General features: G+C 51.9%; 42 protein-coding genes, 2 pseudogenes and 1 riboswitch. Of the genes and pseudogenes, 33 read left to right on the top strand and 11 right to left on the bottom strand.

From position 1 onward, the window contains the following. The first annotated feature begins 352 nt into the window (after positions 1–352). The 6 genes from HPY81_07860 (at position 353) to HPY81_07885 (ending at position 7225) form a co-directional block, all read left to right on the top strand. Positions 353–1498 carry an acyl-CoA dehydrogenase gene (locus HPY81_07860; GenBank protein NPV27341.1) on the top strand — a complete coding sequence of 382 codons (1146 nt, stop codon included), beginning with the start codon at positions 353–355 and terminating at the stop codon, positions 1496–1498. 70 nt (positions 1499–1568) lie between these two features. Beyond that, positions 1569–3077 carry a succinate CoA transferase gene (locus HPY81_07865; protein NPV27342.1) on the top strand — a complete coding sequence of 503 codons (1509 nt, stop codon included), beginning with the start codon at positions 1569–1571 and terminating at the stop codon, positions 3075–3077. 18 nt (positions 3078–3095) lie between these two features. Beyond that, the gene (locus tag HPY81_07870; GenBank protein NPV27343.1) at positions 3096–4748 is read left to right on the top strand and encodes a methylmalonyl-CoA mutase family protein; all 1653 of its coding nucleotides are present in this window, start codon (positions 3096–3098) and stop codon (positions 4746–4748) included. Between the two features lie 20 nt (positions 4749–4768). Further along, positions 4769–5176 carry a cobalamin B12-binding domain-containing protein gene (locus tag HPY81_07875; GenBank protein NPV27344.1) on the top strand — a complete coding sequence of 136 codons (408 nt, stop codon included), beginning with the start codon at positions 4769–4771 and terminating at the stop codon, positions 5174–5176. Between the two features lie 37 nt (positions 5177–5213). Next, on the top strand, positions 5214–5627 hold the full coding sequence (gene mce, locus HPY81_07880) for a methylmalonyl-CoA epimerase (GenBank protein NPV27345.1): 414 nt from the start codon (positions 5214–5216) through the stop codon (positions 5625–5627). Between the two features lie 50 nt (positions 5628–5677). Next, the gene (locus HPY81_07885) at positions 5678–7225 is read left to right on the top strand and encodes a methylmalonyl-CoA carboxyltransferase (protein ID NPV27346.1); all 1548 of its coding nucleotides are present in this window, start codon (positions 5678–5680) and stop codon (positions 7223–7225) included. An 18-nt stretch (positions 7226–7243) separates the two neighbouring features. Here HPY81_07885 and HPY81_07890 read toward each other — a convergent pair whose 3' ends face one another. Next, positions 7244–8083, bottom strand: coding sequence for a sugar phosphate isomerase/epimerase (locus HPY81_07890; protein NPV27347.1), 840 nt, complete (start codon positions 8081–8083; stop codon positions 7244–7246). Positions 8084–8114: 31 nt separating this feature from the next. Beyond that, entirely contained in the window at positions 8115–8297 is a 183-nt protein-coding gene (locus HPY81_07895; protein NPV27348.1) for a hypothetical protein, read from the bottom strand. A 211-nt stretch (positions 8298–8508) separates the two neighbouring features. On the opposite strand from HPY81_07895, the gene HPY81_07900 reads away from it, so the two are divergent. Next, positions 8509–9579 carry a CotS family spore coat protein gene (locus HPY81_07900; protein NPV27349.1) on the top strand — a complete coding sequence of 357 codons (1071 nt, stop codon included), beginning with the start codon at positions 8509–8511 and terminating at the stop codon, positions 9577–9579. Between the two features lie 34 nt (positions 9580–9613). On the opposite strand, the gene HPY81_07905 is transcribed toward HPY81_07900, so the two are convergent. Genes HPY81_07905 through HPY81_07915 form a run of 3 tightly spaced genes read right to left on the bottom strand, consistent with a single transcriptional unit; the run spans position 9614 to position 12598 of the window. Continuing rightward, complete coding sequence (locus HPY81_07905) at positions 9614–10471, bottom strand: tape measure protein (GenBank protein NPV27350.1); 858 nt, start codon at positions 10469–10471, stop codon at positions 9614–9616. Between the two features lie 29 nt (positions 10472–10500). Then, positions 10501–11529 carry a CotS family spore coat protein gene (locus HPY81_07910; protein ID NPV27351.1) on the bottom strand — a complete coding sequence of 343 codons (1029 nt, stop codon included), beginning with the start codon at positions 11527–11529 and terminating at the stop codon, positions 10501–10503. A gap of 19 nt (positions 11530–11548) precedes the next feature. Next, positions 11549–12598, bottom strand: a complete 1050-nt coding sequence (locus tag HPY81_07915; GenBank protein ID NPV27352.1) for a CotS family spore coat protein — start codon at positions 12596–12598, stop codon at positions 11549–11551. Between the two features lie 176 nt (positions 12599–12774). Between HPY81_07915 and HPY81_07920 the strand changes: the two genes are divergently transcribed. Beyond that, positions 12775–13797 carry a CotS family spore coat protein gene (locus HPY81_07920; GenBank protein NPV27353.1) on the top strand — a complete coding sequence of 341 codons (1023 nt, stop codon included), beginning with the start codon at positions 12775–12777 and terminating at the stop codon, positions 13795–13797. Positions 13798–13812: 15 nt separating this feature from the next. Here HPY81_07920 and HPY81_07925 read toward each other — a convergent pair whose 3' ends face one another. Then, positions 13813–14190, bottom strand: a complete 378-nt coding sequence (locus tag HPY81_07925) for an S-adenosylmethionine decarboxylase proenzyme (protein ID NPV27354.1) — start codon at positions 14188–14190, stop codon at positions 13813–13815. A 234-nt stretch (positions 14191–14424) separates the two neighbouring features. On the opposite strand from HPY81_07925, the gene HPY81_07930 reads away from it, so the two are divergent. After that, positions 14425–15549, top strand: a complete 1125-nt coding sequence (locus HPY81_07930; GenBank protein NPV27355.1) for a glycosyltransferase family 4 protein — start codon at positions 14425–14427, stop codon at positions 15547–15549. Between the two features lie 31 nt (positions 15550–15580). After that, on the top strand, positions 15581–16801 hold the full coding sequence (locus HPY81_07935; GenBank protein ID NPV27356.1) for a hypothetical protein: 1221 nt from the start codon (positions 15581–15583) through the stop codon (positions 16799–16801). Between the two features lie 64 nt (positions 16802–16865). On the opposite strand, the gene HPY81_07940 is transcribed toward HPY81_07935, so the two are convergent. Then, positions 16866–17942, bottom strand: coding sequence for a mannose-1-phosphate guanylyltransferase (locus HPY81_07940; protein NPV27357.1), 1077 nt, complete (start codon positions 17940–17942; stop codon positions 16866–16868). 129 nt (positions 17943–18071) lie between these two features. Between HPY81_07940 and mltG the strand changes: the two genes are divergently transcribed. Genes mltG through HPY81_07960 form a run of 4 tightly spaced genes read left to right on the top strand, consistent with a single transcriptional unit; the run spans position 18072 to position 22513 of the window. Beyond that, positions 18072–19139, top strand: coding sequence for an endolytic transglycosylase MltG (gene mltG, locus HPY81_07945; protein NPV27358.1), 1068 nt, complete (start codon positions 18072–18074; stop codon positions 19137–19139). A gap of 48 nt (positions 19140–19187) precedes the next feature. Continuing rightward, on the top strand, positions 19188–20441 hold the full coding sequence (locus HPY81_07950) for a U32 family peptidase (GenBank protein ID NPV27359.1): 1254 nt from the start codon (positions 19188–19190) through the stop codon (positions 20439–20441). Further along, on the top strand, positions 20422–20673 hold the full coding sequence (locus HPY81_07955) for a DUF4911 domain-containing protein (protein NPV27360.1): 252 nt from the start codon (positions 20422–20424) through the stop codon (positions 20671–20673). Before HPY81_07950 ends, HPY81_07955 begins: the two co-directional genes overlap by 20 nt. Before the next feature lie 55 nt (positions 20674–20728). Continuing rightward, positions 20729–22513 (top strand): penicillin-binding protein 2, encoded by a 1785-nt coding sequence (locus HPY81_07960; GenBank protein NPV27361.1) that lies wholly within the window; start codon positions 20729–20731, stop codon positions 22511–22513. 18 nt (positions 22514–22531) lie between these two features. Here HPY81_07960 and HPY81_07965 read toward each other — a convergent pair whose 3' ends face one another. Further along, a complete protein-coding gene (locus HPY81_07965; GenBank protein ID NPV27362.1) occupies positions 22532–23416 on the bottom strand; it encodes a spore gernimation protein in 885 nt (294 codons plus the stop codon). A gap of 454 nt (positions 23417–23870) precedes the next feature. Here HPY81_07965 and HPY81_07970 point away from each other — a divergent pair, with 454 nt between their 5' ends. The 7 genes from HPY81_07970 to HPY81_08000 all read left to right on the top strand — a co-directional run bounded on the left by HPY81_07970 (position 23871) and on the right by HPY81_08000 (position 28661). Continuing rightward, complete coding sequence (locus tag HPY81_07970) at positions 23871–24122, top strand: hypothetical protein (GenBank protein ID NPV27363.1); 252 nt, start codon at positions 23871–23873, stop codon at positions 24120–24122. Between the two features lie 176 nt (positions 24123–24298). After that, the gene (locus tag HPY81_07975; GenBank protein ID NPV27364.1) at positions 24299–25048 is read left to right on the top strand and encodes an STAS domain-containing protein; all 750 of its coding nucleotides are present in this window, start codon (positions 24299–24301) and stop codon (positions 25046–25048) included. Next, positions 25026–25400 carry an STAS domain-containing protein gene (locus HPY81_07980; GenBank protein ID NPV27365.1) on the top strand — a complete coding sequence of 125 codons (375 nt, stop codon included), beginning with the start codon at positions 25026–25028 and terminating at the stop codon, positions 25398–25400. The genes HPY81_07975 and HPY81_07980 overlap by 23 nt, the downstream gene beginning before the upstream one ends. A gap of 66 nt (positions 25401–25466) precedes the next feature. Then, the gene (locus HPY81_07985; protein ID NPV27366.1) at positions 25467–25868 is read left to right on the top strand and encodes an anti-sigma regulatory factor; all 402 of its coding nucleotides are present in this window, start codon (positions 25467–25469) and stop codon (positions 25866–25868) included. Next, positions 25865–26497: a hypothetical protein gene (locus tag HPY81_07990; protein NPV27367.1), complete on the top strand. Its 633-nt coding sequence runs from the start codon at positions 25865–25867 to the stop codon at positions 26495–26497. Before HPY81_07985 ends, HPY81_07990 begins: the two co-directional genes overlap by 4 nt. After that, complete coding sequence (locus HPY81_07995; protein ID NPV27368.1) at positions 26466–27260, top strand: GGDEF domain-containing protein; 795 nt, start codon at positions 26466–26468, stop codon at positions 27258–27260. Before HPY81_07990 ends, HPY81_07995 begins: the two co-directional genes overlap by 32 nt. 849 nt (positions 27261–28109) lie before the next feature. Further along, entirely contained in the window at positions 28110–28661 is a 552-nt protein-coding gene (locus tag HPY81_08000; protein NPV27369.1) for an HD domain-containing protein, read from the top strand. A gap of 21 nt (positions 28662–28682) precedes the next feature. Here HPY81_08000 and HPY81_08005 read toward each other — a convergent pair whose 3' ends face one another. From HPY81_08005 to HPY81_08015, 3 genes and pseudogenes are all read right to left on the bottom strand, one after another. Further along, positions 28683–29048 (bottom strand): helix-turn-helix transcriptional regulator, encoded by a 366-nt coding sequence (locus HPY81_08005; GenBank protein NPV27370.1) that lies wholly within the window; start codon positions 29046–29048, stop codon positions 28683–28685. Positions 29049–29482: 434 nt separating this feature from the next. Beyond that, positions 29483–29884 (bottom strand): annotated as a pseudogene (locus HPY81_08010) (IS1380 family transposase). Beyond that, positions 29875–30024 (bottom strand): hypothetical protein, encoded by a 150-nt coding sequence (locus HPY81_08015; protein ID NPV27371.1) that lies wholly within the window; start codon positions 30022–30024, stop codon positions 29875–29877. Before HPY81_08015 ends, HPY81_08010 begins: the two are co-directional and overlap by 10 nt. A gap of 642 nt (positions 30025–30666) precedes the next feature. On the opposite strand from HPY81_08015, the gene HPY81_08020 reads away from it, so the two are divergent. The 12 genes and pseudogenes from HPY81_08020 (at position 30667) to HPY81_08075 (ending at position 44051) form a co-directional block, all read left to right on the top strand. Further along, on the top strand, positions 30667–31290 hold the full coding sequence (locus HPY81_08020) for an HD domain-containing protein (protein NPV27372.1): 624 nt from the start codon (positions 30667–30669) through the stop codon (positions 31288–31290). 74 nt (positions 31291–31364) lie between these two features. Then, positions 31365–33302, top strand: a complete 1938-nt coding sequence (locus HPY81_08025) for a methyl-accepting chemotaxis protein (protein NPV27373.1) — start codon at positions 31365–31367, stop codon at positions 33300–33302. A 30-nt stretch (positions 33303–33332) separates the two neighbouring features. Next, complete coding sequence (locus HPY81_08030; protein ID NPV27374.1) at positions 33333–34826, top strand: chemotaxis protein; 1494 nt, start codon at positions 33333–33335, stop codon at positions 34824–34826. Between the two features lie 6 nt (positions 34827–34832). After that, entirely contained in the window at positions 34833–35891 is a 1059-nt protein-coding gene (locus HPY81_08035; GenBank protein ID NPV27375.1) for a chemotaxis response regulator protein-glutamate methylesterase, read from the top strand. Beyond that, on the top strand, positions 35888–36484 hold the full coding sequence (locus HPY81_08040; protein ID NPV27376.1) for a HEAT repeat domain-containing protein: 597 nt from the start codon (positions 35888–35890) through the stop codon (positions 36482–36484). The genes HPY81_08035 and HPY81_08040 overlap by 4 nt, the downstream gene beginning before the upstream one ends. Positions 36485–36508: 24 nt before the next feature. After that, a complete protein-coding gene (locus HPY81_08045) occupies positions 36509–37315 on the top strand; it encodes a protein-glutamate O-methyltransferase CheR (GenBank protein NPV27377.1) in 807 nt (268 codons plus the stop codon). Further along, entirely contained in the window at positions 37293–37733 is a 441-nt protein-coding gene (locus tag HPY81_08050; protein NPV27378.1) for a response regulator, read from the top strand. Before HPY81_08045 ends, HPY81_08050 begins: the two co-directional genes overlap by 23 nt. Before the next feature lie 79 nt (positions 37734–37812). Then, on the top strand, positions 37813–39237 hold the full coding sequence (locus HPY81_08055; protein NPV27379.1) for a chemotaxis protein CheA: 1425 nt from the start codon (positions 37813–37815) through the stop codon (positions 39235–39237). Continuing rightward, entirely contained in the window at positions 39227–40108 is an 882-nt protein-coding gene (locus HPY81_08060) for a hypothetical protein (protein NPV27380.1), read from the top strand. Before HPY81_08055 ends, HPY81_08060 begins: the two co-directional genes overlap by 11 nt. A 149-nt stretch (positions 40109–40257) precedes the next feature. Beyond that, the gene (gene sigK, locus HPY81_08065; protein ID NPV27381.1) at positions 40258–40965 is read left to right on the top strand and encodes an RNA polymerase sporulation sigma factor SigK; all 708 of its coding nucleotides are present in this window, start codon (positions 40258–40260) and stop codon (positions 40963–40965) included. Positions 40966–41124: 159 nt separating this feature from the next. Continuing rightward, positions 41125–41212: riboswitch (cyclic di-GMP riboswitch) on the top strand. A gap of 237 nt (positions 41213–41449) precedes the next feature. Continuing rightward, positions 41450–43486 (top strand): methyl-accepting chemotaxis protein, encoded by a 2037-nt coding sequence (locus tag HPY81_08070; protein ID NPV27382.1) that lies wholly within the window; start codon positions 41450–41452, stop codon positions 43484–43486. A 435-nt stretch (positions 43487–43921) separates the two neighbouring features. Further along, positions 43922–44051, top strand: a pseudogene (locus HPY81_08075) (IS607 family transposase).

Below are 44051 nucleotides of genomic sequence, written 5' to 3' on the forward strand. Positions count from 1 at the left end.
GCCTGGAATAAAATGTTAAATTACATTGTGGTTTGGTTTTTGACCTTAATCTAGCGAAAAAAGAGTACATCTAAACGACTAACAATGTTTTACCTTTAACAAAAAAGCTAATTTTGCAAAAGGCTCACTTAGTATTCTAAAGCTGAGGGAGTAATAAACCCTCTCTTTTTTGCCTTAATTGTTCACTAGGTGTTTACTAACTGAACACTAACGCCAGAGAAGGTAACACGGATATTTCTTTTCTGACAAGCCTTAGACGCTCCTAAACCTTTTTGGCACGATTATTGCATTGCAAAAATGTGGCTGAATTTTTCAGATTTAAATTAATTCTAAACGGGGGGGTGTTGGAAAAATGAATTTTATCCTGTCAGAAGAGCATCAAATGTTACGCCAAATGGTCCGGGACTTCGCGGAAAAGGAACTGGCACCAGGCGCTAAGGAAAGAGACGAGAAAGAAGAATTTCCCCTGGAACTGTGGCATAAAGTAGGCGAACTCGGTTTGGCCGGAATTCCCTGGGAAGAGAAATACGGCGGCGCTGGTTCTGATTTCCTGGCTTACGCGATCGCCGTGGAAGAACTTTCCCGCGTTGACGCTTCGATGGGTGTAACCCTTTCGGCCCATACTTCTCTTTGCAGCTGGCCGATCTGGAAGTTCGGGACCGAAGAACAAAAAATGAAGTATTTGAAACCGCTGGCCGAAGGCAAACACTTGGGCGCTTTTGCGATTACCGAGCCTTCCGCCGGGAGTGACGCGGGCGGCACCAAGTGCACGGCGGTTAGGGAGGGAGACTTCTATGTCCTGAACGGCACCAAGATCTTCATTACTAACGCTTACTATGCTGATACCTATATCGTCATTGCCAGGACCAGCAAAGAAGGCAAGAAACATGAAGGTATCAGCGCGTTTATCGTTGAGAAGGGCACACCTGGCTTCTCCTTCGGTAAGAAGGAGGAAAAACTCGGGATCCGTGCTTCGGCGACCTATGAGCTAGTCTTTGAAGATTGCCGCGTGCCGGCCGAAAACCTGCTGGGCAAAGAAGGCGAAGGCTTTAAGATTGCCATGAGAATACTTGATGGCGGCCGGAACGGGATCGCCGCGCAAGCGGTGGGTATCGCCCAGGGCGCTTTTGAATTTGCCCTGGCCTACGCCAAGCAAAGAGAGCAATTTGGCCGACCGATTATTGCTAATCAGGCTATTGCCTTTATGCTGGCTGACGCGGCGACCGAGATCGAAGCGGCTCGTCTTCTGACCTATCAGGCTGCCTGGCTGGAAGGGGCTGGTCTGCCGTATGGTAAAGCCAGCGCCATGGCGAAAGTATTCGCTGGTGACATCGCCATGAAGGTGACCACCGATATGGTCCAGGTTCTTGGTGGTTATGGTTACACCAAGGAATACCCGGTGGAGCGGTTTATGCGGGATGCCAAGATCACCCAGATCTACGAAGGCACCAACCAGGTGCAAAGAATCGTTATCGCTGGCTACTTAATGAAAGAATAGAAAATATCAACCTGAATCCGTGAAAAACAATTAGACATATCTAGATAAGACCAAATAAGGAGGGATGCATATGCTTGATTCAAATCATCTCAGGAATCCAAAACTATTTCACAAAATTGTGTCAGCTGATGAGGCGGCTTCAATCATTCAGGATGGCATGACAGTAGGGGTTAGCGGCTTCACCCCCTCAGGTTATCCCAAGATGGTCACGCTGGCTCTGGCCGAGCAGGTGAGACAGGGCCGAAAGTGCCGGATTAACCTGTGGTCGGGTGCTTCGGTGGGGCCTGAGATCGAGGAAGCCTTGGCTGCAGTTGGTGCTGTTGCTAGACGTGCGCCGTTTTATGCTGCTTCAAATAAAAGTATGCGGCAAGGTATTAACAATGGCTCGATCCTCTACACAGATATGCATCTTAGCCACATGGCCCAGCAGATCAATTACGGATTCCTGGGGAAAGTTGATGTCGCCATTGTCGAAGCCATAGCCATTACTGAGGACGGTCATCTCATTCTGTCATGCGGGGTAGGTAATACCCCAATGTTGGTCAGGCATGCCCAAACGGTGATTGTTGAATTAAATACCGCTCAGCCGCGTGAATTAGAAGGTATGCATGATATTTACATCCAAGCCAAGCCTCCTTATCGAACATATATCCCGATTTTCCGGCCAAGTGACCGGATCGGTACTACTTATGTAGAATGTGGGTTAGATAAAATTAAATATATTGTTGAATCGGATATTCTTGATAAAGTGAGAAATTTGGAACCCCCGGATGAAAAGAGTGAAAAGATTGCGGAAAATCTTATCCGATTTTTGAAAGATGAAATAAAGGCCGGGCGCGTACCAGAGCAGCTATTGCCATTTCAATCGGGTGTAGGTTCAATTGCCAATGCTGTTTTTTATGGATTAGTCCACTCAGATTTTCAACACTTAACGATGTATTCAGAAATCCTGCAGGATGCCGTTTTTGACCTGATCGACGCCGGCAAAATGGATATGGCTTCCGGTTGCGCTTTTACCCCTTCGCCCAGTGTGTTGGAGCGATTCCGGGCCGAACCCGAGAAGTACCGCCGGCGCATCATCCTCCGTCCCTTGGATATTACCAACCACCCAGAAGTCATTCGGCGCTTAGGATGTATTACCATTAACACTGCTATGGAAATAGATGTTTATGGGCACGTTAACTCCACCCACCAATTGGGCACCCACATGATGAATGGGATTGGTGGTTCTGCCGACTTTACCCGCAATGGTTATTTGACCATCTTTACCACAGAATCGACGGCTAAGGACGACCAGATCTCACGCGTGGTACCGATGTGTTCCCACGTTGACAGCACTGAACACGATGTCCACGTTTTTATTACCGAATGGGGTGTGGCTGATATACGCGGCTTGGCGCCAAGAGAGCGTTCCCGCTTGATTATTAAGAATTGTGCCCACCCAATGTATCGAGACCAGCTTCTCGCTTATGTCGAACGGGCGGAAAAGGAAGTGGGTGGACACACACCGCACCTGGTCGAAGAGGCACTGTCTTGGCATGCCAATTTCCGAAAAAATGGCACTATGCTCAATAAGTAGAAAAGGAGGTTACAATCAATGGGCGATGAAACCAACCGCATCAAAGAGGAAATGGAAAAATGGGAAAACGGACTGTTGAAAAAAACCTTAGCCAAAGCGAAGGAAAGAGAAAATTTGCCAGTGAAACGGCTTTATACCCCGCTGGATCTGGAAGGTCATTCCTATTTAGATAAAGTAGGTTTCCCCGGACAGTATCCTTTTACCCGGGGGATCCAACCGACCATGTATCGTGGCCGTTTCTGGACCATGCGGATGTATTCTGGTTTTGCGACGGCTGAGGAGACAAACCAGCGCTACAAATATTTGCTGGCACAGGTAATCACGGGTCTCAGCGTGGCTTTTGACCTACCCACGCAGATTGGCTATGATTCCGATCATCCTTTAGCTGAAGGAGAAGTAGGTAAAGTCGGGGTGGCAATAGATTCCCTGAAAGACATGGAAGATCTGTTTGAGGGAATTCCGCTCGGTAAAGTCAGCACGTCCATGACAATAAATGCTCCCGCGGCAGTACTCCTGGCGATGTATCAGGCTGTAGCAGAAAAACAGGGATTCAAGGCTGAAGAGCTTGATGGAACAATCCAAAATGATGTATTGAAGGAATACATCGCTCGCGGCACCTACATCTATCCTCCTGGACCGTCAATGCGTTTAATAACGAACATTTTTGAATATTGTTCAAAACATATTCCAAAATGGAATACCATTAGCCTGGGTGCCTACCATATTCGCGAAGCGGGTTCCAACGCTGCCCAGGAAATTGCCTTTGCCTTTGCCAATGCGATTGATTATATCGAGGCGGCGATAAAAGCTGGTTTGAACATTGACGATTTTGCTCCAAGGATTTCCTGGATTTTCGCAACGGATATCAATGTCCTTGAAGAAGTCGCCAAATTCCGCGCTGCCCGCCGACTGTGGGCCAAAATCCTGAAAGAACGTTTTGGGGCCAAGGACCCCCGTTCATGTATGCTGCGTATCCATGTTCATACATCCGGGAGCGTTCTTACCGCCCAGCAACCCCTGAACAATGTGGTGAGGGTTACTCTACAGGCTCTGGCTGCTGTTTTGGGCGGCACAAACTCCATGGCTACCTGCGCGTATGACGAAGCCCTGGCGCTCCCCACAGAAGAGTCAGCTACTCTGGCGTTAAGAACCCAGCAAATCCTTGCTTACGAGAGTGGGGCGGCAGATACGGTTGATCCTCTGGCAGGTTCCTACTATGTGGAAGCCTTAACCGATCAGCTCCAGGAACAGGCAGAAGCGTACCTAACTAAGATTGACGCGATGGGGGGAGCCGTCAAGGCCATTGAAAAAGGATATGTTCAGTCAGAAATCCAAAGGAGTGCCTATGAATCTCAACTGGCTGTGGAGCGTGGTCAGAAGATAATTGTCGGAGTGAACAAGTTCCAGACTCACTATGAGCCACCGAAAAACCTGTTAAAAGTCGATCCAGCGGTCAGAGAACGGCAGATCGTTAAACTCAACGAATTAAAAACCAACCGGGATAACGCACGAGTCCAAACGGCTCTCAAGACGCTCAAGGAGTGTGCGCAAGGGACAGACAACCTGTATCCACCAATCCTGGAGGCAGTCAAGGCTTATGCCACATTAGGCGAAATTTGTGATACCCTGCGCGACGTCTTTGGTGAATACACGCCACCGCAGATATTATAGGCAGAAGGGGGAATGGTTCTATGGATAGCGAGAAAAAGATTCGAGTTCTGGTTGCTAAGCCTGGTTTGGATGGACACGACCGAGGAGCCAAAGTAATAGCCCAGGCTTTCCGTGATGCGGGAATGGAGGTCATCTATACTGGTTTACGTCAAACGCCAGAAATGATCGTCAGCGCTGCGCTGCAGGAAGACGTTGACGTCGTGGCGCTGAGCTGCCTTTCGGGCGCTCACCTCACCCTTTTTAGTCGGGTAATTGCCCTCTTGAAACAGAAGGGTATGGAAGATGTTTTGGTTATCGGCGGCGGGGTAATTCCTGATGACGATATTCCTATACTCAAAGAGGCTGGTGTAGCAGAGGTTTTCACCCCCGGTACCCCGTTGAGCCAGGCGGTTGATTTCGTCAAGAATCATGTGCAGGTGAAAGGGTAACTACCAAGAGATGATTACTGGATAAGGAGGGAAAAGAATGTTTAAAGTGACCAAAGTCGACCACATCGGAATTGCCGTGAAGAACCTGGAGGAATCGCTAAAACTTTACGAGCAAGTGCTGGGGCTGACCGTGCATGGCATAGAAACATCGACTGAACAAAAGGTTAAAGTGGCATTTGTGCCAGTTGGCGAGACTGAGTTGGAGTTTATGGAATCAACCAGCCCGGATGGACCGATCGCGAAATTTATTGAAAAGAACGGCGAAGGAATTCAGCATATTTGTCTGCGGGTTGACAACATCGAAGCCGCCTTAGCGGATCTGAAAGCCCGGGGCGTTCGTCTGATCAACGAACAACCCCGGCCTGGGGCGGGCGGAGCCAAGATTGCGTTTCTTCACCCGAAGGGAACATCAGGCGTATTGCTAGAACTTTCCGAACGGGCTGAACACTGACAGTAACGAAAATGGTCGCCATTAGGCGCTGCAGAAAGGTGGTTAGGTTTATGGGGATGCGCGAAAAAATTAATGATCTGGAAGCGCGAAGAGCCCAGGTCAGATTAGGTGGTGGGGAAAAGAAGATTGCCAAACAACACGCCTCGGGCAAGCTGACAGCGCGCGAACGATTAAGTATCCTGTTTGATCCGGGGACATTCCAGGAAATAGATGAATTTGTGAAGCATCACTGTACCAACTTTGGCATGGATAAAGTGGAGATTCCAGGTGAAGGGGTGGTAACCGGCTACGGAAAAATAGGGGGACGTGGGGTATTCGCGTTTTCTCAAGATTTTACTGCCCAAGGTGGTACCCTGGGGGAAATGCATGCCAAAAAAATCTGCAAGGTTATGGATATGGCGCTGGAAATGAAGGTGCCATTAATTGGAATCAAAGACTCGGGTGGAGCCAGAATCCAGGAGGGAGTTTTTGCTCTCAGCGGATACGGCCAGATTTTCTACCGTAATACCATGGCTTCCGGGGTGATCCCCCAGATCTCGGTGATTATGGGGCCGTGTGCTGGTGGTGCGGTTTATTCGCCAGCCCTGACTGACTTTATCTTTATGACTAAAAAAGCGAATATGTTTATTACCGGACCGCAAGTGATCAAAGCCACCACGGGTGAGGACATTGATCCAGACAAATTGGGCGGGCCAATGACCCACAACCAGACCAGTGGGGTAGCCCATTTTATGGCCGATGATGATGAAAGCTGTTTGCAGTTAGTTAGAAAATTGCTCGAATTTCTCCCGGCGAACAATACTGAAGCTCCTCCGCGGGTTATGTGTACAGATGATCCTGACCGCATTGACGAAACCTTAACAGATATCCTCCCCGAGTCGCCTACCAGAGCATATAACATGTTGAATATTATCACCAGGGTAGTCGACAATGGCGAATTCTTCCAGGTCCAGCAGTATTACGCTCAAAACATCTTGATCGGGTTTGCCCGGCTCAATGGCCATACCGTTGGCATTGTGGCCAATCAACCCAGGGTCCTGGCAGGGTGTCTGGACATAGACGCTTCTGATAAAGCGAGTCGCTTTATCAGATTCTGTGATGCCTTCAATATTCCACTAATCACCTTTGTTGACGTGCCTGGATTTTTGCCAGGTATCTCCCAGGAGTTTGGCGGAATCATCCGCCACGGGGCGAAAATGCTGTACGCTTATTCCGAAGCGGTTGTTCCCAAGATCACATTGGTAATTCGGAAAGCCTACGGAGGAGCTTATCAGGCGATGTGCAGCCGTGACCTGGGGGCTGACCAGGTGATTGCCTGGCCAACGGCGGAAATAGCGGTAATGGGCGCAGAAGGAGCAGCCAATATCATCTTCCGTGATGTCATTGAGAAAGCGGAGAACCCACAAGAGATGAGACAGCAAAAGATTGAAGAATATCGTGATAAGTTCTCTAATCCATACATCGCCGCAGCAGAGGGATTTGTTGACCGAGTTATCGATCCGCGTTTGACCCGACCCCAGTTAATCCAGGCATTGGAGATGTGCTTGACTAAACAACGTACTCGTCCACCTAGAAAACACGGCAATTTCCCGGTTTAGCCGGCAATTGATAGTTATTCATCTCAACAACTGCTTTACCCAGTTAATCCCTTCTTCGACCTGGCGTGGATCCTTGGCGAACTTAAGTGAATATTCCAGCACATACAGGCAGTCCGGCCGGCTACGGCGCAGGAACGATAGAACCCGAGGTAGATCTATCCAGTCATCCTCGGGTTTTTGACTGGGATGGGGCAGGCGATGATCATGCCCAACATACCCCTGGGTATTATACAGATGAATAACTTTGACGTAAGGTAAAAACTCGGTGATCAGGTCGATTAGGCTGTGGTTTGGAAAACGATGAAGAGATCCCTGGAAATGCCCAAGGTCTAAACACAAACCAAAGTTTAAAGAAACGAGCACTTCTTTTACAAAATCTATGGTCATCACCTCTTGATCGAGGTACATGATTTCCAGATAAACCGGCGGCCCCCCTGCTCTACTAAGTTGACACAGGTGGTGGCAGTCAGCCCGGATGGTTGCACGTACTCCGTCGCTACCCCGCTGGCGCTGAAGACTCCTGATTGATTCTTCATTGTACAGCGGCAAATGGAAGATAATGTAATTGGCTCCCAGACGTGTTGCTTCTGCATAGGACCGTGCTGCTAGTTTCAGTAACTTTTCCCTCTTCTCTTCTCTAAAGTGGCCGTGCGTGAGTGAGTGATGATTAGCTGGCCGGGGAAGTGGAGCATGAACACCCAAAGGGAGTGGGTGCGTGATTAAAAATTTTTCCAACTTGTTCAGGTGATGGGGTGAGATTCGGCCCAGTTCCAAACGCTTTATGTTGTGGTTCAATAACTTTTCCAGCACGGGATTTTTCCGTCCCATGGTGGTGACTGATATCGCCAGGTTATCCATTATTTTATTCATCCTTTGCATTACGGCTGATTTAATTAATAAGGCCGAATAGAACCAATACCAGCAAGAGTAGGATCAAGATATCCAGGGAGTTAGGCCAAATGATTGTTTTAACGAAGAGAATTAAGATAGCCCCCAACAAAAAGTTGGCCGCGTGGTCCTTGACCGTACACACACAGTGCTTGGCGAAGCGTGAAATGTCTTTGATGAACATGGTTGACTTCCCCTCCATTAACCCTGACTTCTTTCCTACATCCTATGATGATCGAAGCCAGAACGAGCCTGTCTGAAATACCTTTTTAACCCTAGTCCCGCCTTCAAGTGATGAAAAATTATGCAAAGTGTCACCACTTGATGGTCAGTCTCATATAGTAGTAGCAGAACTCAGATTGCTGAGGGCAATTACTGGCGCGGGAGGGAAAACTATGGGACGGTCGAAGGAGAAGCGGAGGGTTCAGCAACAAACTTTGTTTGTGTGGTGGCAGAAATATGGTCTTGATCCCCGTATAGTCTCTGAGTATGATCTGGACATTCAAAGTATTGAACCAGTAGGCAAAAGGTGGCGTCTGGAGACTGACCGCGGGGCAAAATGTCTGACCCGATATACCGGCGATGAAGCGGAGATTTTGTTTATGCATAATATTTTGGAGTATTTGGCTAAACGGGGCTTCAAACGAATTCCCCGCTTGATCCGCACCCGATACGGTCAGCCGTATGTGGTGGGCCCTGGAGAATACTATTATCTGAGCGACTGGTTTGAAGGCCGGGAAGTAGATTTTTCCCACCGGGAGCAGTTGGCGCTGGCTGCGGAAACTCTAGCCAGGTTACACCAGGCGGGTCAGGGATTTGAATCACTGGAACCTTACTCGCGGCGCCAATCCAGTGATTGGCTGTCGTTGTGGAAACACTGTACACAGGAACTGGTGGAATTCAAAGAAGTGGTTGAACAGAAAACAGTGCGGACCCGCTTTGATAACGCCTACCTGGAAGGTGCCGACCATTTTATAGCCCAAGCCACCAAAGCAATCGAACGGCTGCAGGACTCGGCCTACCAACAATTGCTCACCGAAACGGGGCAAGCAGCAGGAATATGTCACCCCCGCTATGAACCTCATCATCTGCTCCTTAACCACCGGCGGGAAGTCTTTGTCCTGGGTTTCGAACACTGCACCACGGGTTTACCGGTCTTTGATCTAGGACGGTTTATTCAGCGAGTGATGGCTAGAGAGGGATGGGAGGTTAGTCAAGGTGAGGAAATCCTCTCCGCTTATCAAAAGGTGTGCCCCTTAAACAGACCGGAGTGGGAGGCTTTATTGGCGTTTCTGGGGTTTCCGAGTCAGTTCTGGCAGTACGCCCATGCTTATTACTGCCAGGAGGGATGGTACCCGGAGAAAAAGCTACTGGCTGGCCTCCGACGAGTTTTGAAGGAATACCAGGCCCGCGGGCTTTTCTTGAACTGGGTGGACGACTATACCCGCCGACTAATCCAAAAGTAATTTTGACCGGGAGCTCTTCTCCCGGTCATTTTAGTTACTCCTTGGTGTAATCATAAATCCCTTTGCCCGTTTTCTTACCCAGCCGTCCAGCCTTAACGTATTTGACCATCAATGGCGAGGGGCGATAGGCTTCACCCAGAACCCGCTGCAGTTCTTCCATAATTCGTAGTCTGGTGTCAAGACCAACCAGATCAATCAGCTCAAACGGCCCCATCGGGTAATTAAGCCCGAGACGGCAGGCCTTGTCAATATCCGCTGGTGTGGCGACTCCTTCCATCACCATCTTGAAAGCCTCATTGGTCAATACCGCATTCAAGCGCGTGACCACAAATCCGGGGGATTCATTAACCCGAATCGTCTCCTTGCCCATTTTTTTGGCAACTTCTTCGGCGATCCGGCACGTCTCTTCGCTGGTTTCCATGCCCAGGTTAATTTCAACCAGCTTCATCACGTGCGCCGGATTAAAGAAGTGCATGCCGATCACCCGGTCGGGTCGTTTTGTTACCGAGGCGATCTCGGAGATGCTTTTGGCCGAGGTATCCGTTGCCAGGATGGTGTGGGCTGGGCAGATTGCATCTAACTGCCGGAACACTTCCCACTTGGTTTCCAATACCTCGGGGACATTTTCGATAACCAGGTCTGCAGTTGCGGCTGCCTCAGCCAGGCTGGTGGTGGTAGTAATGCGGGCCAGGGTCGCTTGGGCCTCATCCGCGGTTATCTTTCCCTTGTCCACGCTTTTTTGCAGTTCTTTGGTGATAATGCCCATGGCTTTCTCCAGCGTGCTGACTTGCCGGGACATCAGGGCCACCGCAAAGCCCCCGCTAGCGGCCGCCTGGGCCACGCCTCGTCCCATGATCCCGGCCCCGATCACGGCAATTTTCTTAACTTCCATCACATAATCCCCCCTGCAGTGTGCTACCTTTAATGTTCTACAATATTCGACGTATTCCTCCCGACCAGACCAGCAAAATGCTGTAGGAAGCGTATTCTTTTCTTCTCCATTCTGATTGTCCGCTCCAGCTTACGCTCCACAGCCCGGTTGGGCCAGGTTACTTGCTCCAGATAAAGCCAGACGCCGACTTGCCAGAAATCCTGGGGGAAATAGAAGAAAGCCAGCATCACGGGCAGGGCTTCAACGGGCAGGGGATAGACTTGGTTATAGGTGGCCAGGACAAAATCGGCGACCCGGTAGTCCCAGTCGTTAAGCTTCAGAGCCCGGATGATCAGACTGCCGACATCGTGCAGCCGCAGGTCGCAGATGGCGTAGTCGAAGTCAACCACGTACGTCCGGCCACCGGGGGTGAGGAGGACGTTGTGGTGCGCAAAATCGTGGTGGCAGAATAACTGTTGCTTTTGCTCAACCTTAACCAGGGACTGATACCGGGAACCGGCCAGGAGCGCAAGCGCGATGTTGCTCTGACTTAGAAAGTGGGGCAGGTGCTTGTGGTAGTAGCGACCTGTGGGTGAACGGTCGAGCCCGCTTTCAATCCGGTGGCGAAAGTAGAGCAGTTCCTGACGCCGGTGCCGAAAGATTGACGGCCATTGACCCCACCGCATTTTATCGGCGCAATTCAACGGTGGTTGAAAGCCGTGCGCGGCCAGATGCAGCTCGGCCAGGGTCCACGTTGCCCTGGCTAAATCCTCTGGCCTGGTGTAATCGCACTCTTGTCCTTCAATCCAATCACTAAGGATATAGCAGGTCCCATTTAACTGGAGAAATGGCTTACCGGTGATGGTCGGTTGAAAACGTGGGACCCGATCAAAACCATGCCGGTGCAAGTGTTCAATCGCGTGGTAGGCAAATAGGATATCTACATAGGGCAACTGTGAACGTTTCAAACATTTGTCACCCCGGGGGGTTTGCAGGCGCCAGACGCCACGGACCGGCAAACTCTGATATACCTCAAGACCGAAGTGGGTATAGACTTGACGGCTGGGTTGGCCGGGCACCAAGGTGTTTCACCTCCAGCTAATCCAACCACCGCTGGCAGTACAGCCAGGCGAAGGAATGCAGAAACTGATGGCGTCGGTCTTGCCGGGAGATAATTTTCTCCAACTTTTGTAATAACTGCTTGGGCGAGTATTCATCTAGTTTTGTGTAGTACCGGTTGGCGATGCGCCAGAATTTTTGGGGGAAAAGCAAAAAGGCCAGTAAAACTTCCCACTCTGCCGGGGTGAGGCGAGAAACGCTCTGATACCGGCTTAAGGCCAGATTCGCCATCTTAATATCCCAGTGGCATTTTTTCATTGTCCGTTCCACCAGCCGCAGCAGGTCCAGGACCCGGAGGTCATAGCGGACGAGGTCAAAGTCGATCAGCAAAGCAGTCCCCGAGGGGGCGATGATAAAGTTGCGGCCGGCAACATCCTGGTGGATAAAAGATTGGGCCCGAGCGCCTTCTTCCACCAGTTGGGCGTACGGGGACTGCTCCAGCAACCGGACCGCTAATTCTGCCTGACGGTGGTAATAAGCGTAGTGGGTAAGGAACAGCTGGTCGAATTCTGTTTTAATCGGTTTGGCCCAGGCTATCTCTTTATACTGGGTTAAACTTTCCCAGCGAGCCTGCAGGATCGCTGGCCATTTTCCCCACATGACTTTGTATTGGCTATCTTCGGGAGGGGAATAACCCCGCGCGTGCCGATGAAAATTAGCCAATGTGGTCGCTGCTGCCGCCAAGTCGGCCGGCCGGGCAAATTCGCATTTATGGCCTTCGACCCATTCCGTCAGGAAAATGATGTGGTGGCGGACTTTGGTAAAAAGCCGACCGTCCCTGGTGGGTACGAGGCGGGCCAGCTCATGAAAGCCGCTCTTGACCAGGTATTCCATGGCACCTAGGACAAACTTCAGTCTTTTTCTACGGTGAGTAACCACTTTCAGGCAATACAAACCAGTTTCAGTATTTAACTGCCAGACCGATTTGACCGGTCTGGCCTCTATAACTCTAAGCCCGTATTCGTTCAGCAGCGCTTCTTGTAAATAGGCACTGACGACGATTTTCGGTGACTGAATAGGCTTTTTCAATGAGCGTCGCCTCCTGTCCTGCTCTACCCGAGGTGGCATAGTGTATTGTATGAAGGGTAGCGAAAAACGGTTACATCTGGGACAACCGGCTTATTCGTAATATTTCACTTATCCCAGGCATAAGTTTTTTATTAAAAGAAGCTGCCCCAGTGGGGATCAAGAAGGGGGGAAGCGGAATGGGCAGTGAACGCGATCAGCTTTGCGAGGAGATCAATACGGCTATTTTATGGGAGTACGATCTGCCTGCCTTAAAAATTAAGCCGGTCAGTGATGGATATAAAGTGGAAACCGTCCGAGGTACCAAGTTCCTGAAAGAGGCTCATGCCACTGAGGAAGAACTATGGCTGGCCTTTGAAGCGGTGGAACATCTTAACCGCCGCGGTTTTTCTCTCGCCCCACGGTTTATCCCGACGAAATTCGGCGAACCGATGGTTAAGGTAGCTGACCAGGTGTATTATCTAACAGATTGGCTGGACGGAAAAGAGTATAACCTCGGGAAATTGTCCCATTTGGCTAATGCGGCGGGATTGTTGTGTCAAATGCAACAGGCAGCAGTCGGCTTCAGACCCTCAAGCGTCCCTGTTTCCCGGGAGCGGTGGGGCAAGTGGCCGCAGCTTTTTGTCGAACGGCTGGAAGACCTGCGGCGCTGTCGTGACATCGCCAATGAAAGAATGTTTTTAACGGAATTTGACCAGCTTTTTCTTGGACTGATTGATGGAGTTCTGGGACAGGCGGAACAGTCATTAGAGGTAATGAGCGGTCAACCCTATCGGGAGGTGGTGGCACGCGAACAAGCCGAAGGAGGCTTATGTCACCACAATTTTACTTCGCGTAACCTGATCCGTCAAAAACGACGGTTTTTCATCACCGGCTTTGATGGCTGCCGGCTGGACATACGACTGTATGATCTCGGTCGCTTGTTGCTTAGATATCTGCCGCGATATTACTGGGATGTGGAGGTTCTGGTTCATGTTCTTCAAACCTATGCGAAGGGATATAAATTGAGCCGGACGGAACGGTTGGTTCTCTGGTCATACCTGAATTTCCCGCACCGTTTATGGCGGTTGGCCAGACGACATTATCTTGAAGGGACAGACTCAGAGGCGCGATTAACCAAAGCGATCCAGGAACTGATTGTGGAACAAAAGGAGTATCAGGAGTTCCTGCGCCAATTGCCGGATCGGCTGGAAGTTACCTGATGCGCAAATCTCTGCTTAAACCCACTCGCCAGTTACTTCCGTAATTTCTCCGAATCCCCGGCGTAGTTCCTTAACCAGCGTACAAGGGACCTGAATTTGATCGGCCAGATACTGGTAGGCGGCGTAAGGGTTTATTTTATTACCGCAGGTATAGATGTCTACCGAGGCATAGCCAAACTCGGGGAAGGTGTGGATGGCCAGATGGGATTCGGAGATGATCACCACTCCGCTCACACCCCAGGGGGCGAAACGGTGAAAAACAACCTCCCGCACTTCCGCTCCAGCCCGAAGAGCGGCCTCAACCATAATCTGTTCAATCTTCTCTGCATCATTAAGGATCTGAGGACTGCACTGATAAAACTCAGCGAGGATGTGCCGACCAAAAGGATTCACCGTTGTTCATTCCTCCCCTCACTAATTCCAGGTGTCAGATGCTGATCTATTATACTGAGCCGGGGCCGATTTTGTTAATCGTAGATTCAACCGTGCGCTGGTTAAAGTGAACAAAGAGGGGCTCGTAATGTAACCATTGTTCTCTCCCTGGCATATATATGTTACGTAGTCAAGCGGCTTTTTTTCAGGGGCCGGCAACCAAGGGACAATACCAGGGTGAAGGGATGGTGGGTTATGAAGATCGGCTTAGATGGCCGGGCCGCGATTTGGTACCGTGGAACTGGCATAGGTACATATACCTATCAATTAATCCGTAATCTCCGATTAGTTGACCAGCGCCATCAGTATCGGTTTTTTTGGCCAGGAGATGAATATCGAGATTTGGACCCTAGCGCCGATTCGGTGTTTAACAGTATTGACCGGCACCGCGACACTTTCTGGGAGGCGGTCCATATTCCCGCCCGAATTGCGGATGAGAACATTGACCTCTACCACGTGCCGCAAAACGGGATTGGCCTCCCACACGCCAGCAGTTGCCCACTGGTGGTGACCGTCCATGATCTAATTCCTTATATTTATCCCGAAACGGTAGGGAAAGGATACTTGAAGCTCTTTTTAGAACAGATGCCCCGGATCGTGGAAAAGGCGGCGAAAATCATCACCGTTTCCCAGTGGTCGGCTCGCGACCTGCAGCGGGTCTTACGGGTACCCCCGGAAAAAATTGCTGTCACTTATGAAGCGCCGGAAGACTTTTACCGTCCGCTCGACCGGGCTGTGGCCAGAGAACTGTTAGCGCAAAAATACGGGATAAACCGGAAGTTCTTGTTGTACCTGGGCGGGTTTGGTCCGCGGAAAAACGTCAAAGCGGTCATCAACGCTTTTTATGAAGTTCACCGCGACCTGCCGACTGACCACCTGCTGGTTCTGGTTGGCAAAGAGGACCGCGAATACAAGGACCTGCAAATGTTAGCTGAGGCCCTGGGAATTGCCGATAAGGTGTTGTTCCCCGGATTTGTCCCGGTGGAGGAACTGCCGTACTTCTATAATGCGGCGGAGGTCTTTGTTTATCCTTCGTTTTACGAAGGTTTTGGGCTGCCGCCCGTTGAAGCCATGGCCTGTGGCACCCCGGTGGTCACCGCCAACTCGTCATCTTTGCCCGAGGTCGTAGGTGATGCGGCCATCATGACCAATCCTTACGATACTTCAGATATTGCGGAAGCGATTTACCGTTTGTTGACCAACCCCGAGCTAGCTGAAGAGTACCGACGCCGGGGGTTGACACGAGTTAAACAGTTTTCCTGGCGGGACACGGTCCTTCAGACAATCGCGGTTTACGAAGATGTCGGCGCCAATACTTAATCAGCCTGAAACTATCTGGGGAGGGAACAGGATGTTTTTTAAAGATAATCCAGGGCAAACTGAACACATTAGTCTGGTTGTCCCCTCGTCTGGTGGGGCAACGTATCCCCTGAGCGAGTCTGAGGTTGAAAGACTGGCTACGCTCGGTTCGTTTGATTGGCGGCAAACACTGCACACGACAATTGAGACGACGGTTAGTATACCGGGTGACCTGCCGCAGCCGGTGGCTATCAAATCGGTCAATATCAGCCCGGACATTTACCAGCTGGACCGGGAATCCGGCAGATTGGGGATATTTGGCCTGATCGATCTGGTGCTCCATTGTGAGCTGAAGGAAGAACCCTGGGGAGAAGGGAAGCTTATCATGGCGGGGGAAGCCGCCAGGGCGATGACCAGTAAGATCAAACCAGGTGAGTGCTGGGACGACTTTTTTATGGAACTGCTTGATGATGATGAACTCATCCAGGCGGCGTTCGATTCTACCGAGGGAACTTGCCAACTGAAAGAATGTGTTCCTTTTTACTTGAGCTTGAGTGACGAAAAACTGCGCGATGGGCAGCTTCTCCGACTGTATCCCCGGATCGATGACTGCCAGTACCAGCTTGTTGAGTCAGTGGGGGTAAAGGTGAGGCTCGAGCTAGCGGTCGAGGTGGAAACGGTGACGGAACAGACGGGAGAAGAACCAGCGCCGATTGATGATGTTGCCTTGCCTAGCAGCTTGACGGAAGAAGAACAGGTGTGTCCGGTTCACGGTGCGCGCTGCGAGATCGAACCGGCCGACACCATGCCTCTAACGGCAGAAGAAGTGCTGGAACAGGTGCCGGACCTGGTTGATGGACAGCTCGAATTGGGGCCGGAGTTAGTCGATGAGGTAAAGGAAATCGAGCCAGAAGCCGTGGAAGAACTTAGAGAAAAACTTAAGGAAAAACTTAGGGAAGAACTTAAAGAAGAACCAATCACGCCAGTAGAAAAGACATCTCAGAAGGAAGACACGGGACAGAAGAAAACCAGGTTTGAGGAAGAAAAGGTTGCTGGAACTGAACCGCCTTCTTTGCCGGTAGCTGTCAGTGAACGCGGGATCGACCGGTGGCGGCGGCGCCGGGCGGAACAGAAGACGGCGGTCGAATTACCCCCAGCTATCCTGACACCGCCAACTTCGCGGGCAGTTTCCTCCCGCCGGCGGGGTCGGCCAAACAGTGGAGCGCCATCGACCAAGCAAAATCGTCCGCCTTCGATGACGATTCGCTTTTAATTGTAAAAAATAGACCGCCGAATTCTCTATGGCGGTCTATCTCTTTCCCGGCCGGCGGTCATTTTCACAGCAACTCGCTGTTAAAGTATTCTGTTGAGATCCGGTTCAGCAAGGCTTTTAATTCCTGATCGCGGTTTTTATCACACACCAAAACAGCGTCCGGGGTAACCACGATAATCAAATTGTCAATCCCCAGGGTGGCGACCAGGTGATTGGGAGCGACAATAATGCTATTGGTTGTATCGATGCCAAAGTGATTGCTTTCAATCAAATTACCCGCGGCGTCTGTCGGTAGAACGCGGGGGAGAGCGGTCCAGCTCCCCACATCATCCCAGCCGAAGTCAGCCGGGATGACGTAAACCTCATCGGCTTTTTCCATGATGCCGTAATCGATGGAAACCTTATCCCAGGTGGGGTATTCTCGCTCAAGCACCTCTGCTTCCTGGGGAGTGCCCAGATGGGACTGCACTACTTGTAAGCTATTAAAGGTACGGGGTAAGTAGCGGCGAAATGCTCCGAGAATAACCGGGATCCGCCAAATAAAAATACCACTGTTCCATAAATAGTAGCCAGTGGATAAAAATTCTCGAGCCTTAGCGATTGATGGTTTTTCGGTAAAACGGTTTACGGAGTAATATGTTTGTCCGTCTGCGGCCGTATAGCGCTCTCCCAGGCAGATGTAACCGTAGCCGGTTTCTGGGCGCGTGGGTTGGATTCCCAGGGTGATCAGGCCATTTGTCTGGCGGGCCAGATTGATGCCCGACTGGATGAGGGCCAGGAAACGGCCTTGATCCTGGACGTGATGATCTGAGGGAAGAACGACCATCACCGCCTCGGGATCAAGTTGCGCGAGTTTGATCGCCGCAAGAGCGATACAGGCGGCGGTCTCCCGGTTCGCTGGCTCGGTAATGATATTTTCCTGTGGTAGGGCTGGCAGTTGGCGAGCAACAAGGGGGTGGTAAGTTCGGTTGGTGCTCACGAATATATTCTTCAATTCAACCAGAGGGTCGAGGCGGGCCACAGTGGACTGAAGCATTGTTGCCGGACCAAGGATGCTTAAGAACTGTTTGGGGGTTTGCGTCCGGCTGATCGGCCAAAATCTGGTGCCACATCCGCCAGCCATGATCAGCGCAAAAACCATCAAGCTACCTCCTATCAATTGGCGATTAGTTGCATATACCTGATGCCGATAGTATAATATGTTTAGGTCTATTGAAGGGTTACAGCGCCCAGTGTTCCAGATCGGATTGGCGCTAAGGATGGGTGAGCGATGGATAGCCTTAAGTTAGACAAGCTCCGCTTCTGGCACCGGTGGCAGGAGGCAATTACCCCGACCAGACGTCTTTTACTGGTCGGGGTTTTGCTGCTGCTCTTGGCCGTCGTGGTCGTTACCCGACAAACCAGCGTTTTGCTGGCGCCGGTCAATCCCGCCGCCGGAGAACCGGTCGTGGTCAATATTCCCCCTCAGGCTTCAACAGTAAAGATTGGACAAATGTTGTACGAACAAGGGCTGATCCGCAACACCACTTTTTTCTATATTTACACCAAGTACCGGAAGGTTGATTACCGTTTGCAAGCGGGAGAATATACCCTGTCTCCCCAGATGTCCCTCCCGCAAATCGTGGACAAACTGGTGCGGGGGGAGGTACGGACATATTCGTTCACCATCCCCGAGGGCTACACCATTAAGCAGATCGCCGACTTACTGGCCCAGAAGGGATTTGTAGACCGGGAAAAATTTCTGGCTGCCACCAAGGACAGTTATGATTTTGATTTCCTCGACGGGGTATCACCGGGAGAAAATCAGTTAGAGGGCTTTTTGTTTCCGTCGACGTATCAGATCACGCGCGGGACGAGTGAGCGGGAGATCGTGCGGATGATGCTGAAAAGGTTTGACCAGGTGGCTACGCCCGAACTACGCGCCCAGGCCCGGGAACGTAACCTGTCGGTTAGAGAGTGGGTAACCCTGGCTTCCTTGATTGAAAAGGAGGCCAAGGTCAGTGAAGAACGGCCGATCATCGCCGGGGTGCTGTACAACCGCCTGCGGCTGGGGATGCCTCTCCAGGTTGACGCCACGATCCTGTACGCCCTGGGTGAACACCGGGAGCGGGTGCTGTATCGGGACTTGGAGGTAGATTCTTCCTACAACACCTACCGGCATACCGGCCTGCCGCCGGGACCGATCGCATCCCCTGGGGAAGATTCACTCAAGGCGGCTTTAAACCCAACCAACCACAATTACCTTTATTACGTCTCGCGCAATGACGGAACGCACGAGTTTACGACCAGCCTGGCCGAGCACAACGTGGCCAGACAGCGCTACGGCTATTACCCCTGAATTGGGTGATGGGGTGGCGATTAGCTTACGGGAAGCGGGGATGGCTCAATGCGCAAACCAGAACTGCTGGCCCCGGCCGGCAACCTGGAAAAACTCCAGATGGCAGTCAGGTACGGTGCGGATGCTGTATATCTCGGCGGCAAGAGTTTTGGACTGCGGGCTTTTGCAGATAACTTCGAAATTGCCGAGATGAAGGAAGGAATTCAGTTCGCCCATGAACGGGGTGTGCGCGTTTACGTCACGGTCAATATTTTTCCGCATAACGCTGACCTGAACGCACTGCCCAGTTACCTGGAAACCCTCCGCAAAATTGGGGCAGACGCGCTCCTGGTGTCTGACCCGGGGGTGATCAAGATCGCCCAGGAAACAGTTCCCGATCTGCCCCTGCACCTGAGCACTCAGGCGAACAACGTCAACTGGGCGAGCGCTCAATTCTGGGCAGAACACGGAGTTAAAAGGATTGTCCTGGCTCGGGAGCTCTCTTTGCCCGAGATCAAAGAAATTCGCGTCCATACCACTGTGGAACTGGAGGTCTTTGTCCACGGCGCGATGTGCATTGCTTATTCCGGCCGCTGCTTGCTCAGCAACTATCTGGCGGGTCGGGATGCCAATCGCGGGGAGTGCGCCCACCCCTGCCGCTGGCGCTATGCCCTGGTGGAAGAAAAGAGACCGGGTCAGTTTTATCCAGTAATCGAGGATGAACGGGGGACATACATCTTCAATTCCCGCGACCTCTGCCTCCTGCCTTACCTGCCTGAACTGATTAAGGCGGGCGTGGATAGTTTTAAAATCGAGGGACGGATGAAAAGCGTCCATTATGTGGCGACCGTGGTGCGGGCATATCGGCAGGCGATCGATGCTTGCTGGCCTGATCCCGACCAGTTTCAGCTTAACCCAGCCTGGATGGCTGAGTTGGACAAGGTCAGCCACCGGGATTACACCACCGGGTTTTTGTTTGGTAAGCCGACGGCACAGGATCAGATCTACGGTAACAGTTCTTACCGGCGCACCTATGATTTCATCGGCTTGGTCCGGGAGTATAATCCCGTGACCCGACTGGCTGTTGTGGAGCAGCGGGGGCATTTTGCGCGGGGAGAGGAAATCGAGGTGGTGGGACCGCGGACGGCTCTCTTTACGCAACTGCTTACCGAGTTGTATGACCTCGACGGTCAGGCGATTGAGGCAGCGCCTCATCCGCAGCAACTGGTGCAGATCCGGGTTGACCAGCCAGTAGAGGCCTTTGACCTGCTCAGGCGACCCCGAGTGATGGGCGAAAAGGGAGATGGGGCCGGTGCGGATTGATCCCTTAAGCCACGACCCACGGTTTCGCATCCTGCTTGAGGTCTACCCCCACGATATCGATTTTCTCAACCGCGTGCTGGAAGCAACTGATGGTTTGGGTCTGGTGACCACCCTTGACCGCCGTCTGGGACGGGTGGTGATCTGGGTAACCCCAGACACGCGGGCGGAAGTGATCACCCTGCTGGATTCTTTCCCCAGAACAATTAAGATTATTGATCAGGGCACGGTATAAAAATATTCGCTTTGGCTCAGTCTATAGATACTTGACTGGCCAGAGGTGAGGTACCGTGTTTGTACTACGGAGAGAGCGGCGGATCACCAGTCTGCTTTTCTTATTTTCTTTTGTCTGGTTGATTTGGGCTGGCCGCCTGGGTTATTTACAGCTGGTCCAGGGGAAGCAACTGGCGCGTCAGGCGGTGAACCTACGCAGTCAAACCGTAATCCTGGAAGAATACCCGCGGGGTGATATACTTGATCGGCAGGGGCGCAGCCTGACTGATGTTTCTGAGCAGCCCGGGGTGGTAGTCTTTCCGTCACTGATGTCGGACATCAATGAGACCGTTACCTCCCTGGAGAAGGTTCTCGATTTGCCGCCCGACAAATTGTCCTGTTTGGCTGAACTGCCGGCCAGAAGCGGCGGTCAGCGGGTCAATACCGCCCCGTTCGTCCTGAAAACGCGACTGAGCCGGGAGGAACTTGAGCGGGTGAAGGCCTTACACCTGTCCGGGGTGTATGTGTTGCCGCTGAAGATGCGATATGGGCCGCACTCTCTGGCCACGCACCTGGTCGGCCACGTCGGGCAGATCACCCCGCAGCAATGGGCTGTATTAGACCAAACCGGTAAGCCGCGTGCGTACCGGTTAGGGGACACTATCGGTCAAAAAGGGATTGAAAGTATTTACGAAAGTGAGTTGCGGGGAGTGGATGATGCCGCATCGGTCGCCGCGCTGGTCGATGCCACCGGCCAGCCGATCGCCGGTCTTAACTTGCGCGCCAAAACAGAAAGCCCGCGTGAAGGAACCCGTCATCATGTGGTGCTGACCCTGGACCGCGACGTGCAAACCATTGTGGAAAAGGTGATGGATGAACGGGTACCGTGCGGCGCGGTGGTGGTTTTGGACATTGACACGCGAGATGTCCTGGCGATGGCCAGTCGGCCGAACTTTAATCAGAATGAAGTGGCCAAATACCTCCGCGAGGAAGGGGCCAGCGAGTTTCGCAACCGGGCGTTGAACTTGTATTACCCTGGTTCAATCTTCAAACTGGTGGTGGCGGCGGCGGCCCTGGAGGAGGGAATAACAAAGCTCGACGAACACTTTTACTGTAGTGGTAAATATTGCTTCAATGAGAAGCTGGCCATCCCCTGCTTGAAGAGAACCGGACACGGAAATCTGACTTTACTGGAGGCTATGGCTGTCTCGTGTAATCCGGTTTTCATTGAGCTAGGACTGCGGTTAGGGCGCGATCGTCTGCTGGCTTTTGCCGAAAAGTTTGGCTTAGGGCAGGATGTCTTGCTTGGCTACCCGCTTGCTCAAGGGGAACACTTTGAGATTGGACCGCACGAACCGGGGCGGTTAGGAAATGCGTCGATCGGACAGGAAGGGGTTCGTTTGACTCCGCTGCAGGTGGCTTCGCTGTTGGCCACCGTTGCCGATGGAGGAACCTATGCCCCCCCGCGGGTGGTTAAGGCTGTTTTGGACTCGCACGGGCAAACAGTTAGCAAATATCCTTCTGCCAGTAAAGAGAGGGTAATCAGCCCCGCAACCGCACGCCAACTGCAGGTGATGCTGGAGGCCGTAACCAAATGGGGAACGGGTCAAGCGGCCTGGGTACCCGGCGGCTGTGCCGGCAAAACCAGTTCTGCTCAGTCGGGGCGTAAGAATCCCACCGGTCGCGAGATTACTGATGCCTGGTTTGCCGGCTATGCACCTCTTGATCAACCCCGGTGGGTAGTAGCGGTACTGGTGGAAGGAGGGAGTACTGGCGGTAAGAGTGCTGCCCCCGTCTTCCGGGAAATTGTCCGCCAGATGCGACAACTCCCCCTATCTGAGGATAATGGCAACCGCCCATAAGCACGGAGGCTCGCTCCGCTAGCGCCATTCTACCGGCACCACCACTTTGTCCAGTTCGCTGCCGTCCTTGGGGCTGATCCAGGACACCTCGATCTGGCCTTTTCCCGGGCCAGTCGGTTTGAAGTCGAGTTTAAGCTGAAAATCTCCGCGCCCCGGGGCTCCCTGGGTTGCCGTGGTAAACCCCTGGGCCAGAATCCGACCACTGGTGTCTTTTAAGCGGGCATTTACGGTCCCTTCAAAGACGCGGGCACTGCCGCGGATTTCCACCGGGCTGGTGATGACCTGCCCGGGAGCAGGCGCCGTGACCCAGATGGCTGGTTCATGAACAACCTGCAAGTTCCGGCTAAATGGTTGTTTGTACAGACCTACATGTCCCCACCAGTCCTTAGCTCTCTCGTCTAACTTGCCCTCCACCAAAAAAGAAACTTTTTTAATATTGGGGAATTCAGTCAACGTGTTGACGATGCTGGTGATCCCTAGAGCTTCTCCGGTCGCTCCGACGTTGGCCTTGAGCACCTCGGCGGAAAAGTTAACGGTTGCTAAACCTTGATCAATTTTAACACCCAGAATTTTTGTTTCCGGAGGCAGAACCCGCTTTGCTCCTGGCGTAACCGGGGTGCCCTTAATTAGTTCATACAAAGCGGCCTGAACGACACCCGGCGCAGGTTCAACCTGATGTACTTCCCGAACCAGATAGGCATCACGTTCGGTCATCTTGAGATAATACACGGCGACGTTGGCTTTCGGTGTTGGGATTTGGGCTGACGGCGCCGGTGGTTTTTGTTCACTTGGTTGGACCGGGACTGTTGGCTGGTTCTGACGGGAAACGGCACAACCAACCAGAAAGGCTATGAAAACCAGTAAAACTGCCAGCGGTGCCACCAGTTTTTTTGCCGTCTTCAATTGCTACACCTCCAGATAATTTTAAAACAGTTACCTATTATTTTATTTATTCCAACGAAGAGTTTTCTATTCAAATATTTCCGTATTTGTAACAAAAATTCCTGCAGAAACAAGTAATTTACGCTGAAGTAAAAAAATAGTAAACTAAAAACAAGCCAATAAGTCAATCCCCGAAATTATGGGTCGGTATAGTCCATGTTTCTAATGCTTTTTTGTCATACTCTCTGAAAGGAGCAACGGCAAAATGGAAGAAGTCCTAAAACAAATCCTTGGTGAATTGCGGACGCTTAATTCAAGAGTGGGTAATTTAGAAAACGGCCAGGCTGAACTGAAAGCGGATGTTTCCGAGATTAAAAAGAAGCAAACAGCAATGGAAGAAGGCCAGGAAGTACTCGGGGAGCGCTTAACGAAGCTAGAAGAAGGCCAGGAAGTACTCGGGAAGCGCTTAACGAAGCTGGAAGAAGGCCAGAAAGTACTCGGGGACCGCTTAACGAAGCTGGAAGAAGGCCAGGAAGTACTCGGGGACCGCTTAATAAAGCTGGAAGCAAGACTGGAGAACGAAGTCATAGAGAAGGTCCGCGCCTTGTTCGACGCGCGGGAGACGCAGAGCAGCATAAATGATCGCATTATCGCTGCACTGGAACGTATCGAGGCTAAAGTCGATGTATTGCAGATGGAGACCGCTCATCTTAGAAGAATAAAGTGAATTTAGCGGCCAGCCAGCTTTTTTAGCTAACTATTGCTGTGCGGTTGATCATTATTATCTGATTATTGATCTAACTGATGATTATTGATTTAACTGGGTTGTTTATTTTAAAATTTTCTAAGTGATATATTTCTATTCTATCACCATAGGCGACATGATATATTGGGGGGAAGCATATGGATAATACTCGAATCAACGCAATTATCAGTGAAATGACGGATGATAACCGGCAGCGAGACCTGTGGCGCAAGGTATTAGCGGCTGTTTCAGCCGGAGAGGCGGCAACGGACAACCTCATGGCAGCACTGCGGGCCCTCCTGGAAGATTTAGAGGAGGAAAACGTGGTGGCTGGAATAGTCAAGCTGTCAGACGAGCTGCCTTCATTACCGGTTACGGATCTGCTCCAGGCAGCAGTTAAGGTCTTGGGGCAGATGCGGCGGGAAAATCTAACTGCCTTAAACCAGCTGCGGCAGATGCTCTCTGAGCTGGCTACCCCCATCATTCGCATCTGGCAGGACATCCTGCTGGTGGCGATGATCGGGAACATTGATAACCAGCGGGCCCAGGATATCGCGGAGAAGTTGCTGCACCGGGTGAGCTCTTCGCGGTCCAAGGTCGTGCTGGTCGACGTGACCGGGGTCTCAATGATTGACACGGCTGTCGGTGAGTTCCTGATCGAGATGTTCAGCGCGATCAAGTTTCTGGGGACGGAAGTGATTCTCACCGGCATTAAGCCAGACGTGGCACACACCCTGGTCAAACTGGGGCTGAATTTCCGGATGGTGTCCATTGCTCGCGATTTAGAGGATGCCCTGCGGCAGGGAATAGCCATAACTATGGAAGAAAAGAAAAGACGCAAACAGCTGGCAGTAAGCCTGGCCGGCAGTGAAGCGGGGAGCGAAGATGCCAATGTCGAAGATTATTGATGAGGCGGTAGTGCCTATTCTGCAGGTGGCCGATTACCTGCTGGTGCCGATTCAGATCGACCTGGATGACAGCACGGTCAATCGGCTGCAGGCGCAATTGACAGCAGAAATCGAGCGTACAAGGGCAAAGGCGATCATCCTGGATGTGCGGATGGTTGAGGTGATCGACAGCTATATCTCATATACGCTTTCAGAAACGGCGGCGATGGCTCGCCTTATGGGCTGTCGCACGATCTTGTGTGGCCTTCAGCCGCCGGTGGCGTTAACATTGGCGCAAATGGGAGTCAGTCTGTCAGAGCTTGTCATCGCCCGTGACTTGGAACACGCCTTGGTCCTTGCCAGCGGGTGGTAGGTGGGGGCAGTGTTGGCCAAAGAGAAAATAGATGCCTACTTAAATAATGCGGCCGGGGAGTTCGATATGGTGGTCCGGGTGGTGAAGGAAGGAGATATAGCGGTAGCGCGTCATATGGTCAAGCAACTTGCCCAGGAAACTGGTTTTTCTCTGGCTGACACGGCCAAAATTGCTACCGCGGTTTCAGAATTAGCCCGCAATATTTACCGCTATGCCAGGGAAGGCCGGATCTTGACCAGGCGACGGCAAGAGGATAAAAACAATCTGTGCCTGGAAGTAATCGCGGTGGACCGTGGCCCTGGCATTCCAGATGTGGAACTGGTAATGACCAGGGGTTATACAACTTACGAGCGCAGCTTAGGAATTGGCCTGCCCGGCGTTAAACGCTTGATGGATGCCTTTGAGATATATTCGGTAGCCGGTTATGGCACAGTAGTCATCGCCGAAAAAAGGAGGCGCAAGATTTGAGGATCTCCTGGTGGACCGCGGAAGGCCAGGGATGGCAGATCTGGTCCTGTTGGCGGCCGCGGTCAGGGTTGCCGGTGGGCGGGGATTTGTGTCATGCCTATCGGGGAGCGGAAGGACTTGTTTTCGCCTTGATCGACGTGCTGGGCCATGGGAAGGATGCTTACCGGAGCGCGGAAGCTCTGCAGAGGATCTTGCTTGCCCACCCCGCAGACATAACATTTGCTTTCAATCAGATCGAGCAAAGTGCCAGTCGGACCAGGGGCTGTGCTCTTTTCCTGGGCTCATTAATCGACAGTTCTTTGCGTTTCGTCATGGTAGGCAACATCCGGGGTTGGTGGAACACCGGTAGCGGCTGGGAGCTTTTAAAAGGACAGACTGGAGTAGTGGGCGGAAGGAAACTGGTGCCACTGGTGCGCCAGGTCCAGGGGGCTGAAGGGATCATTGTTTGTTCTGATGGGATCAGGCGCACCTTTGTGCCAGCCGATGGCCGGCGCTGGTTTTGGGACAGCGAGGGACAGCAGATCACCGCCCAGATCTTGGAAGAATATGGGATTCCGGAAGATGACGCCAGTGTTTTGGTGGCGAGGAGGTGTAAGAATGAACCTGGAGACCTATTACACCATTTATAAGAATCATTTGGAGGAGTATGTTTGCGCTGGCGGGGCCGAAGGGGTGTTGCTGAAAGCGTACGAGGACCTGGTTGAGGGGTTGGAAGATAAAGAGCTCCAGGCGGCGAACATTCTGGACATCCATACCCGGGCGTTCCGGGAGGTTATGGGGATAAGACGGGACGTTGATGCCATTCAGTGGGTGTACATTGACCGGGCCACCGAGTTCTTGGCGCAGATCTTGGTGGTGCTCGATTCCCTCTTGCTCCAGTTGAAGGATCAGCTGGAGCGTGATCTGCTGACCGGCCTTTATAACCGTCTGGCCTTATACAACATATTGAACCGCCTGCTCAAAGCGGCCCAGGAAAAGGGCAAGCCTTTGGTGGTAGCGATGCTCGACCTGGACAACTTCAAGGACATCAATGACCAGTTCGGCCATGCGGTGGGTGATGAAGTGCTGCGGGCTGCGGCTGGCGTAATCAAAAAAGCGCTGCGGGCGATGGATAAAGTAGTAAGGTACGGCGGCGAAGAATTTGTCATCATCCTGCCAGAGACCGGTTTGAGCAAAGCTCAGATTGCCCTGGAGAGAATCAGAACCCAGATTGAAGGGCAGCGCTTCCTACCTACTGCTGACTTAACGGTTACGGTCAGTATCGGGGCTGTGGAATACAGCGGCACGGGCACCACCCCCAGTGTAAACGAGCTGATCGCCCGGGCTGACGAGGCCATGTACACCGCGAAAAAAGAAGGAAAAAACCGGGTGGTCTGTGTCGAACTAATATAATTGATATGGGAGGGAGCCGTAATGGAAATCATGCCGACGCAAGGCCCCGAGGAAACATGGAGCAGAAAGGAGCATGCTGTACTCCAGGAAGTAAACGAAAATATGACCTTGACTGAGCTCGCGCGCGTGATGTTGGAGAAGAACAACCCGGTGGTTCTGGTGCGGGCGGAGTCAGGCGAACCACTTGGTTGGATTGAAGCAATAGATGTGCTGAGAGGGACAATGACCGGGGAAGGGCAAACATTGCGCGCCAGAGATATCTATCAGCCATTGGTGGAAAGTGACCACGTGGACCCGGCTTTGGACTGTGAGCAGATCAGACAATGGTTTACCAGGCAGCACCGGGCTTTGCCTTATTTTATTTCTGCCCAGGATCGGGCTGGTTACCTGCTCTCAACAGCTGGTTTGATGGAAGAATTAGCCAAGCAGCGGGACGAGGAGATCGCCAGACACCAGTTGACTGAGAAATTTTTTGTGGAACTGGTCGAATTGGTCCCACTGGGGATCGTTTTGTTTTCAGAAGACGAGCAAATCGTTTATGCCAATACCTTGGCCAAGAAGATCATAGGCGGCCAGGAGGTGTCCAGCGATGGCCTGAAGTCGATCGTAATGCCAAAGGTGCAACCTTTACTTGAAGGGAAAAACGGGCGCAAATACCACGTTTATGTACGCGAGATTGCTGGTCGTACTGTAAACGGAAAAAGAAAAGTTCTGATTTTCGTCGATATAACCAGTGAGCATAACCTGATGAAGACGCTCGCGCAGTCCAGAGATGAGGCGGAACTGGCGTTGGCGGTATTGATGCCTGACCTGCGGGTTGCCGCCAGACTCCGTTCGGTCGTGGAGTACATGGACGAATACGATGCTGCCAGTGAGAAGATCAGGATCACCGGGGTTATTTCCCAGGGAGTCTACCGGCACGTGATCAACATCTTGAAGCTGCTGGCTGATACCTTCCAGCAGGGGCTCATGGAGCTGCCAGGCCTTGAGAAAGAAGTATTGGTAAATGCCGCCATTTTCCACGACCTTGGCAAGGTACAGCCTGATTTGAAAGTCGGTGACCTGGTCCGGCCGGAGGAAGTCTTTGAACCTGGTTATCTTCACGCTGCCCGGGGTGCTGCCCTGGCCAGAGGTATCTACAATTTAAACCCGAATACGGTAGTCCTGATCGAGTATCACCACCATGCGGAAGAAGGTCTGCCTGGTGATTTTCCGGCTTACCTTTTGCCGATGTATCGGTTCTTTCGCTTGATCGACGGTCTTTCTGCCGGGATCACCAGGCGGAAGGCAGAGGTTAAGCTCAGGGTCGATGGCAGTAAAATCCATGTGGTGGAAAACAGTCCAATGCCCAGATACAACCGCTCCTTTGTCCTTGATCTGTACAGCGGGTCAGTGACATAACTGCTGGTCAACGCTTGTTTTTCACTCCTCAGCGGACAGGAGAGATGTGAGGAATTTACGGAGCATCTTGACCGATTGCGGTTTTAATTTAGCCAGGACTGGCAAAAGATCTTGAATATCGGGACGCAAGCTGTCCCTGTATGTCGGAGCAGGCTGGTTGAGTGATAGCAGTTCAGCCAGTTCTTCTTCGTTTAAAAATAAAAAAGCCACATTGACCTTGTAGGCGTCAGCTAAAAGGCGCAATGTGCTGTTGGAAGGTTCTCTCGTCCCTCTTTCATAACTGGAAATGGTGGATACGTGAAGGCCGGTGATTTTTTCCACGTCGGATAAGGTCAAGTTGCACCGCTGACGGTAATATTTGAGCCGGCTGCCTAAGGATGTATTCATATTGGACTTGTTCCTCCTTAAATATACATAACTAAAACAATCAAGTTTTATATTGACAAAATGTAAAAATTTACGATAAAAAGTCAAAAATTATACAAAACGTCGATATTCAAAATTTTTGCCTGCTGATGCCGTTATATGAATTTTGTGTCGCGGCAAGGTGCTGTGCTATTTTTATGCTGTAAAAATTAAAACCTGAATCCGTGAAAAACAATCATGCATATCCAGTTAATGCCAAGTAAAAGGTAATTGAGGGGATTATTTTCTTCTAAACCCAGCTACTGACATACTTTCTTCATTATAAAGTCTCCCCTCGTTCCCGAAGCCTAATCTTTGGCTTAAAAATGGGTATACCAATTTAATTGCCAAAATTATTCTTGGCAATTAGGATGCCGAGTTTGGAGCGAATTCAATGAGCGTTCAATCGCTTCAATTTAGATAACTCCATAGATTCCCTGGAATGTTTTGAGCCAGGGACTGTGTTTACCAAAACGCAGCAAGGATTGTCGCGCATGCTTAACAAGTTGCGGTGCAATGGTAATCACATTCTGGATGACTGTCCGAATCCGCCGCCGCTGAGCTTTTTTACGGAGTGGAACCAATCCATGGGGTAAATTTACTGTCATTTGTCCAATTATTCGCAAGAGGTTATAAGCTAAAATTCCTAGATGCAGAATCAGATCATTGGTGGCAAATTTGCCACGGGGCAGCTTTTCTAAATCCAGCTCAGTCTTGATCTCGCTGTGGTATTGTTCACAGATGCCGTGTTCATGGTACAGCCTGATGATCTCTTCCTCGGGATCAGGCAGCGAAGTCCAATAGGTCTCTACTTCAATATTTTAGTGAGTGCACCTTTAACCGTGGTTTTATTGAGACGCAGTTTTAGATTGGTCTTATTAAGCAAACTGCCAACAAGGGCAAGTCCGGAAACTGGGATGAGATCTTCGTTTGATTGCTCGATAATAAATTTTTTCATTTTCGATACCTCACAGATGAAGATTTATAATGGCGATTATTGCCTTATATCCTATATATTACGATATTTTTCTTTCATTATCGAGCCTTTTTGTGTTATTAGTTCACGGATTCAGGTTAAAAGAAAATGCGAGTCCATTAATTTTTACCCCCTTATTTATGTTATCGTTTGTGTTATGAAAAAAAAGTGAATAATTCCAGAGTTAGAAATTAGCTGAAGGGATCCATGATAACTGAAACAAAGAGGATGGCAAGGCACTACGGGAGACAAGCGAGGCCTGCAGATGGTGAAGGTGCTGTGCTTTCCTTGCCTCTAGTTCGGCAGAGGGGGTAATAAACCCTGCTGCAAGTGTGATCAAGGCCGAAGTTTCAGAGCGTTTCGTCAAATAGTATCAACAGATCGCCGTAAGGTTCAAAGGGTGTCGTTGTTCCAGGCAGATATAAAAGAAACAGCATGCCTGAATACAATTCAGGTGATTTTGGGAGGAACGCTTAAGACCGGTACAGACTGAAGACGTTCTTCTTTTATTATCGAAGAAAATATTCAGAAAAAAAAAAAAAACAATTTAAAATATTTAAAAATTTGTAATAAAAATATATATATATTATATATATATCTTCTGGCAAGGAGTGGGACGAAGACATGGGAGTTGGCAGCAGGTTCTTATTCCCCAGAACCCAGGCGCTTTTCGAATACCTCAGAGCGGTTGATGAAACCACGGCGAATCACAGCCTGAAGGTCGGTGAGCTGTGCTGGCAGATGGCGAACGAGCTGGGCTGGCAAGACCAGTGCGGCTGGCTACGTGAAGCGGGAACGCTGCACGACATCGGTAAAATCAACTTACCGCGCAGCATTTTGCATAGCACGAAGATCTTCACCCCTGGTGAACGCAAAACTGTGGAGCAGCATGTTAGATACACCGGCGATATTTTGCTTAAGTATGCGTACCCGCCTGAATTGATCAGAGCCTGTGTCCAACACCATGAAAGGCTGGACGGGACGGGCTATCCGGCTGGCCTGAAAGGCAAGGAGATATGTCCAGGTGGACGGTTGCTGGCTGTAGCCGATGTGTTTTCGGCCCTGATCAGCCCGCGTCCCTACCGGGGAGCGCTGCCGGTCAAAAAAGCGTTAGACTTAATGTTAGAGGAAGCTTATAGCAGAAAACTGGACAGCAGCCTGGTGTGGTGCCTGGTGGAAATGAATCTAGAAAACTTAAAAGAGACAGCGGAGAGCAACAAGTTGTTAACGCCAGTATCTGTAAACTAGGTGCAGGTTGTTGGCTAAAACAAATTAGCATAAACCAATAATTTAAGGAAATTTAAGGAGGGACCTTCAGCAAGATGACACTGCAGTCCAAAAAAACTCTTGAACCCCTGCCAGAGGGCAGCCGAAGAAACAGTGGCGAGGAAGTGGCCGATCTCAGGGTCAGAAGACAGGCGGAGGCAGAGGCAAAGCGCCGCCAGGCCCGAACGTATGCCAAACAGCAGCAGATCGCGGAGCGGATTGCCACCGCGACCGAAGAGCTGGCTTCTGGTGTAGAGCAGGCTTCAAGTGCCGTCGAGGAACTGAGAAGCGCCATGGAGCAGATCGCCAGTGGGGCGCAGGAGGCGAGCGGGGCGACCCAGCAATCGTTGGCCGCCATCAAGGTGATCGGCGAAGCCGCGAGCGTCTCAACAAAGAGCGCGCGTGAGTCTCTGGCCAAATGTGCCGCGATAAAAAACGTGATCGCCTACACCACGAAGGATATTGAGGTGCTGATCGAGGGAGTGGACACAAGCGCTGCCCGCAGTGAAGAGTCAGCACGGCTGGTGGCACAGTTGGAAGAGGAGGCAACCAGGATCGGCGAAATCGTGCAGACCGTGGTCAGAATAGCCGACCAGACCAATCTGCTGGCTCTGAACGCAGCGATTGAAGCGGCGCGGGCGGGTGAACACGGCCGTGGGTTTGCGGTCGTGGCGGATGAGGTGAGAACTCTGGCAGAAACTTCGGAGAAAGCGGCCGGCGATATCAGAAAAATAGTCGGCACTGTGCAGGAGTATGTGCGAACAGTGGCCGAAGCCATAAACAAAGCAGCAGAGGTTGCCAGAGGAGAAACCGAAAAGGGCAAAGTCATCACGGAAGAATTGAAAAAGATTGCCGTATCCATTGCCAGCGTAGACGAGGGGGCAGTCCGGATCGAACAACTGGTGAGTGAGGTGGAAAAAGCGGTGGCCGAGTTCCAGAAGGGGAGCGAACAGATCGCGGCCACGGCTGAAGAGCAGGCCAGTGCCACAGAACAAGCCTTACAGAGTGTAGAGCAGCAAGCCCGGGCACTGGCCGAAATCAGTAGCAACAGTAGTAGTTTAGCAGATCTGGCTGATGAACTCAAGAGGTCGACTGATTTGGTGAAATCGGCGGAGGGGATGGCGGCGGCGGCAGAGGAGCTATCTTCAGCCATCGAGGAAGTCAGCCGCTCCAGCGAGGAGATCAATGCGGCAATTAACCAGATCGCCAAGTCGGCGGAAGACCAGGCATCCGCCTCAGAAGAATCTGCCAGCGCCATCAAGCAGATTGAAAAGTCCATGGGCGTGATCGCCAGAGAAGCAGAGAAGTCGCTGTTAGCGACACAGGAACTGAGTGATTTGCTGGCCGCGAACAAGAATAAAGTAAACGAACTCATTGCCGGGATCAGGCGGGCAGCGGCTAATAACATGGAAAACGCTCATAAAATTAATCAGTTGGAACGAAACGCTCGCCAGATTGACAAGATTGTAGATACCATTGCCAGTGTGAGCATCCAGACCAACATGCTGGCGGTAAGCGGCGCCGTCGAGGCGGCCAGGGCCGGCGAATACGGCAAAGGGTTTGCGGTGGTGGCGTCTGATATCCGTAACCTTGCTCAGGAGAGTGCCCGCAACGCGGAACAGATCAAAGAAATGGTCAAAGCGATCCAGGAAATGATCTTGAACGTGCTCCGCGATATAACCGACATTGGTGAGGATTTGCAGAAGGAAACGGAAAAAGCCAGAAAAACGGTGGGGGACCTTGAGGTTATCGAGGCGGATATGCGCGCGGTGCTAGAGGGGGTTCAGACGGTCAAAAAGCAGGCAGACGAAAGTTTGCTCAGGGTAGAAGAGGCGGCTAAAGGAGTAGAGCAGATCGCGGTGGCAGCTCAGGAAGCCAGCAAAGCGGCGGAAGAGGCGGCGGCGGCCGGCCGTCAGCAGGCCGAAGGCATGAAAGAACTGGCGCGAGCGATCGAAGAGATCGCGGCCCTGGCCGATGAGCTGCAGCAGGGTTGAGAAAAATTGAAAAGTGAGGAGGTAAAGAACGTGGCGGCAGCCAGCGCGACGGCAGAAAATCTTGGCCAGTATGTAATGTTTCGTTTGGGTGATGGATGCTATGGCCTAGCCATAGATTTCTTGCAGGAAATTATCCGGGTGCCTGAAATCATCAAAGTGCCTTTGACGCCCCCCTATATGCGGGGGCTTGCCAACCTCCGGGGGAATATTCTGCCTGTCTACGATACCACGCTGCGGTTGGGGATCAAAGGCACGGTCAACGATGAGAGCAACCGGGTGATCGTGGTCAATGTTGATGGCAGACGCGCGGGTTATGTGGTCGACCGGGTGGATGGTGTTGTTGATATCCCGGCCAAGGATATCGAAGAATTTCGTGATCAGGACACCGCCGGCGGATATGTGACCAGTGTTGCCCGGCTAAATGGAGAAAAGCTTATTCTGCTTATCGAGGTGGACCGGATGCTTATGGATGCGGATTCAAGCGGCAGCCAGATTGCCACCCGCCGTGACAATGGAGGGTTTCTCAAGACCAACGCGGGAGGAGAAAGCCGGGTCCAGGAAAAGGAACGTCAGCTTTTGACCTTTCGGGTGGGAAACGAGGAATATGCCCTGGACATCACGGAGGTGCAGGAGGTGGTTCATTTGCCAGAGACCTGGAACACAGTGCCTGAGGCGCCTCCTTATGTGCAGGGATTGGTGTCGTTGCGAGAGAGGATCTTGCCCTTGATCAGCCTGAGGAGAATCTTTGGGCTGGCCGAAGGTGATACCGACAGCGGCAGAATTGTGGTGACCTATGTGGGGAGAGGGAGGAAAAACGCGGTTGGGTTGGTGGTAGACAGCGTAGCTGAAGTACTGCGGGTACCCGAACGTTTGCTGGAGCCGGTACCACCGATGGTCAGGCAGGCGGGTGACGAGTTTACGGCCATCTGTCGGCTCTCAGATGAACGCATGATCTTCATCCTGGACGCTGCCAAGCTTTTACGGGACGATACCTTCTTGAAGGAATGGGAGAGCGAGAGCGCGGCGGAGAGCGCTGGTAACAGGCGGCTTATTTTGGAAGAAGAGCGGCAGTTGGTGACCTTTTTTATCGGCCATGAAGAATTTGCCCTGCCGATAGATAAAGTGCGCGAGATCATCAGGGTGGGCCAGATAACCGCTGTGCCGAAGACCCAGGACTTTGTGAGAGGGATTTTGAACCTGCGGGGAAGTATTGTCTCGGTGATCGACCTGCGGCGGAAGTTTGGCTATCAGGAAAGAGCGGTGGACGAGCAGGCGCGCATCTTAATCTGCGAAGACGGTTCATCCTTGCTGGGGATATTGGTCGATGGGGTAAAAGAGGTGACCAAGATCGGCATCAGCAAGATCGAAGAGCCGCCGCAGGTTTTGGCTAAAGAAGGGCTTCAATCTTTTGTCGCGGGGATAGCCAAGTTTAGCGCCGAGCGGAACGTGATGCTCTTAGACTACCAACAGGTGTTTTCCTGGGGAAAAGGAGAGGCGAAACAGGAGATGGACAGCCGGAAGTGATGTAGCATGAAGCGAATTAAGGTGCTGGTAGTAGATGACTCGGCCTTCATGCGGCTGACAATAAAACAGATGCTGGAGCAAGCACCTGACATTGAGGTGGTTGATGTCGCCAGAGACGGGCAAGAGGGAGTGGAAAAGGCCATCGCCCTCCAGCCTGATGTGGTTACTCTGGACATTAACATGCCCCGGATGGATGGACTCACCGCTCTGCACTACATCACGTCCAACACCCGGGCAAGAGTGCTGATGATCTCCTCACTGACTCAGGCCGGGGCAATCACAACGCTGGAGGCACTGGCCCTTGGCGCCGTGGATTTTGTGGCCAAGCCGGATGGAACGATTTCCCTTGGTATCGGCAAGCTGACTGAAGAGATCATCAATAAGGTGCGCGCGGTGGCCAGGGCCAGAGTGCGGATGGCAAGCGCGCCTCGGCGAAAAGATGTTCGTGAAAACAAGAGGGTGTCAGCAAAGGCGATCGACCTGGATTGGGTGGTAATGATCGGCGTGTCAACGGGCGGTCCGCGGACGTTAGAGGACATCCTGCCGGCGTTCTCCAGGGATCTGCCGGCGGGCATCGTTGTGGTGCAGCACATGCCGCCGCGTTTTACCACCAGCCTGGCTAATCGGTTAGACCAGTGCTGCGGTTTTTTGGTGCGCGAAGCCCAGGAAGGGATGAGGCTGCACAATGGGCTCGCTGTAGTGGCGCCAGGCGGACAGCAACTGCTGTTCAGGCGGGAAGGCAGAGCTCTGGTCTGTCATCTCTCGCCGAAGCCCGAAGATGCTCAATTCCGGCCTTCAGTCAACGTGACCATGCACGCATTGATGGAAACTTTTGATCCTCGACAGTCAATCGGGGTTCTTTTAACCGGCATGGGTGATGACGGGGCTGACGCCATGGTGGAACTAAAGCGACGCGGCGGTTGGACGGTAGCCGAGAGTGAAGAAACGGCAGTAGTGTGGGGCATGCCGCGGGCGGCGATAGTCCGGGGCGGAGCGGCGGAGGTGGCGCCCAGTTACCGCATTGCTGATCTCATCCAGAAAAAAATAGGAGGCGGGGTAAGGTGACGGATTTTAAGGAGCTGGCTGAAATATTGGAAAACGCTGAAGAGCCCGACGAGCGCCTGGAGGCAGTAAACAGCCTGGGCATTCTTGATGTACCAGGCGCGGCCAGGGTGCTGGTGCAGGCGCTCAGGCGGGAGAAAGACCCAGTGGTCAAAGAAGCGATGACCAATGCGCTGCTCATGCTGCCGGCCGAAGAGGTGATTGAGGAAGTGGCAGTTTTGTTGAGCAGCGAAGAGGCGAGCCTGCGGAGCATTGCCTTTGACGTTTTGATCTGCAAGAGCGATGAGTATTCGGCACGGGTCTTTGAAACCCTGCTGCAGGACAGTGACCGAGATACCCGGGTAATGACTGTCCATGTACTTGGCCGGAGCAAAAATCCCCTGGCCCTTGAGTTGCTGCGGAAAACTGTGCGTTTAGACAGCGACGTGAACGTAGTGGGGGCCGCGCTCGAATACCTCGGTGAAGCGGGCGACCTCTCAGACGCCAGGCTGGTGGAACAGTGCCGAGTCAGGTTCAATCATCCGTATATTGACTACATAATAGAAAGGGTGCTGACCCGCCTGCGTGGTTACCCAGAGATGCTGGCAAAAACTTAGGACGGGGGAGAAAAAGGGGTATCAATGAATAGGACAGAATTTGAACGATTGCGGGAACACATTTACCGGGAGTCTGGGATTTACTACGAGGATAACAAACTGTACTACGTAGAAAAACGCGTGGACCAGCAGATGGAAAAACACGGCTTCAGTGATTTTACCGCGTACCTCGGTGCCTTACGGTTTGACCGCACGGGTCGGATGTGGCAGGAACTGCTCAACAGTCTTACGGTGAACGAGACCTATTTTTTTCGTGAATACGACCAGCTGAAATGTTTGGCTGAGGAAGTTATCCCAATGTGGAAGGCAGAAGCCGCGGAGAGGGGCCGGATCAGGTTATGGTGCGCGGGCTGTTCTTCGGGCGAGGAAGCCTATACCCTGGCGATCATAATGCAGGAGATGGTAGGCGAAGAGGTCCAGTGGGAGATCGAGGCAACGGATATCAATACGGAGGTGCTCGCCAGAGCCAAAAAAGGGATATACAGCCATTACGCTGTGCGCCAGGTGCCTGACGTCTACTTCAAGAAATATTTCACAACGGTGGGAGAAAATTACGCTGTTTCTCCTTCCGTAAGGAAATATGTAAAGTTTGCCCAGTTGAACCTGATGGATGATGCTGCGATGAGGAATATGAAAGGGTTTCAGGCGATTTTCTGCCGCAATGTGCTCATCTACTTTGACGACTTCTCGCGCCGCCGCGTCGCCATGCAGTTTTACCAGGCGCTGGAGCCGAAGGGCTACGTTTTTCTGGGGCATTCAGAGTCCATGAGCCGGATCAGCACCTTGTTTAAGCCTGCCCGCTTCAGGAATGCGATCATCTACCAAAAATGAGAGAAGGGAGGCACCAGGATATATGGCGCGTGTCCTCATTGTGGACGATTCGAGTGCAGTCCGGGCGTATCATGCCAGCATTCTGACCAAGGAAGGACACCAGGTTGACCTGGCGGACAATGGCTATGAGGGGCTGGAAAAGTTTTTCCAGAACGACTATGATGTTGTCCTGGCAGACGTGAATATGCCGAAGATGCATGGTTATGATTTAGCGAAAGAGATCCGGAAGAGTGAACGGGGCGCGAAGGTCGGGATTATTGTGATTTCGACCGAGGCCGGGCAAAAAGACCGGCTGGAAGCGTACAATGCTGGGGCAGATCTGTATCTGGTCAAACCGGTCAGCCCGGCAGAACTGATTAATGCCTGTATGATGTTTGGCGCCAGCAATGGCGGGCCCAGCAACGGTGAGGGAGCTTGATATGGAGAGAAAAGGCAGAACCTTCAGGATATCAGCTTACGAACTGGCCGGCCGTGACGCTTGGCCTTACATACGAAGAATGGAAGAAAGAGGGTGGTTGAGCCAGATCCACGTGATCCCAAGTGATGGCGATTTTTTCATGGAATTAGAAGTCAAAGCGGAGGCGTATATCGCTGATTGTCAGCAGCTTTTGCGCGATTGTTTAACCGGAGAAAAAGTCAAAGGTGGTGGGTTTCTCCGTTCCCGCGAAGTAGAGAAAGAAAGTGGAGAGTTTTCCACAACGGTCAGAGTAGAACAGGAAAAAATCGACGGTCTGCTGGCGCTGACGGGAGAGCTCATCGTCACCACTAATGGGATCACCTATTTAATTAAGCGTTTGGAACAGAAAGGATTGCCACCAGAACTGTTGCGTGAGTTTAAGGAATATCAGGCGTCGCTTAACCGCATGAGCTGGGGAATTCAGGACATCGTCATGGAAATGCGGCTCATGCCGATAAGTTTTGTGTTTGAGCGATTCCGGCGGGTGGTACGCGAATTGGGGCAAGAACTGAATAAAAAAGTCGAGTTTAAAATTGTGGGCGGTGAGGTGGCGGTGGACCGCAGTGTCAGCGCTGCCCTCTATGAACCGATGCTGCACCTTGTCCGCAACGCGATTGACCACGGAATAGAGGCGCCAGAGGAAAGACGGCAGCGTGGAAAGCCGGACCGGGGCGAACTGTTGCTCAAGGCTGAACGCCGAGGAGAAAGGGTGATCATCACCGTGAAGGACGATGGCGCAGGGATTGATCCGGCAGCAGTTAAGCGCAAAGCGCTCCAGCGTGGGTTGATCTCGCCTGAGCAGATGGAGAGGATGACGCTGGAAGATACGCTGCAGCTCATATTTGCGCCTGGTTTCAGCACGCGGGAAGTGGCCAGCCATGTTTCCGGGCGTGGGGTCGGGATGGATGTGGTGCAGGATGCGGTCGAACGGTTGGGAGGAAAAGTGGGACTGCAGAGCGAGTGGGGAAAAGGGATGGAGGTGACCCTGGAACTGCCCATCTCCATGAGCATCATGCGGGTCTTATTGCTGCAATGCGGTGGTGGTCTGTACGGATTGCCGGTAAGTGAAGTCAAGGAGATTGTTAAGATTCCGCTCGAAAAGTTGCACTGTCTGAAAGGCCGGGAGGTAGTGGCGCTGCGTGATACCGTATACCCGGTTATTCGTCTTGAGCGGCTGCTTGGTCGCGAAGCACCGACAGCAGAGACAGCAGAGACAGCAGAGACAGCAGAGACAGCAGAGACAGCAGAGACAGCAGAGACAGCAGAGCTTACCCTGGTTATTCTGTTGTCAGGGGTGGCTTTGGCTGTGGCGGGGATACAGGGTGAGCAGGATGTGGTGTTGAAGAATCTTCCTTCCCAGTTAACTTCCTTGAAAATTTTCACCGGGGTGGCCATTCTGGGCAGTGGAAAAATTGCTTTGATTTTAGACTCCAGTGTGGTGGGGAGGACGGATTATGGCGCTTGATCTGATGCGGGAGTTTTTGCATGAGGCGCATGAGCAGTTGGACATGCTTGAACAGCTTTTTTTGGGGCTGGAAGAGGGCGATCTTGAATCTATAGATGCAATCTTCAGAATTGCCCACACTTTGAAAGGTTCGGCGGCTTGTGTGGGGTGTAAACCGGTAGCAGAGTTCGGGCATAAAATGGAAAATTTTCTGGAGGAAATCAGGCAGGGCCGGGTGGCGATAAACCAGGAAATCTGCAGCCTGCTGCTCCAGTCAAAAGATGTGCTGCACATCCTGATTGAAAATGTGGAAAAAGGGCGCGAAGACTGCCTGCCGGCCGATTATCACCGGGTGCTCGGCCAACTTGAATGGCCCGTGGGACAGACAGACTCAGTTGGACCAAATAATCAGGGGAATAAATGGTTGGTGCGGGTAGCGCTGGACAGCTCTTCGGGAATGTGTGCGGCGCGCGCTTTTGTTTTGCTCAAGCGGATGGAGGAGATCGGTACAGTAGAAGCTGCCCAGCCGTCAGAAAGCGAACTCGTCGGTGGGCGAATACGTCCTGATGAAATCACTTTGGCTGTCGAGAGTGACTGCAACGAAAGAGAAATCCTGAAGTATGTGACCGGTTATACCGATGTGCTGGAGGCAGATGTCAGGTACCGGGTGAAGGTGGAGGAGCCTGACTGGCAGAATTATCTAGACCGGGCGCAGGCATTGGCGTCGGAGGGGAAGCGTATTGCCCTTGAGTTTTCGCCAGGTGCTGTAAAACTAGATGACCGGGCTTTCCGTTTTATTGGTGAAGCGCTGCGGCGTGACTGGCTGCTTTATTCAAAAGACGAATTGACCATGCGCGTTTTCCGCCGCTTTTTTATTGATAAATATCAATAAACAGTATAAACGTACAAAACCCAAATCAAAATTGTGACAGTCTTTTGCCTTGGTATTAATTACCATGGCTATTCCGCATTGATACAAGCACAAATTCACAGAGAACCCCATATGATGTAGAGCACGCACGAAGAGAAGGGGGATTCTCTGTGAATTTGGAACTGTGGGTTCTGACCGCCGTTTCGGTGCTTAAAGGTTTGGCCCTGCTGGTTTCCTATATCACCAATCAGACTTTTCCCCAACCCCTGTCGGAAGAAGAAGAGACGTATTACTTAAAACGTCTGGAAGAAGGAGACGAAGAGGCGCGTAACGTCCTCATCGAACACAATTTACGCCTGGTGGCCCACGTCATGAAAAAGTTCGACGGCACCGGCGAAGACAGCGATGACTTGATCTCCATCGGGACGATCGGACTGATCAAAGCGATTAATACCTATGACCAGAGCAAAGGTACCAAGCTGGCTACTTATGCCGCCCGGTGTATCGAGAATGAAATCTTGATGCACCTGCGGACGTTGAAGAAAAGCCGCGGGGAAGTTTCTCTGTATGACCCGATCGGTATGGATAAGGAAGGCAATGAGATCACGCTGATTGATGTTCTGGGGACGGAGGCGGAAGTGGTCAGCGAAGTGGTGGAAGCCCAGTTCGAGGAACGGAGTTTGATGGATAAAGTCAAACGCTTGAACAGTCGAGAGCGCAATGTGCTCGAGCTGCGTTATGGGTTGTTCAACGGCTTACGCAAAACCCAGCGGGAGATCGCCAAGATGCTGGGGATCTCCCGCTCATACGTCAGTCGGATCGAAAAAAGAGCCATCCAAAAATTGAGCAAAGAAATATTTACGGAAGGGTCGCGTTAGCGGCCCCATTGTTCTTCTTAAGCCGTAAACATTTAACGCCTGGCTGACGTACAGACTGGTCAAAAATGGCATTTCGATGAATTTCAACGCTAATCTCCGTTTCAGTTGACAATCTTCACCAAGACATGCCACAATAGATATTGAAAGTGACTATTTCAATTCTCGAAAAGGCAAACCCGCCGAAAGGCGGGGGCGCAAAGCTGCGGGCCTAAGTCCGTCTCGTGGATATGGCAGCCGGGTTGCCGGGGGATAAGCGAGCTGAAGTTGATGGGTTTGTTCTCCGCGGCCGCCTTGATGGCGGCCGTATCAAGTTGATCGCCAGTAATAAAGAAAGAGGGTGAAATTGTGGTTGGAAAGCGGGCGGGTGACTAAAAGTAAATCTACCCAGAAACGGTGTTTAATTGGACAGATGAATCTGGGGAAGGAGGTCAAGGTCTCCCCGCGGGCCAATGTTCGGTCAAGAGCGGGGCGACTAGAAGCAAGTATGATCGGAAAACTTAATGGAAGTCTGCAAATGAGGATGACTGCACTGTTCGGACTGATCGTCCTGATTGGGTGTGCAGTGTTGGGCGTATTGAGCTACAACCAAGCGAAAAGCGCGCTGGAAGACGAGGCCGTGACGGCGCTGCAAAAGCTGGCCAAGCAGGCCGCTGAGACTGTGGAAACCCGGTTACAGGCCCGGCTGTACGTGGTGGAAGCTCTGGCTAACACCAGCGTTATTCGTGGTAAGTCGGGTGACCGGGAGGCTACCCTAGAGGAAAAGCTGCAGACCCTGAGCGATGAACTAAAAAGAGCAGAAAGCTTTGGATTCAAGCGGTTGGGCCTAGCAGACAAAAACGGGGAGATAATTTACCACGACGGCAGCAAGGCCAATATTGCCGACCGTGATTACTTTAAGGCGGCTCTGGGGGGCAAATCGTTTATTTCCAGTACGATTGTCAGCAAGATCGATGGTTCGGTCGTGTTTATCTTTTCCTCGCCAGTCCGTCACCACGCCACTAATGAGATAACCGGGGTGTTGACCGGTACGGTGGATGGGACAAGGCTCGGTCAACTGGTGGCCAGCATTACCTACGGCCGAACCGGTTATGCTTTTGTGGTGGACGGCACCGGTAAGATGATCGCCCACAAAGACAACGAGCTGGTTAAATCCCAGGAAAACTACATTGAGAAGTCTAAGACCGATCCGTCTTTTTCTTCTATAGGCGCAGTGATTGCCAAGATGGCCAAGGGTGAGGAAGGCGTGGCGAGCTACACCTACCAGGGTCTGGATATGGTTATCGGTTACGCCCCCATCAAGAGCACCGGCTGGTCGGTAGGGGTCAACGTTCCCAGGGCCGAGGTGCTGGAGCGGGTCGCCGGCCTGAAACAGTCAGCGCTGCTGGTGTCCCTGGTGATCATCTTTGCGGCGCTGGCGCTGACCTTTGTGATCGCCAGGACGATTACTATTCCTATAACCCAGGCCGTCGGCCACTTAAGTCTGATCGCCAGCGGCGATTTCACCCAATCTGTGTCTGAGCATTTTCTCCACCGGCGTGATGAGGTGGGGAAATTGGTCCAGGCCATCGGCCAATTGCAGGCCAGCCTGAAACCGCTGCTGGCCGGTCTCAAGGGGGAGGCAAAAACGTTAGCCGGCAATTCTGAGACCCTGAGCGCGGCTTCGGAAGAGATCGCTTCCTCTTCCAACGAAGTGGCCAGAGCCATCCAGCAGGTGGCGGCGGGCGCCGCGGAACAGGCGGGCCACCTGCAGGAGATCCTGGGCCTGATTGGGAACATAACCTCCAGCCTGGAAAAGGTCTATATCGAACTGGGTCGTGTTAAAGACAACAGCGTAGAAACATCGCGCCTGGCTGATGTGGGCAAGAAAGAACTGGATATCCTGGTGGCCTCGATCAAAGAAGTTCGCGAGGCCTTCCAGGTGGTGGCAGAGAAACTGATTGGCTTGCGAGGTTCCGTAAATCAGGTCGGCGAAATCCTGGAAGTGATCAACGGGATCGCTGACCAGACCAACCTCCTGGCCCTGAACGCAGCGATTGAGGCAGCGCGCGCCGGGGAAGCGGGGCGAGGCTTTGCCGTGGTGGCGGATGAAGTCCGCAAGCTGGCCGAGCAGTCTCGGGCTTCTTCTGATAAAATCAGGACGCTGCTGGGCACTATCGCCGCGGATACCAATGAAGTGGTGGCTACTTCGGAGGAAGTAAAACGGCAGGTGGTGGCGCAACTGGAGAATGTAGAAAACACCGTCAAGTCATTTGACGATATCCTTGAATCAGTAGCGGCCATCGCGCCCATGCTTGAGGCGACTTACGGGGAAATGGACAGCACCGTGAAGAATAAAGACATCGTGCTGGACCGGGTCCAGAACGTCAGTGCGGTATCGGAAGAGACTTCGGCTTCGGCGCAAGAGATCTCTGCCTCAGCTGAAGAACTCTCAGCTACCACCGAAGAGATTGCCGCCAACGCCCAGGAGATCTTGATGGTGGCCAAAAAACTGGAAGAACAGACAGAACGTTTCAAGGTATAAGATTAGAAGCAACATTGTTCTGCTGGAGGCTAGTAAATGGTACTTTTCTCCACGTTTCCAAGCTAAAGGTGGGGAAGACTGGCGTGCTGCTTTTGACCGGCTGTTTACCGTGCTGAGCAAAATTTCCAGAGACCTTTGGGGGGAGTTTTTCAGGCTCCCTCCTTTGCTTACAAAAAAAATTTTAAGTATCAATCATATTATAATTTATAATTCATAAAAGCGATGTATGGGTTATAATAATTGCAAAAACATCCTTCAACTGCTGTACTTATTGGACTCATTATCTTGGATAGCGGTTGGGTGTTCCGCCCGTATTATGCGAAAAAAGGATGTTTGTAACAGCTTCAAGAAACCGTACTATAATTGACTGTACCTAACTATTTTGCTATCATAAAATTATGGAACTTTTATCCAGCAGAAATAGAGATCACTTTGCAGAAAGAGTCTGAAGACGCATACACGGAGCTGTTGCAGGATTTGTTGTCCATAGTGACATCTTTTTCGGCCCGGCTGTACGGCGCTCGCGGTGGCAAAAAAGTTCGGCAAGGGTTTCGGGAACTGATAG

The organism is Bacillota bacterium (assembly GCA_013178045.1).
Taxonomy (GTDB): Bacteria; Bacillota; Ch66; order Ch66; family Ch66; genus Ch66.

What these genes read in the sequence shown, in the direction of transcription:
- HPY81_07860 (NPV27341.1), top strand. Translation starts at nt 353, where the DNA reads ATGAATTTTATCCTGTCAGAAGAGCATCAAATGTTACGCCAAATGGTC.
- HPY81_07865 (NPV27342.1), top strand. Translation starts at nt 1,569, where the DNA reads ATGCTTGATTCAAATCATCTCAGGAATCCAAAACTATTTCACAAAATT.
- HPY81_07870 (NPV27343.1), top strand. Translation starts at nt 3,096, where the DNA reads ATGGGCGATGAAACCAACCGCATCAAAGAGGAAATGGAAAAATGGGAA.
- HPY81_07875 (NPV27344.1), top strand. Translation starts at nt 4,769, where the DNA reads ATGGATAGCGAGAAAAAGATTCGAGTTCTGGTTGCTAAGCCTGGTTTG.
- mce (NPV27345.1), top strand. Translation starts at nt 5,214, where the DNA reads ATGTTTAAAGTGACCAAAGTCGACCACATCGGAATTGCCGTGAAGAAC.
- HPY81_07885 (NPV27346.1), top strand. Translation starts at nt 5,678, where the DNA reads ATGGGGATGCGCGAAAAAATTAATGATCTGGAAGCGCGAAGAGCCCAG.
- HPY81_07890 (NPV27347.1), bottom strand. Translation starts at nt 8,083, where the DNA reads ATGGATAACCTGGCGATATCAGTCACCACCATGGGACGGAAAAATCCC.
- HPY81_07895 (NPV27348.1), bottom strand. Translation starts at nt 8,297, where the DNA reads ATGTTCATCAAAGACATTTCACGCTTCGCCAAGCACTGTGTGTGTACG.
- HPY81_07900 (NPV27349.1), top strand. Translation starts at nt 8,509, where the DNA reads ATGGGACGGTCGAAGGAGAAGCGGAGGGTTCAGCAACAAACTTTGTTT.
- HPY81_07905 (NPV27350.1), bottom strand. Translation starts at nt 10,471, where the DNA reads ATGGAAGTTAAGAAAATTGCCGTGATCGGGGCCGGGATCATGGGACGA.
- HPY81_07920 (NPV27353.1), top strand. Translation starts at nt 12,775, where the DNA reads ATGGGCAGTGAACGCGATCAGCTTTGCGAGGAGATCAATACGGCTATT.
- HPY81_07930 (NPV27355.1), top strand. Translation starts at nt 14,425, where the DNA reads ATGAAGATCGGCTTAGATGGCCGGGCCGCGATTTGGTACCGTGGAACT.
- HPY81_07935 (NPV27356.1), top strand. Translation starts at nt 15,581, where the DNA reads ATGTTTTTTAAAGATAATCCAGGGCAAACTGAACACATTAGTCTGGTT.
- HPY81_07940 (NPV27357.1), bottom strand. Translation starts at nt 17,942, where the DNA reads ATGGTTTTTGCGCTGATCATGGCTGGCGGATGTGGCACCAGATTTTGG.
- mltG (NPV27358.1), top strand. Translation starts at nt 18,072, where the DNA reads ATGGATAGCCTTAAGTTAGACAAGCTCCGCTTCTGGCACCGGTGGCAG.
- HPY81_07950 (NPV27359.1), top strand. Translation starts at nt 19,188, where the DNA reads ATGCGCAAACCAGAACTGCTGGCCCCGGCCGGCAACCTGGAAAAACTC.
- HPY81_07955 (NPV27360.1), top strand. Translation starts at nt 20,422, where the DNA reads ATGGGGCCGGTGCGGATTGATCCCTTAAGCCACGACCCACGGTTTCGC.
- HPY81_07975 (NPV27364.1), top strand. Translation starts at nt 24,299, where the DNA reads ATGGATAATACTCGAATCAACGCAATTATCAGTGAAATGACGGATGAT.
- HPY81_07980 (NPV27365.1), top strand. Translation starts at nt 25,026, where the DNA reads ATGCCAATGTCGAAGATTATTGATGAGGCGGTAGTGCCTATTCTGCAG.
- HPY81_07985 (NPV27366.1), top strand. Translation starts at nt 25,467, where the DNA reads ATGGTGGTCCGGGTGGTGAAGGAAGGAGATATAGCGGTAGCGCGTCAT.
- HPY81_07995 (NPV27368.1), top strand. Translation starts at nt 26,466, where the DNA reads ATGAACCTGGAGACCTATTACACCATTTATAAGAATCATTTGGAGGAG.
- HPY81_08000 (NPV27369.1), top strand. Translation starts at nt 28,110, where the DNA reads ATGGACGAATACGATGCTGCCAGTGAGAAGATCAGGATCACCGGGGTT.
- HPY81_08005 (NPV27370.1), bottom strand. Translation starts at nt 29,048, where the DNA reads ATGAATACATCCTTAGGCAGCCGGCTCAAATATTACCGTCAGCGGTGC.
- HPY81_08015 (NPV27371.1), bottom strand. Translation starts at nt 30,024, where the DNA reads ATGAAAAAATTTATTATCGAGCAATCAAACGAAGATCTCATCCCAGTT.
- HPY81_08020 (NPV27372.1), top strand. Translation starts at nt 30,667, where the DNA reads ATGGGAGTTGGCAGCAGGTTCTTATTCCCCAGAACCCAGGCGCTTTTC.
- HPY81_08025 (NPV27373.1), top strand. Translation starts at nt 31,365, where the DNA reads ATGACACTGCAGTCCAAAAAAACTCTTGAACCCCTGCCAGAGGGCAGC.
- HPY81_08035 (NPV27375.1), top strand. Translation starts at nt 34,833, where the DNA reads ATGAAGCGAATTAAGGTGCTGGTAGTAGATGACTCGGCCTTCATGCGG.
- HPY81_08045 (NPV27377.1), top strand. Translation starts at nt 36,509, where the DNA reads ATGAATAGGACAGAATTTGAACGATTGCGGGAACACATTTACCGGGAG.
- HPY81_08050 (NPV27378.1), top strand. Translation starts at nt 37,293, where the DNA reads ATGCGATCATCTACCAAAAATGAGAGAAGGGAGGCACCAGGATATATG.
- HPY81_08055 (NPV27379.1), top strand. Translation starts at nt 37,813, where the DNA reads ATGGAAGAAAGAGGGTGGTTGAGCCAGATCCACGTGATCCCAAGTGAT.
- HPY81_08060 (NPV27380.1), top strand. Translation starts at nt 39,227, where the DNA reads ATGGCGCTTGATCTGATGCGGGAGTTTTTGCATGAGGCGCATGAGCAG.
- HPY81_08070 (NPV27382.1), top strand. Translation starts at nt 41,450, where the DNA reads ATGATCGGAAAACTTAATGGAAGTCTGCAAATGAGGATGACTGCACTG.